This window comes from Citrobacter amalonaticus (assembly GCF_002918555.1).
Lineage (GTDB): Bacteria > Pseudomonadota > Gammaproteobacteria > Enterobacterales > Enterobacteriaceae > Citrobacter_C > Citrobacter_C amalonaticus_A.
This window is the reverse complement of the sequence record NZ_PQMB01000002.1, coordinates 1,095,760-1,152,336: the sequence shown is the minus strand read 5'-3', so window position 1 is coordinate 1,152,336 and position 56,577 is coordinate 1,095,760. Positions and strand designations below refer to the sequence as shown.

Annotated in this window: 57 protein-coding genes, 1 other RNA gene and 1 pseudogene (2 of these 59 cut by a window edge); 33 read left to right on the top strand and 26 right to left on the bottom strand. The window is 52.7% G+C overall.

Going from position 1 to position 56,577, the window contains the following annotated elements:
• The 5 genes from ribD to pgpA all read left to right on the top strand — a co-directional run.
• On the top strand, window positions 1-1,058 hold the 3' portion of the coding sequence (gene ribD, locus C3432_RS11060) for a bifunctional diaminohydroxyphosphoribosylaminopyrimidine deaminase/5-amino-6-(5-phosphoribosylamino)uracil reductase RibD (RefSeq protein WP_103776635.1). It extends 46 nt beyond the left edge of the window; 1,058 of the gene's 1,104 nt are visible here — the last part of the coding sequence; the start codon falls outside the window, past its left edge; it ends in the stop codon at window positions 1,056-1,058.
• An 87-nt stretch (window positions 1,059-1,145) separates the two neighbouring features.
• The gene (gene ribH / locus C3432_RS11055) at window positions 1,146-1,616 is read left to right on the top strand and encodes a 6,7-dimethyl-8-ribityllumazine synthase (protein ID WP_103776634.1); all 471 of its coding nucleotides are present in this window, start codon (window positions 1,146-1,148) and stop codon (window positions 1,614-1,616) included.
• 19 nt (window positions 1,617-1,635) lie between these two features.
• On the top strand, window positions 1,636-2,055 hold the full coding sequence (gene nusB / locus C3432_RS11050; RefSeq protein WP_000801129.1) for a transcription antitermination factor NusB: 420 nt from the start codon (window positions 1,636-1,638) through the stop codon (window positions 2,053-2,055).
• Between the two features lie 77 nt (window positions 2,056-2,132).
• Complete coding sequence (gene thiL / locus C3432_RS11045; protein ID WP_103776633.1) at window positions 2,133-3,110, top strand: thiamine-phosphate kinase; 978 nt, start codon at window positions 2,133-2,135, stop codon at window positions 3,108-3,110.
• Window positions 3,088-3,603: a phosphatidylglycerophosphatase A gene (gene pgpA / locus C3432_RS11040; RefSeq protein WP_103776632.1), complete on the top strand. Its 516-nt coding sequence runs from the start codon at window positions 3,088-3,090 to the stop codon at window positions 3,601-3,603. Before thiL ends, pgpA begins: the two co-directional genes overlap by 23 nt.
• 116 nt (window positions 3,604-3,719) lie before the next feature.
• Here the strand turns inward: pgpA and yajO are convergent, their stop codons facing one another.
• Genes yajO through xseB form a run of 4 tightly spaced genes read right to left on the bottom strand, consistent with a single transcriptional unit; the run spans window position 3,720 to window position 7,779 of the window.
• Window positions 3,720-4,694 carry a 1-deoxyxylulose-5-phosphate synthase YajO gene (gene yajO, locus C3432_RS11035; RefSeq protein ID WP_103776631.1) on the bottom strand — a complete coding sequence of 325 codons (975 nt, stop codon included), beginning with the start codon at window positions 4,692-4,694 and terminating at the stop codon, window positions 3,720-3,722.
• 56 nt (window positions 4,695-4,750) lie between these two features.
• Window positions 4,751-6,613, bottom strand: coding sequence for a 1-deoxy-D-xylulose-5-phosphate synthase (gene dxs / locus C3432_RS11030; protein WP_103776630.1), 1,863 nt, complete (start codon window positions 6,611-6,613; stop codon window positions 4,751-4,753).
• A gap of 23 nt (window positions 6,614-6,636) precedes the next feature.
• On the bottom strand, window positions 6,637-7,536 hold the full coding sequence (gene ispA / locus C3432_RS11025) for a (2E,6E)-farnesyl diphosphate synthase (protein WP_103776629.1): 900 nt from the start codon (window positions 7,534-7,536) through the stop codon (window positions 6,637-6,639).
• Window positions 7,537-7,779, bottom strand: coding sequence for an exodeoxyribonuclease VII small subunit (gene xseB, locus C3432_RS11020; RefSeq protein WP_103776628.1), 243 nt, complete (start codon window positions 7,777-7,779; stop codon window positions 7,537-7,539).
• 206 nt (window positions 7,780-7,985) lie between these two features.
• Here xseB and thiI point away from each other — a divergent pair, with 206 nt between their 5' ends.
• The gene (gene thiI, locus C3432_RS11015; RefSeq protein ID WP_103776627.1) at window positions 7,986-9,434 is read left to right on the top strand and encodes a tRNA uracil 4-sulfurtransferase ThiI; all 1,449 of its coding nucleotides are present in this window, start codon (window positions 7,986-7,988) and stop codon (window positions 9,432-9,434) included.
• 189 nt (window positions 9,435-9,623) lie between these two features.
• Here thiI and yajL read toward each other — a convergent pair whose 3' ends face one another.
• The gene (yajL, locus tag C3432_RS11010) at window positions 9,624-10,214 is read right to left on the bottom strand and encodes a protein deglycase YajL (RefSeq protein WP_103776626.1); all 591 of its coding nucleotides are present in this window, start codon (window positions 10,212-10,214) and stop codon (window positions 9,624-9,626) included.
• On the bottom strand, window positions 10,177-11,088 hold the full coding sequence (panE, locus tag C3432_RS11005) for a 2-dehydropantoate 2-reductase (protein ID WP_103776625.1): 912 nt from the start codon (window positions 11,086-11,088) through the stop codon (window positions 10,177-10,179). The genes yajL and panE overlap by 38 nt, the downstream gene beginning before the upstream one ends.
• Window positions 11,089-11,201: 113 nt before the next feature.
• Here panE and C3432_RS11000 point away from each other — a divergent pair, with 113 nt between their 5' ends.
• Window positions 11,202-11,693 (top strand): YajQ family cyclic di-GMP-binding protein, encoded by a 492-nt coding sequence (locus C3432_RS11000; RefSeq protein WP_103776624.1) that lies wholly within the window; start codon window positions 11,202-11,204, stop codon window positions 11,691-11,693.
• Between the two features lie 39 nt (window positions 11,694-11,732).
• Here the strand turns inward: C3432_RS11000 and C3432_RS10995 are convergent, their stop codons facing one another.
• Complete coding sequence (locus C3432_RS10995; protein ID WP_103776623.1) at window positions 11,733-13,097, bottom strand: MFS transporter; 1,365 nt, start codon at window positions 13,095-13,097, stop codon at window positions 11,733-11,735.
• 181 nt (window positions 13,098-13,278) lie between these two features.
• On the opposite strand from C3432_RS10995, the gene C3432_RS10990 reads away from it, so the two are divergent.
• The 3 genes from C3432_RS10990 to C3432_RS10980 are packed head-to-tail and all read left to right on the top strand — an operon-like array spanning window position 13,279 to window position 14,563.
• Entirely contained in the window at window positions 13,279-13,761 is a 483-nt protein-coding gene (locus C3432_RS10990; protein ID WP_103776622.1) for an Hcp family type VI secretion system effector, read from the top strand.
• A gap of 11 nt (window positions 13,762-13,772) precedes the next feature.
• Entirely contained in the window at window positions 13,773-14,240 is a 468-nt protein-coding gene (locus C3432_RS10985) for an STM2901 family protein (protein ID WP_016152047.1), read from the top strand.
• Entirely contained in the window at window positions 14,240-14,563 is a 324-nt protein-coding gene (locus tag C3432_RS10980) for a DUF1493 family protein (RefSeq protein WP_103776621.1), read from the top strand. The genes C3432_RS10985 and C3432_RS10980 overlap by 1 nt, the downstream gene beginning before the upstream one ends.
• 58 nt (window positions 14,564-14,621) lie before the next feature.
• On the opposite strand, the gene cyoE is transcribed toward C3432_RS10980, so the two are convergent.
• The 7 genes from cyoE to C3432_RS10945 all read right to left on the bottom strand — a co-directional run bounded on the left by cyoE (window position 14,622) and on the right by C3432_RS10945 (window position 21,963).
• The gene (gene cyoE / locus C3432_RS10975) at window positions 14,622-15,512 is read right to left on the bottom strand and encodes a heme o synthase (protein WP_103776620.1); all 891 of its coding nucleotides are present in this window, start codon (window positions 15,510-15,512) and stop codon (window positions 14,622-14,624) included.
• Between the two features lie 11 nt (window positions 15,513-15,523).
• Complete coding sequence (locus C3432_RS10970) at window positions 15,524-15,853, bottom strand: cytochrome o ubiquinol oxidase subunit IV (protein WP_103776619.1); 330 nt, start codon at window positions 15,851-15,853, stop codon at window positions 15,524-15,526.
• A complete protein-coding gene (locus tag C3432_RS10965; RefSeq protein WP_103776618.1) occupies window positions 15,853-16,467 on the bottom strand; it encodes a cytochrome o ubiquinol oxidase subunit III in 615 nt (204 codons plus the stop codon). The genes C3432_RS10970 and C3432_RS10965 overlap by 1 nt, the downstream gene beginning before the upstream one ends.
• Window positions 16,457-18,448: a cytochrome o ubiquinol oxidase subunit I gene (cyoB, locus tag C3432_RS10960; protein WP_103776617.1), complete on the bottom strand. Its 1,992-nt coding sequence runs from the start codon at window positions 18,446-18,448 to the stop codon at window positions 16,457-16,459. Before cyoB ends, C3432_RS10965 begins: the two co-directional genes overlap by 11 nt.
• 11 nt (window positions 18,449-18,459) lie before the next feature.
• Window positions 18,460-19,416 (bottom strand): cytochrome o ubiquinol oxidase subunit II, encoded by a 957-nt coding sequence (gene cyoA / locus C3432_RS10955; protein ID WP_103776616.1) that lies wholly within the window; start codon window positions 19,414-19,416, stop codon window positions 18,460-18,462.
• A gap of 450 nt (window positions 19,417-19,866) precedes the next feature.
• Window positions 19,867-21,342 carry a muropeptide MFS transporter AmpG gene (ampG, locus tag C3432_RS10950; protein WP_103776615.1) on the bottom strand — a complete coding sequence of 492 codons (1,476 nt, stop codon included), beginning with the start codon at window positions 21,340-21,342 and terminating at the stop codon, window positions 19,867-19,869.
• Between the two features lie 42 nt (window positions 21,343-21,384).
• Window positions 21,385-21,963 (bottom strand): lipoprotein, encoded by a 579-nt coding sequence (locus C3432_RS10945; RefSeq protein ID WP_103776959.1) that lies wholly within the window; start codon window positions 21,961-21,963, stop codon window positions 21,385-21,387.
• 412 nt (window positions 21,964-22,375) lie between these two features.
• Here C3432_RS10945 and bolA point away from each other — a divergent pair, with 412 nt between their 5' ends.
• From bolA to fadM, 9 genes are all read left to right on the top strand, one after another.
• Entirely contained in the window at window positions 22,376-22,693 is a 318-nt protein-coding gene (bolA, locus tag C3432_RS10940) for a transcriptional regulator BolA (RefSeq protein ID WP_103776614.1), read from the top strand.
• Window positions 22,694-23,040: 347 nt separating this feature from the next.
• Window positions 23,041-24,339, top strand: a complete 1,299-nt coding sequence (gene tig / locus C3432_RS10935) for a trigger factor (RefSeq protein ID WP_103776613.1) — start codon at window positions 23,041-23,043, stop codon at window positions 24,337-24,339.
• A 242-nt stretch (window positions 24,340-24,581) separates the two neighbouring features.
• A complete protein-coding gene (gene clpP, locus C3432_RS10930; protein ID WP_103776612.1) occupies window positions 24,582-25,205 on the top strand; it encodes an ATP-dependent Clp endopeptidase proteolytic subunit ClpP in 624 nt (207 codons plus the stop codon).
• 126 nt (window positions 25,206-25,331) lie between these two features.
• A complete protein-coding gene (gene clpX / locus C3432_RS10920; protein WP_103776610.1) occupies window positions 25,332-26,606 on the top strand; it encodes an ATP-dependent protease ATP-binding subunit ClpX in 1,275 nt (424 codons plus the stop codon).
• 184 nt (window positions 26,607-26,790) lie between these two features.
• The gene (gene lon, locus C3432_RS10915; RefSeq protein WP_103776609.1) at window positions 26,791-29,145 is read left to right on the top strand and encodes an endopeptidase La; all 2,355 of its coding nucleotides are present in this window, start codon (window positions 26,791-26,793) and stop codon (window positions 29,143-29,145) included.
• Window positions 29,146-29,335: 190 nt separating this feature from the next.
• Window positions 29,336-29,626: a nucleoid-associated protein HU-beta gene (gene hupB / locus C3432_RS10910; protein WP_219352570.1), complete on the top strand. Its 291-nt coding sequence runs from the start codon at window positions 29,336-29,338 to the stop codon at window positions 29,624-29,626.
• 253 nt (window positions 29,627-29,879) lie between these two features.
• A complete protein-coding gene (ppiD, locus tag C3432_RS10905) occupies window positions 29,880-31,754 on the top strand; it encodes a peptidylprolyl isomerase (protein WP_103776608.1) in 1,875 nt (624 codons plus the stop codon).
• Window positions 31,755-31,904: 150 nt separating this feature from the next.
• A complete protein-coding gene (locus tag C3432_RS10900) occupies window positions 31,905-32,279 on the top strand; it encodes a helix-hairpin-helix domain-containing protein (protein ID WP_103776607.1) in 375 nt (124 codons plus the stop codon).
• 235 nt (window positions 32,280-32,514) lie between these two features.
• Window positions 32,515-32,913 carry a long-chain acyl-CoA thioesterase FadM gene (fadM, locus tag C3432_RS10895; RefSeq protein WP_103776606.1) on the top strand — a complete coding sequence of 133 codons (399 nt, stop codon included), beginning with the start codon at window positions 32,515-32,517 and terminating at the stop codon, window positions 32,911-32,913.
• Window positions 32,914-33,017: 104 nt separating this feature from the next.
• Here fadM and queC read toward each other — a convergent pair whose 3' ends face one another.
• Together queC and C3432_RS10885 are read right to left on the bottom strand one after the other, a co-directional pair.
• Window positions 33,018-33,713 (bottom strand): 7-cyano-7-deazaguanine synthase QueC, encoded by a 696-nt coding sequence (gene queC, locus C3432_RS10890; protein ID WP_103776605.1) that lies wholly within the window; start codon window positions 33,711-33,713, stop codon window positions 33,018-33,020.
• 65 nt (window positions 33,714-33,778) lie between these two features.
• A complete protein-coding gene (locus C3432_RS10885) occupies window positions 33,779-35,479 on the bottom strand; it encodes an SgrR family transcriptional regulator (protein WP_103776604.1) in 1,701 nt (566 codons plus the stop codon).
• A gap of 374 nt (window positions 35,480-35,853) precedes the next feature.
• On the opposite strand from C3432_RS10885, the gene cof reads away from it, so the two are divergent.
• Window positions 35,854-36,672 (top strand): HMP-PP phosphatase, encoded by an 819-nt coding sequence (cof, locus tag C3432_RS10880; protein WP_103776603.1) that lies wholly within the window; start codon window positions 35,854-35,856, stop codon window positions 36,670-36,672.
• 46 nt (window positions 36,673-36,718) lie between these two features.
• Here the strand turns inward: cof and C3432_RS10875 are convergent, their stop codons facing one another.
• Window positions 36,719-37,774, bottom strand: coding sequence for a PLP-dependent cysteine synthase family protein (locus C3432_RS10875; protein WP_103776602.1), 1,056 nt, complete (start codon window positions 37,772-37,774; stop codon window positions 36,719-36,721).
• 112 nt (window positions 37,775-37,886) lie between these two features.
• On the opposite strand from C3432_RS10875, the gene decR reads away from it, so the two are divergent.
• The 5 genes from decR to amtB all read left to right on the top strand — a co-directional run bounded on the left by decR (window position 37,887) and on the right by amtB (window position 43,823).
• Window positions 37,887-38,345 carry a DNA-binding transcriptional regulator DecR gene (gene decR, locus C3432_RS10870; RefSeq protein WP_103776601.1) on the top strand — a complete coding sequence of 153 codons (459 nt, stop codon included), beginning with the start codon at window positions 37,887-37,889 and terminating at the stop codon, window positions 38,343-38,345.
• Between the two features lie 45 nt (window positions 38,346-38,390).
• Entirely contained in the window at window positions 38,391-40,163 is a 1,773-nt protein-coding gene (locus C3432_RS10865; RefSeq protein WP_103776600.1) for a SmdA family multidrug ABC transporter permease/ATP-binding protein, read from the top strand.
• Window positions 40,156-41,934, top strand: coding sequence for a SmdB family multidrug efflux ABC transporter permease/ATP-binding protein (locus C3432_RS10860; protein WP_103776599.1), 1,779 nt, complete (start codon window positions 40,156-40,158; stop codon window positions 41,932-41,934). The genes C3432_RS10865 and C3432_RS10860 overlap by 8 nt, the downstream gene beginning before the upstream one ends.
• A 233-nt stretch (window positions 41,935-42,167) precedes the next feature.
• Window positions 42,168-42,506, top strand: a complete 339-nt coding sequence (gene glnK / locus C3432_RS10855; RefSeq protein ID WP_103776598.1) for a P-II family nitrogen regulator — start codon at window positions 42,168-42,170, stop codon at window positions 42,504-42,506.
• Between the two features lie 30 nt (window positions 42,507-42,536).
• Window positions 42,537-43,823 (top strand): ammonium transporter AmtB, encoded by a 1,287-nt coding sequence (gene amtB / locus C3432_RS10850; RefSeq protein WP_103776597.1) that lies wholly within the window; start codon window positions 42,537-42,539, stop codon window positions 43,821-43,823.
• Window positions 43,824-43,899: 76 nt separating this feature from the next.
• Here the strand turns inward: amtB and tesB are convergent, their stop codons facing one another.
• Window positions 43,900-44,760 (bottom strand): acyl-CoA thioesterase II, encoded by an 861-nt coding sequence (gene tesB / locus C3432_RS10845; protein ID WP_103776596.1) that lies wholly within the window; start codon window positions 44,758-44,760, stop codon window positions 43,900-43,902.
• Window positions 44,761-44,972: 212 nt separating this feature from the next.
• Between tesB and C3432_RS10840 the strand changes: the two genes are divergently transcribed.
• Window positions 44,973-45,542, top strand: a complete 570-nt coding sequence (locus C3432_RS10840; RefSeq protein WP_103776595.1) for a YbaY family lipoprotein — start codon at window positions 44,973-44,975, stop codon at window positions 45,540-45,542.
• Between the two features lie 30 nt (window positions 45,543-45,572).
• Here the strand turns inward: C3432_RS10840 and C3432_RS10835 are convergent.
• Window positions 45,573-45,962, bottom strand: a pseudogene (locus C3432_RS10835) (MGMT family protein).
• An 84-nt stretch (window positions 45,963-46,046) separates the two neighbouring features.
• Between C3432_RS10835 and ffs the strand changes: the two are divergent.
• The 3 genes from ffs to C3432_RS10820 all read left to right on the top strand — a co-directional run bounded on the left by ffs (window position 46,047) and on the right by C3432_RS10820 (window position 46,772).
• Window positions 46,047-46,143: signal recognition particle sRNA small type (gene ffs / locus C3432_RS10830), an RNA gene on the top strand.
• Window positions 46,144-46,305: 162 nt separating this feature from the next.
• On the top strand, window positions 46,306-46,557 hold the full coding sequence (locus C3432_RS10825; protein ID WP_103776593.1) for a hypothetical protein: 252 nt from the start codon (window positions 46,306-46,308) through the stop codon (window positions 46,555-46,557).
• Window positions 46,554-46,772, top strand: coding sequence for a hypothetical protein (locus tag C3432_RS10820; RefSeq protein ID WP_103776592.1), 219 nt, complete (start codon window positions 46,554-46,556; stop codon window positions 46,770-46,772). Before C3432_RS10825 ends, C3432_RS10820 begins: the two co-directional genes overlap by 4 nt.
• Window positions 46,773-46,813: 41 nt before the next feature.
• Here C3432_RS10820 and yczR read toward each other — a convergent pair whose 3' ends face one another.
• The gene (gene yczR / locus C3432_RS10815; protein WP_103776591.1) at window positions 46,814-48,241 is read right to left on the bottom strand and encodes a MocR-like transcription factor YczR; all 1,428 of its coding nucleotides are present in this window, start codon (window positions 48,239-48,241) and stop codon (window positions 46,814-46,816) included.
• A gap of 85 nt (window positions 48,242-48,326) precedes the next feature.
• Here yczR and yczE point away from each other — a divergent pair, with 85 nt between their 5' ends.
• Entirely contained in the window at window positions 48,327-48,941 is a 615-nt protein-coding gene (gene yczE, locus C3432_RS10810) for a membrane protein YczE (RefSeq protein WP_103776958.1), read from the top strand.
• A 63-nt stretch (window positions 48,942-49,004) separates the two neighbouring features.
• Window positions 49,005-49,358 (top strand): DUF1428 domain-containing protein, encoded by a 354-nt coding sequence (locus C3432_RS10805; RefSeq protein WP_103776590.1) that lies wholly within the window; start codon window positions 49,005-49,007, stop codon window positions 49,356-49,358.
• Window positions 49,359-49,391: 33 nt separating this feature from the next.
• On the opposite strand, the gene C3432_RS10800 is transcribed toward C3432_RS10805, so the two are convergent.
• On the bottom strand, window positions 49,392-50,948 hold the full coding sequence (locus tag C3432_RS10800; RefSeq protein WP_103776589.1) for an EAL domain-containing protein: 1,557 nt from the start codon (window positions 50,946-50,948) through the stop codon (window positions 49,392-49,394).
• A gap of 164 nt (window positions 50,949-51,112) precedes the next feature.
• Here C3432_RS10800 and C3432_RS10795 point away from each other — a divergent pair, with 164 nt between their 5' ends.
• The gene (locus C3432_RS10795) at window positions 51,113-51,373 is read left to right on the top strand and encodes a type B 50S ribosomal protein L31 (protein WP_103776588.1); all 261 of its coding nucleotides are present in this window, start codon (window positions 51,113-51,115) and stop codon (window positions 51,371-51,373) included.
• A 1-nt stretch (window position 51,374) separates the two neighbouring features.
• Window positions 51,375-51,515: a type B 50S ribosomal protein L36 gene (ykgO, locus tag C3432_RS10790; protein WP_103776587.1), complete on the top strand. Its 141-nt coding sequence runs from the start codon at window positions 51,375-51,377 to the stop codon at window positions 51,513-51,515.
• Between the two features lie 66 nt (window positions 51,516-51,581).
• Here the strand turns inward: ykgO and C3432_RS10785 are convergent, their stop codons facing one another.
• The 5 genes from C3432_RS10785 to acrB all read right to left on the bottom strand — a co-directional run.
• Complete coding sequence (locus C3432_RS10785) at window positions 51,582-52,052, bottom strand: YlaC family protein (RefSeq protein WP_103776586.1); 471 nt, start codon at window positions 52,050-52,052, stop codon at window positions 51,582-51,584.
• Window positions 52,053-52,159: 107 nt separating this feature from the next.
• Complete coding sequence (gene maa, locus C3432_RS10780; protein ID WP_103776585.1) at window positions 52,160-52,717, bottom strand: maltose O-acetyltransferase; 558 nt, start codon at window positions 52,715-52,717, stop codon at window positions 52,160-52,162.
• A gap of 181 nt (window positions 52,718-52,898) precedes the next feature.
• Entirely contained in the window at window positions 52,899-53,117 is a 219-nt protein-coding gene (locus tag C3432_RS10775; RefSeq protein WP_001280991.1) for an HHA domain-containing protein, read from the bottom strand.
• Between the two features lie 27 nt (window positions 53,118-53,144).
• Window positions 53,145-53,519, bottom strand: coding sequence for an Hha toxicity modulator TomB (gene tomB, locus C3432_RS10770; RefSeq protein WP_103776584.1), 375 nt, complete (start codon window positions 53,517-53,519; stop codon window positions 53,145-53,147).
• A gap of 497 nt (window positions 53,520-54,016) precedes the next feature.
• Window positions 54,017-56,577 carry the 3' portion of a multidrug efflux RND transporter permease subunit AcrB gene (gene acrB, locus C3432_RS10765; protein ID WP_103776583.1) on the bottom strand. The gene runs 589 nt beyond the window's last position, so 2,561 of the gene's 3,150 nt are visible here — the last part of the coding sequence; its start codon lies beyond the right edge, outside the window; its stop codon occupies window positions 54,017-54,019.

Genomic DNA, 56,577 nt, shown 5'->3' with positions numbered 1-56,577 from the left:
GCGGGCGTTTCACGACTCACCCGAATCCTAACGTGGGCTGCGTGATCGTCAAAGACGGCGAGATTGTCGGTGAGGGTTACCATCATCGCGCCGGTGAGCCGCATGCTGAAGTTCATGCTTTACGCATGGCCGGAGAAAAAGCCCGGGGGGCGACCGCTTATGTGACGCTCGAACCGTGCAGCCACCATGGTCGTACGCCGCCGTGCTGCGATGCGCTGATTGCCGCAGGCGTGGCGCGCGTCGTCGCCGCGATGCAGGATCCCAATCCGCAGGTGGCAGGACGCGGACTTTATCGTCTTCAGCAGGCGGGGATCGACGTCAGCCACGGGTTGATGATGAGCGAAGTGGAAGCGTTAAATAAAGGCTTTCTCAAACGGATGCGCACCGGGTTTCCGTATGTACAGCTCAAGCTTGGCGCTTCAGTGGATGGGCGTACGGCGATGGCCAGCGGTGAAAGTCAGTGGATTACCTCGCCGCAAGCGCGACGGGACGTGCAGCGTCTGCGCGCCCGGAGCCACGCCATACTGACCAGTAGCGCAACGGTATTGGCGGACGACCCACAGCTTACCGTGCGCTGGCCTGAACTTGACGAGGCCACGCAGGCGATTTATCCGCAGGAAAACTTGCGTCAGCCTGTTCGTATTGTTATCGACAGTCAGAACCGGGTAACACCGGATCATCGTATTGTGCAGCAGCCAGGAGAAACCTGGTTTGCGCGCACGAAAGAGGATCCCCGAATCTGGCCCGAATCGGTTCGTTCGATTCAGGTGCCGGAGCATAATGGTCATCTGGATCTGGTTGTACTGATGATGCTACTGGGCAAACAGCAGATTAACAGTCTCTGGGTGGAAGCGGGGCCGACGCTTGCGGGCGCGCTGCTCCAGGCGGGCGTGGTTGATGAGCTTATTGTTTACATGGCACCTACACTATTAGGCAGTGACGCCAGGGGGTTATGTGTGTTGCCGGGGCTTGAGAAATTAAATGACGCGCCCCATTTTAAATTCAATGAAATACGCCATGTAGGTCCGGATGTTTGCCTGCATTTAGTGGGCGCATGATCTCCCCAAGCGAAAGGGAAGCAGCGCACCAATTATTATGATAGAATCCGCCCCCCTGCGGGGCTATATCGAACCCGAAGGAAGAATATGAACATTATTGAAGCTAACGTTGCTACCCCGGACGCTCGCGTCGCCATCACCATTGCGCGTTTCAACAACTTTATCAATGACAGCCTGCTGGAAGGTGCGTTAGACGCACTCAAGCGCATTGGTCAGGTAAAAGATGAAAATATTACCATCGTTTGGGTTCCAGGTGCCTATGAGCTGCCGCTGGCGGCGGGCGCACTGGCCAAAACCGGCAAATATGACGCAGTGATTGCGCTGGGTACCGTTATTCGTGGCGGCACTGCGCACTTCGAATATGTGGCTGGTGGTGCAAGCAATGGCCTGGCGCACGTCGCTCAGGACAACGAAATTCCGGTAGCATTTGGCGTTCTGACCACCGAAAGTATTGAACAAGCTATTGAGCGTGCCGGCACCAAAGCTGGCAACAAAGGCGCGGAAGCTGCACTGACCGCGCTTGAAATGATTAATGTATTGAAAGCCATCAAGGCCTGATTTTTGTAAGGGGAAATCCGTGAAACCTGCTGCTCGTCGCCGCGCTCGTGAGTGTGCCGTTCAGGCGCTCTACTCCTGGCAGTTGTCCCAGAACGACATCGCTGATGTTGAATACCAGTTCCTGGCGGAGCAGGACGTGAAAGATGTCGACGTTCTGTACTTCCGTGAACTGCTGTCCGGGGTGGCGACTAACAGCGCGTACCTGGATGGTCTGATGAAGCCTTACCTGTCTCGTTTGTTGGAAGAACTGGGCCAGGTTGAAAAAGCTGTACTACGTATTGCGCTGTTCGAACTGTCCAAACGCAGCGATGTGCCTTATAAGGTGGCCATCAACGAAGCGATTGAACTGGCAAAAACGTTTGGTGCGGAAGACAGCCATAAATTCGTCAATGGCGTGCTGGATAAAGCCGCTCCTGTGATTCGCCCCAACAAAAAGTGATTACACCAGGCCGGAAGATGGCGGGGTTGCTCCCCGTTGTCTCCGGCCTTTTCTTTTTTCCTGCAGAGGCATAACGTATGGCATGCGGCGAGTTCTCCCTGATTGCCCGTTATTTTGACCGCGTAAGAAGCTCTCGTCTTGATGTCGAAACCGGTATTGGCGACGACTGCGCACTCCTGAATATTCCTGAAAAGCAGACCCTGGCGATCAGTACCGATACGCTGGTTGTTGGCAACCATTTCCTGGCCGATATCGATCCTGCCGATTTGGCACATAAAGCGCTGGCGGTGAACTTAAGCGATCTGGCGGCAATGGGGGCCGATCCGGCCTGGCTGACGCTGGCTTTAACGCTGCCTGACGTCGATGAAGCCTGGCTCGAAGCGTTCAGCGACGGTCTGTTTGAACTTCTGAATTACTACGATATGCAGCTGATTGGCGGCGATACCACGCGCGGTCCACTCTCTATGACGTTGGGTATCCACGGCTACGTTCCGGTGGGACGCGCTCTGAAACGCTCTGGCGCGAAACCGGGGGACTGGATTTACGTGACGGGCACGCCGGGTGACAGCGCGGCGGGGCTGGCAATTTTGCAGGATCGTCTGCAGGTTAACGATGCCCAGGATGCCGCTTATCTGTTGAAACGTCATCTGCGCCCGACGCCGCGCATTTTGCAGGGCCAGGCGCTGCGCGATCTGGCGAATTCGGCCATCGATCTCTCTGATGGCCTGATTTCTGACCTTGGACATATTGTCAACGCCAGCGCGTGCGGTGCGCGGGTTGAGGTGGAGGCGATCCCCTTGTCTTCGGCTATGACTCGCCATGTGGCACCGGAGCAGGCGCTGCGGTGGGCGCTTTCCGGTGGCGAAGATTATGAATTATGCTTTACGGTACCAGAGTTGAACCGTGGCGCGCTCGACGTGGCTCTCGCTCATCTCGGCGTAACCTTTACCTGCATCGGGCAGATGAGTGCGGATGTGGAAGGTATAAGTTTTGTGCGTGACGGAAAGCCTGTCACTTTTGACTGGAAAGGATATGACCATTTTGCCTCGCCATAAAGATGTTGCGAAAAGCCGGTTAAATCTGCGTAATCCGTGGCACCTGCTTGCCACCGGATTTGGTAGCGGGCTTAGCCCGGTCGTGCCGGGGACGATGGGATCGCTGGCGGCGATCCCGTTCTGGTATCTGATGACCTTCCTGCCCTGGCAGCTCTATTCGCTGGTGGTGATGTCAGGAATTTGCATCGGGGTGTATCTTTGCCACCAGACGGCGAAAGATATGGGCGTACACGATCACGGTAGCATCGTCTGGGATGAGTTTATCGGGATGTGGATAACTCTGATGGCGCTGCCAACCAATGACTGGCAGTGGGTTGCCGCCGGTTTTGTGATTTTCCGGATTCTGGATATGTGGAAGCCGTGGCCAATTCGCTGGTTTGATCGCAACGTTCACGGTGGGATGGGCATTATGGTGGATGACATCGTTGCCGGAGTGATTTCCGCCGGGATCCTCTATTTTATTGGGCACCACTGGCCGGTCGGGATATTTTAAGCGCCTGGCTTTTGCCGGATGGCGGCATAAATGCCTTATCCGGCCTACGGGCGCATGATGCCATTGTTGCGCACGGATGCAGGCCGGATAAGCGCAGCACCATCCGGCAAGGCCGGTTATTTAAATCCGACTACCGGGTGTGGCTGGTAGGGCGTTTCCAGTTCGGCAATGTGTTCTGGTTTCAGCGTCAGATCCACTGCGCTCAGCAATTCATCTAACTGTTCTTCACGTGATGTACCGATGATTGGCGCGGCGATGCCGGGTTTACTCAGCAGCCATGCCAGCGCTACCTGGGCACGTGTTGCGCCAAGTTCCTCACTGACACCCCTCAGACGTTCAGCAATTTGCGCGTCATTTTCATCGCTTTGCTTATATAAATTTTTACCGAACTCATCGGAGACCAGACGGGCCGTGGTTTCTCCCCATGGGCGGGTTAATCTTCCACGCGCCAGCGGACTCCACGGAATAACCGCCACGCCTTCCTGATAGCACAGTGGCAGCATCTCACGCTCTTCTTCGCGATAGATCAGGTTGTAGTGATCCTGCATGCTGACGAACTGCGCCCAGCCGTGCTGCTTTTGCAGCGCCAGCGCCTGAGCAAACTGCGCGGCGTGCATGGAGGACGCGCCGATATAGCGTGCTTTTCCGGCTTTCACCACGTCGTTCAGTGCCTCCAGCGTCTCTTCAATCGGGGTGTTGTAGTCCCAGCGGTGAATTTGCAGGATATCGACATAATCCATACCCAGGCGTCTCAGGCTGTCGTCAATGGAACGTAAAATTTGCGCTCGGGATAACCCTTCAGGCAGATCGTCAACCGGGTGAAAAACCTTGGTGGCTACTACCACCTCTTCGCGGCGAGCAAAATCACGCAGGGCACGACCGACAATCTCTTCACTGCTGCCCGCAGAATAGCTGTTGGCGGTATCAAAGAAGTTAATGCCGCCTTCAAGGGCGCGTTTGATAATGGGACGACTACTCTCTTCCGGAAGGGTCCAGGCGTGATTGCCGCGATTGGGTTCACCAAACGTCATGCAGCCCAGGCAAAGGCGGGAAACCCGAAGGTCTGTTTTTCCTAAAGTGTTGTATTTCATCTACCCACTCCTGTTTAGCTTGTTAATGAGTAAGCATAGCAGGAGTGGGGAGAGGATTATGCCAGCCAGGTTTTGATTTTGACTTCAATACTTGCGGCATCAAGGCCAATTTCTGCGCGGGCTTCCTCTTGCGTACCTTGCGGAATAAAAAAGTCGGGCAGGCCAATATTGAGCACTGGCACCGGTTTGCGATGCGCCATAAGCACTTCGTTCACGCCGCTGCCCGCACCGCCCATGATCGCATTCTCTTCAATGGTGATCAGGGCATCGTGACGCTCCGCCATCTCCAGAATCAGCGTTTCATCCAGCGGCTTCACAAAGCGCATATCGACCAGGGTTGCGTTCAGCGATTCGGCCACCTTCGTCGCCTCCGGCATCAGCGTACCAAAGTTCAGAATCGCCAGTTTCTCGCCGTGACGTTTCACGATACCTTTGCCGATTGGCAGCTTTTGCAGCGGCGTTAGCTCAACGCCAACCGCGTTGCCGCGCGGATAACGTACCGCCGTCGGACCTTTATTGTAGTGATAGCCGGTAAACAGCATCTGACGGCATTCGTTTTCATCGCTCGGCGTCATGATGACCATATCCGGGATGCAGCGCAGGTAAGAGAGATCGAACGCGCCCTGGTGTGTTTGTCCGTCAGCGCCGACGATCCCCGCACGGTCAATGGCGAACATCACTGGCAGTTTTTGGATTGCCACATCATGCAGCACCTGATCGTAGGCGCGCTGCAGGAAGGTGGAGTAGATAGCCACAATCGGCTTATAGCCACCAATCGCCAGGCCAGCCGCAAAGGTCACCGCGTGCTGTTCGGCAATCGCCACGTCAAAATAGCGATCCGGGAATTTACGCGAGAACTCAACCATGCCGGAGCCTTCGCGCATTGCCGGGGTGATAGCCATCAGCTTGCTGTCTTTCGCGGCTGTTTCACACAGCCAGTCGCCAAAGATTTTGGAGTAGCTCGGCAGGCCGCCGCTGCTCTTCGGCAGACAGCCGCTGGAAGGATCGAATTTGGGGACCGCATGGAAGGTAATTGGGTCTTTTTCCGCCGGTTCGTAACCACGCCCTTTTTTGGTCATGATATGCAGAAACTGCGGGCCTTTCAGGTCGCGCATGTTTTTTAGCGTGCTGATCAGGCCGGGCACATCGTGACCGTCGACCGGACCGATATAGTTAAAGCCCAGCTCTTCAAACAGCGTGCCGGGTACCACCATACCTTTGATGTGTTCTTCGGTACGCTTGAGCAGCTCTTTAATCGGCGGTACGCCGGAGAAAACTTTCTTCCCACCTTCGCGCAACGTTGAATAGAGCTTGCCGGAAAGGAGCTGCGCCAGGTGGTTGTTCAGCGCCCCAACGTTTTCTGAGATCGACATTTCGTTATCGTTGAGAATGACCAGCATATCGGGTTTGATATCACCCGCATGATTCATGGCTTCAAATGCCATGCCAGCCGTGATCGCCCCGTCACCAATCACGCAGACGGTACGACGCCCTTTGCCTTCTTTCTCTGCGGCAACCGCAATACCAATGCCGGCGCTGATCGAGGTGGAGGAGTGACCGACGCTCAGCACGTCGTACTCGCTTTCACCACGCCACGGGAACGGGTGCAGGCCACCTTTCTGACGGATGGTGCCAATTTTGTCGCGACGGCCTGTGAGAATTTTATGCGGATAAGCCTGATGCCCCACATCCCAGATCAGCTGGTCAAACGGGGTGTTATAGACATAGTGCAGCGCCACGGTGAGCTCCACCGTACCCAGCCCGGAGGCGAAGTGTCCGCTGGAGCGACTCACGCTGTCGAGTAAGTAGCGGCGCAGTTCGTCGCAGAGTTTCGGCAGACTCTCTTTTGGTAGCAGGCGTAACTCTGAAGTCGAGTCAACCAGTGCCAGGGTCGGGTATTTGGCTATATCAAAACTCATCGCAAGCTCATTGGATATGTTGTTTATTTATCACGCAGGATTATATAGTTCGCTAGCGCTTCCAGTGCCGAGGTATCGAGTGACTGCGCGGCCAGTTGGTTTAATGCCTGGCGGGCGTCATCGATCAGATCCCGGGCTTTGTTCCGGGCTTGCTCAAGACCCAGGAGAGCAGGATAGGTACTTTTGCCAAGCTGCTGATCCGCACCCTGGCGCTTACCTAACGTTGCAGTATCGCCCACCACATCCAGAATGTCATCCTGAACCTGGAACGCCAGGCCGATATTTTCTGCGTATTTATCGAGTATCGGCAGGGCATTTCTGCCGTTTTCTCCGGCACTTAGCGCCCCCAGACGAACCGCCGCGCGAATCAATGCACCCGTTTTGTGGCGGTGGATTTTCTCCAGCGCTTCCAGCGGCACCTGCTTCCCTTCGGCATCAAGGTCTAACGCCTGGCCGCCGCACATTCCCGCAATACCGCTGGCATTGGCCAGTTCGGAAATCATCGCGATACGATCGCGATCAGCCACTTCCGGCATCGGGGCATCGCTGATAATCGAGAACGCCAGGGTCTGCAAGGCATCGCCAGCCAGGATTGCGTTGGCCTCGCCAAACCTGACGTGGCAGGTTGGCTGACCGCGACGCAGATCGTCGTCGTCCATTGCGGGCAAATCGTCATGAATCAACGAATAAGCGTGAATACACTCCACGGCGGCGGCCGGAGCATCCAGCGTGTTCAGGCTGACGCCGAACATCTGACCGGTCGCGTACACCAGGAACGGGCGCAGGCGCTTACCGCCTAATAATGCGCCATACTGCATGGTTTCGACCACGGGAGTGTTCTGAAAGGGCAGTGGCGCGATAAAACGGCTTAGCGCCTGATTGGCCTGTTCAACGCAGGCCTGTAGCTGCTGCGAAAAATCCATCTACTCATTATCCGGTGTAAAAGGCTCAGGTGTTGCGTCTTCACTGTCAGACAGCAGGATTTGCACACGCTGCTCAGCCTGTTGTAATTTTACCTGTCCCTGACGCGCCAGCTGCACGCCACGTTCGAATTCGTTCAGCGCCTCTTCCAGCGGCAGGTCGCCACTTTCCAGACGGGTAACTATCTGCTCCAGCTCGTTCAGCGATGTTTCAAAGCTAACGGGCGCCTCATTTTTCTTCGGCATAATGAATATCTGACTCTCTGTATTTTCAGCCCTGATATGGTAACGGACTCGCACTGATAAGCAAATAACGCACAATGGTAAGGGGATGTGCACAGGAAGGCCATGTTGATGGTATACTTCCGCGCCTGGATGCAGCCGCAGGTATGGGCTGCTGTACTATTTCTCCAATACAAGCCTCTGATGGCTTGCTAAGAACCATTGCCGCCATGAAGTTTATCATTAAATTGTTCCCGGAAATTACTATCAAAAGCCAATCTGTGCGTTTGCGCTTTATAAAAATTCTGACCGGGAACATTCGTAACGTTTTAAAACACTATGATGAAACCCTCGCCGTTGTCCGTCACTGGGATAACATTGAGGTTCGCGCCAAAGATGAAGACCAACGTCTGGCCATTCGCGACGCCCTGACCCGCATCCCCGGTATTCACCATATCCTCGAAGTTGAGGACGTACCGTTTACCGACATGCACGACATTTTTGAGAAAGCGTTGGCGCAGTACCGCGATCGGCTGGAAGGCAAAACCTTCTGTGTGCGCGTGAAGCGTCGTGGTAAGCATGAGTTTAGCTCTATTGAAGTGGAACGTTACGTTGGCGGCGGTTTAAATCAGCATATTGAGTCAGCGCGTGTGAAGCTGACCCATCCGGATGTGACGGTACATCTGGAAGTCGAAGACGATCGTCTGTTGCTGATTAAAGGCCGTTACGAAGGGATCGGCGGTTTCCCGATTGGTACACAGGAAGATGTGCTGTCGCTGATCTCCGGCGGTTTTGATTCTGGGGTTTCCAGCTATATGCTGATGCGCCGTGGCTGCCGGGTGCATTACTGCTTCTTTAATCTTGGCGGCGCGGCACATGAGATCGGCGTTCGTCAGGTGGCGCATTATCTGTGGAACCGCTTCGGCAGTTCGCATCGCGTGCGCTTTGTCGCCATCAACTTTGAGCCGGTGGTCGGTGAGATCCTCGAGAAAGTTGATGACGGTCAGATGGGCGTGGTGCTGAAACGTATGATGGTGCGTGCGGCATCGAAAGTGGCAGAGCGCTATGGCGTACAGGCGCTGGTCACCGGCGAAGCGCTGGGTCAGGTCTCCAGCCAGACGCTGACTAACCTGCGCCTTATCGATAACGTCTCTGATACGCTGATCCTGCGTCCGCTGATCTCCTACGACAAAGAGCACATTATTAACCTGGCACGTCAGATTGGTACCGAAGATTTCGCCCGTACTATGCCTGAATACTGCGGCGTGATTTCCAAAAGTCCAACGGTGAAAGCCATTAAGGCGAAGATTGAGGCGGAAGAAGAGAACTTCGACTTCAGCATCCTTGAGAAAGTGGTGGAAGAAGCGACTAACGTTGATATCCGCGAAATCGCCCAGCAGGCTCAGCAGGACGTGGTGGAAGTGGAAACCGTCAGCGGCTTTGGTCCGAATGACGTGATTCTGGATATTCGCTCTGTTGATGAACAGGACGACAAACCGCTGAAGGTGGAAGGCATTGACGTGGTTTCACTGCCGTTCTACAAGCTGAGCACGAAGTTTGGCGATCTCGACCAGAGCAAAACCTGGCTGCTGTGGTGTGACCGCGGGGTGATGAGCCGCCTGCAGGCGCTCTATCTGCGCGAACAGGGCTTTGCAAATGTGAAGGTGTATCGCCCGTAATATCAGAGCGCCCCGGCAAATGGCGCTGGGGCGCGATGAATCCAGCGCTGTCGCTGACGAGGGGGGGTTACCAATTGGTCGGCAAACAGCGGGACTGCGGCGCAAACAGAAAGCAGCATTCGCGCCATCCCACCCAGATATCCTTTCCTGAACCATCCCTTTTAAACCAGCCAGCAGTGGCGGTGTGATTTACTCGTAGTAATTATAAATACCTGCCGCCATCACCAGCTGTGAAGCCACTTCGTGGGCTTTTTCGCGCCCAACCAGCAGGTCGATAATTTTCAGACCAAAGTCGATAGAGGTGCCTGGCGCCTGGCTGGTCAGCAGCTTCACCCGCGGATCCCACACCACGCGTTTATCCTGCCACTGCTCTGCCGGAATTTTGTCTTTCAGCGCCGGGAAGCCGGTCATATTGCCGACAGGAAAGATATCGTGCGGGACGAGTACGGTGGCGGCGACTGCGCAAATGGCTGCGACAATCCGTCCGGAACGGTGGAATTGCTTAACGGTCTCGATAAGCAGGGGGCTGTCGCGGAAGCACTCTGCCCCCTTAATCCCACCTGGCAGCACGATAGCATCGTAATCGCCATCGGCCACTTCTACCAGCGGCGCATCCGCTATCAGTTTCACGCCGCGGGAACAGACAATCGTCAGGCTGCCATCGCTGGCGACGCTTGCAGTGGTGACGTTTATCCCGCCACGAACCAGCAGATCAATCGTGGTGACCGCTTCGGTCTCTTCACTACCAGGGGCGAGGCATACCAGTACCGATGCGCTCATACTCACTCTCCTTTCGCTTTACCATTTCAAACAGACGGGCATTTTCCGGGACCGCCAGGCCGTGCGTGCGGGCACGCTTTAATAAATATCCGGTGATGTAGTCGATCTCGGTATGACGCAGGGCTCGAATATCCTGCAACATCGACGAGATGTTTTCCGCTGTCGCGTCAATGACTTGCTCGACATAATAGCGTAAATGGTCCGCTGACGTATGATAGCCTTCACGCTCGATCACCGCCGCGACTTCCTGACAAATAAGCATGACTTCTTCGGGATGGTCACGCAACGCGCCATTCGGGCAGTTCCACAGTGCAGTTAGCGGATTAATCACGCAGTTCGCGGCCAGCTTGCGCCACATTTCAGCCCGGATGTTGTCATGCCAGGCAACGTCTGGCAGTACGCTTTGTAATATATCGGCAAGATAGCTGTAGTCGCCGTCCTGCTCGCGCGCCGGGCCAATGTGCGTGGTGCCGCTCGCGACATGAACGATGACGTTTCCGTCGCGTCGTGCGGCATGCGTGGTTATCCCCATCAGTAGCGGTTGTGGGATGTTTAGCAACTCTTCAATGGTGCCCATTCCGTTATGAATCAGCAGGATCGGTGTGGTTTCAGGCAGAACGGATGAGAGTCCTTTAACGGCGTCAGAAACCTGCCATGCCTTTAGCGTTACGAGTAGCAGATCGCTGGTGGCTAAAAAATCAGGATCGTTCGCCGTCAGCGATTCGTTAAAGACAGTACCGTCAGTCTCGATCAGGTTCACACTGCAATAGGGCTGCGACACACGCAGCCAACCCTGTACTTCATGCCCATGTTTGCATAACGCCGTCAGCCAAAGTTGCCCTAAGGCTCCACATCCCAGTACGGTAATTTTCATTCTTCCTCCTCACCCGCAACAGCACCAGGTGTTTGTTAACATAGTATAGCGCTGTCTGTTGAGTCACTTTGCAGGTATTATGCTTCGCATCAAAAACGAAGGGAGAGGAAAAGATGCCATCTTTCGATATTGTTTCTGAAGTTGATCTTCAGGAAGCGCGTAATGCGGTAGATAACGCGAGCCGCGAAGTCGAGTCACGTTTTGATTTTCGTGGCGTTGAGGCCACTTTTGAATTAAACGATGCCAACAAAACCATCAAGGTGCTTAGCGAGTCTGATTTTCAGGTCAATCAGCTGCTGGACATCCTGCGCGCCAAGCTGCTCAAGCGCGGCATCGAAGGCACTTCACTGGATGTGCCGGAGACGTTTATACACAGCGGTAAAACCTGGTTTGTAGAAGCGAAGCTGAAGCAAGGGATCGAAAGCGCGGTTCAGAAGAAGATCGTCAAGCTGATCAAAGACAGCAAACTGAAGGTGCAGGCGCAGATTCAGGGCGAGGAGATTCGTGTAACCGGGAAATCCCGTGACGATCTGCAATCCGTGATGGCGCTGGTGCGCGGCGGTGATCTTGGTCAGCCGTTCCAGTTTAAAAACTTCCGCGATTAATCTTTTACGGTCCGGATTCACCGGACCGTTTTCATTCTGTCACGCCAGCCTGATGGCCTGCTCGACCTCAAAGCGGTTTGTTACTTTGCTGTCAATTTTCACATAGACGGAATGCTCTTGCTCGACGATCAGCACTTCGCTCACTCCCTCGGTCGCTAACAGACGCTGTTTTAATGTTTCATCCGCAGCAATTTCCGGCGGAATCTCCACGCGCAGGCTGCTGACATACGGCGGTTCTTTCATGGTGCTTGCCACCGCCAGCCATACCATTGCCAGTAGGGAGCCTGTCAGGAACACCGTCTGACCATCAAACATGCCATCGAGCCAGCCGCCCAGCGCACCGCCAATTGCCACCCCGAGGAACTGGCTGGTGGAGTACACGCCCATCGCCGTGCCCTTGTAGCCCGCCGGAGACTCTTTGCTGATTAGCGAGGGAAGGAGGGCTTCCATCAGGTTAAAGGCAAGGAAGAAGAGCTGTACGCCGATAATCAGCTCCCAGAAATGGGTACCAGCGCCCCAGAGAACGATCTCCGCGATGACAATCAGCGTCACGCAAAACAGAAATACACGCTTCATCTGACGCTTCACTTCCGCGTAAATGATGAAGGGCACAACGGAAGCAAAGGCGATCAGCATCGTCACCAGGTACACCTTCCAGTGCTCAGATGCAGGGAAACCAGCATCGGCAAGCTGACCGGGCAGGGCGACAAAGGTGGACATCAGCAGAATATGCAGACACATGATGCCGAAATTGAGTTTCAGCAGCTTTGGTTCCGCCAGCACTTTGCTGAAGCTATCTTTTACCATGCCGGACTCACGGTTTAGTACATGGTTTGCGCTATCCGGAACCACCCAGATGGTCAGGATAATACCTGTTGTGGCGAGAGCGGCAATCATCCAGAACAGGGCATTCAGCCCCAGGGCATGAGTTACAATCGGACCCAGAACCATCGCAATAGCAAAGGTGATACCAAAGCTGACACCGATAAACGCCATCGCTTTGGTGCGGTTTTGTTCGCGGGTTAAATCTGACAACAGCGCCATCACGGCGGCGGCAATGGCTCCGGAGCCTTGCAGCGCACGACCCAGAATAATTCCCCAGATGGAGTGGGAGAGGGCGGCAATTACGCTACCAATAACAAATACCGCCAGTCCGCCGACAATCAGCGGTTTGCGCCCAACGCGGTCGGAAAGCAGACCAAAGGGGATCTGGAAGACGGCCTGCGCGAGTCCATAGATGCCGATGGCAATGCCGATTAAGGCTTCGCTGGCACCCTGGAGTGCCATGCCGTATGTGGTCAGAACCGGCAGGACCATAAACATGCCAAGCATGCGCAATGAAAATACGGTCCCTAAACCCCAGGTGGCGCGCAACTCACCCGGCGTCATTTTGTAATCGTTCATTCCCACCTCTGTCTGAATTTCGCGACTAGTGTAAAGCGGGGAAGGTGTGGGGTAAACCATTACGATATGTGGAATTGTGTAGCGGGAAATTGAAATAATTACATATGCAACTAATTTACTTGCGATAATTACAGGTGTAGTCTTTTTGTGGTTATTTCTAATGGAATGAGGGAAAAGGAAAATGGCGATTCCGGGCAATATGTGGATTTATGACGATGGCGGCGCGCTGATTAAGGGCGGCTGTGATGTAAAGGGAAGAGAATACAGTATTGAATTTAAAGGGTTTCATCACAATTTGTCTATTCCAACTGATAACGGTACGGGCAAGCCAACAGGCACACGCCAGCACTCACCGATGATGATCGTCAAAGAGTTCGATTACTCCAGCCCCTATTTATACAAAGCCGTTGCAACAGGCCAGAATCTTAAATCAGCGGAGATACGCTGGTACAAGATTAACGATGCGGGTCAGGAGGTGGAGTATTTCAACATGCTGCTCGAAGGCGTGCGGATTGTCTCCGTTTCTCCCACGATGGCTGGTCCAGAGGATATGAACAATAACCATCTTGAAACCATAGAATTACGCTACGAAAAAATCACCTGGAAGCATTGCGACGGTAACATTATCTACACCGACGCGTGGAATGATCGGCAGACGGCATAATGGGTGATTGAATGGACACAACTGAAGAGGCGAATGGAACCTATTGGTATCATGGTCACGCTAACGTAACGTCGGGTGAACTGTTTGATTTGATATTCATTGAGCAGTTGGCAGATTCATTAGGTATCACCACGGAAGCTGTTATGCTGGTTTTGATCGGTCAACCATTTATTCCTGTCAAAGGAAAACTATCAGCAGCCACGAACACCCCAGGCACTAGTATTGCATCAATTCTATGTAGAAAACTTCTGAAAGGAGCTCGGTTTCCGTTTGGTTTAAGACTACACGCTCCTATGGGGAAGTTTTCCAAATTGAAGATGGTTCCAACAAACCAAATAGCAACTTACATAGGCCGTTGGGTTCCTTTTGTCGGGCATGCTCAGTTAATCGTGCTTTTGTTCGCGGTGACAAAACACACCCGCGATAAATACAACCTCATCGCACGACCCAAAGATCGCATACAGTGGACATCTTTCTGATGAGAAATTATGAAGCTGAAGTTATTGAGTACATCATGACGAATTACCCAATCAGGGAACGTTGGTTTAGACCTGGTCTTAAGCAGGTCACGAAAGAATGGACCCTGGAGGATGATTTTCAGTTTGTTCCGGAAGATGCATATGATTTTTTAGCTGATTTATTTGAGCATTTTGATATTGAATATTCGAACTTTGATGGAAGGAATTATATTGAACAAGAATACCCTTTCTGGAAAAAAGATCCTCCTGAAATTGAATTAAAGCCTTTGACAGTAGAGATGATTATAGAGTCGGCTGAAGCGGGGAAATGGCTTTATGACTGAATAACATTCCTGCTAATAAAAAAGGGTGCCGAAGCACCCTTTTTAGCAGAGGCTGATTTTACCAGACGTAGGTCAGCAGACTGTGCGAATCCGGCACCATAAAGTCAACGGACATCATGACGGAAAGCGCAGTGATGGCGATGATAGAGAAACCGAACAGCTTGCGCGCCCAGACTCTGTCATCTTCGACTTTATAACCGCGCAGCGCCATGCCCAGCCACCAGACGCTTACCGCTGCGGCAACCACCAGATATTTATATCCGGCATAGCCGCCCAGAGAGAGCATCAGCGTAGCGATAGCAAAGGCAATGATGTACAGCGTGATATGGTTCTTCGCAACCGAAATACCTTTCACCACCGGCAGTACCGGGATGTTGGCTGCCTGATAATCCTTAAAGCGGAAAATGGCGATGGCGTATGAGTGCGGCATCTGCCACAGGCTGAAAATCGCCAGCAGGATAGCCGCGCCGCTGTCGAAGTCACCGGTAACGGCACAGTAGCCAATCACCGGCGGCGCCGCGCCGGAGAGTGAGCCGATAAGCGTCCCGTAGACCGAGTGGCGCTTCATATACAGGCTGTACACGCCAACGTAGACCACGAAGCCCATTACCCCCAGCCAGCAGGCCAGAGGATTCGCGCCAAACCACAGCAGCATAAAGCCAGCAATACCCAGCAGGGTGGCGTACACCAGCGAGACACCAGGAGAAATCAGACCCTTAACCAACACGCGGTTTTTGGTCCTCTCCATCTTCCTGTCGATATCCCTGTCGATGTAGTTGTTAAATACACAACCCGACGCCACAACCAGTGACACCCCAACCAACGTGTAGATAAACAGGGGATAATCAATACTGCCCTTCGAGGCCAGCAGGAATCCCCCAATCACCGAGATCAGGTTGCCAAAGATGATGCCTGGTTTCGTTACTTGCAGGTATTGCTTAAACATCATAATTGCCGCTCTTAGTGCATCATCATGTTGTAGTTGAGGTTCCACATAATCCAGATGGAGCCGACAACCAGGATGGCGATGATAAGTACAGTGAAGACAAAGGCCGTCATGTTCCAGCCTTCATCAGACCTGGTATTCATGTGCAGGAAGCACACCAGATGCACCAGAATCTGTACCACTGCCATTGCCAGAATCGTCCCCAGGATAACGGCCGGCGACGCTGCGCCAGTCATCACCATCCAGAACGGAATCACCGTCAGGATTATCGACAGAATAAAACCTGTCATGTAGGTTTTTACGCTGCCGTGGGACGCGCCGCTGTTCACGTTAGAATGACTCATTACATCGCCCCCATCAGATAAACAACAGTGAACACACAGATCCACACCACATCCAGGAAGTGCCAGAACAAGCTCAGACACATGATGCGGGTACGGTTAGTGCTGGTCAGGCCGCGACGGGCGACCTGCACCATCAGCACCGCCATCCAGATAAGACCGGAGGTGACGTGCAGACCGTGCGTGCCGACCAGCGCGAAGAACGCAGACAGGAAGCCGCTGCGATCCGGCCCCATACCGTTAACAATCAGGTGATGAAATTCATAGATTTCCATCCCGATAAATCCGGCACCGAACAAGAAGGTCAACGCCAGCCAGGAGACAACCTGGCTCTTGTTGTTCTTGTGCATGGCGATTGCCGCCATGCCGTAGGTGATGGAGCTAAACAACAGCAGAAAAGTTTCAACCAGAACGAACGGCAGTTCAAAAATGTCCTTACCTGTCGGGCCACCCGCGGTGCCGTTCACCAGAACGGCATAGGTTGCAAACAGAATAGAGAACAGGATGCAGTCGCTCATCAGGTAGATCCAGAATCCGAAGATTTTGGTCTGGCCTGCGTCGTGGTGCCCGTGTTCGTGCGCGTGGGCAGTCGCGTGCGCTAAAGTATCAGTTGCCATTTTTCAGCCCTGCCTTAGAAATCTCATCGAAATGCTGATTTTCCAGTTTTTCGACTTCCGGGACTGGTACGTAGTAGTCCACGTCCTCGTCAAAGCTTTTCACAATCCAGCTGATGATTATGCCTGCGAAGCTTGCAATCGCCAGCCACCAGATATGCCAGATCATGGCGAAACCGAACAGGGTTGCGAAGGCGGCGATAACGATGCCCGCACCGCTGTTTTTCGGCATATGAATCTCTTCATAGTGCGCTGGTTGCTTGTACGCTTCGCCTTTTTCTTTCATTTCCCAGAATGCGTCACGCTCGTGAACGTGCGGCACAACGGCAAAGTTATAGAACGGAGGCGGGGAAGAGGTTGCCCACTCCAGCGTACGACCGCCCCATGGGTCACCGGTCAGGTCACGGTTCTGCTCGCGGTCGCGAATAGAAACGAAGATCTGAATCAGCTGGCACAGGATACCCAGAGCAATCAGCGCAGCGCCGCAGGCGGCTACCATCAGCATTGGGTGGAACTGCGGGTCAATCTGCTGGCTAAGGCGACGGGTCATCCCCATAAAGCCCAGCACGTACAGCGGCATAAATGCCACAAAGAAACCGATGATCCAGAACCAGAACGCGCGTTTACCCCAGGTTTCGTTCAGCGTGAAGCCAAACGCTTTTGGCCACCAGTAGGTCATCCCGGCGAAGCAGCCGAAGACCACGCCGCCGATGATCACGTTATGGAAGTGCGCAATCAGGAACAGGCTGTTGTGCAGCACGAAGTCCGCGCCCGGAACGGCCAGCAGAACGCCGGTCATACCGCCCACTGAGAAGGTCACGATAAAGCCAATCGTCCACAGCATGGCTGAGTGGAAGACGATGCGGCCCTGATACATAGTGAACAGCCAGTTGAAGATCTTCACCCCGGTCGGGATGGCGATGATCATGGTGGTAATGCCGAAGAAGGCGTTTACGTTCGCGCCCGCACCCATAGTGAAGAAGTGGTGCAGCCAGACGATGAACGACAGGACGGTGATACACACGGTCGCCCACACCAGAGAGGTGTAACCAAACAGGCGCTTACGTGAGAAGGTTGCAGCGATTTCGGAGAACACCCCGAAGACCGGCAGAACCAAAATGTACACTTCCGGATGACCCCAGGCCCAAATCAGGTTGATGTACATCATCATGTTGCCGCCCATATCGTTGGTAAAGAAATGGGTGCCCAGATAGCGATCCAGGGTCAGCAACGCGACGGTAACCGTCAGAATTGGGAAGGAGGCAATAATCAGGATGTTGGCGCACAGCGATGCCCAGGTAAAGACGGGCATTTTGAACATCGTCATGCCCGGCGCACGCATCTTCAGAATGGTCACGAAGAAGTTGATACCGGTTAACGTTGTACCAATACCAGATAGCTGGAGACTCCAGATCCAGTAATCGACCCCGACGCCTGGACTGTACTCTATTCCCGATAGTGGCGGATAAGCCAGCCAACCGGTCTGCGCGAATTCACCGACGCCCAGAGAAAGGTTAACCAGAATAACGCCGACAACGGTGAACCAGAAGCTCAGGTTGTTGAGGAACGGGAAGGCCACGTCACGCGCGCCGATCTGCAGTGGAACCACCAGGTTCATCAGACCGATAACGAATGGCATCGCCACGAAGAAGATCATGATCACGCCGTGAGCCGTGAAGACCTGATCGTAGTGATGCGGCGGCAGGAAGCCGGCTTCGCCAGCGGAGGCCAACGCCTGCTGGCTGCGCATCATGATGGCGTCGGCAAAACCGCGCAGCAGCATCACGATAGCCACGATGACATACATGATGCCAAGACGCTTGTGGTCAACGGAGGTCAGCCACTCTTTCCAAAGCCAGGTCCACTTACCGAAATAAGTAATTAAGGCAAGTAATGCCAGACCCCCAACAATAATGGCAGCGATCGTAACCATGATAATGGGTTCATGGTACGGGACTGCATCAAGTGATAATTTTCCGAACATCGTATTCTTCCTCAACCCCTTGAGTTGGCGGCTTCCGCGTGGCTCATGTCCATGCCTTCCATTCCTTCATGAGCGCTGTGCTCACCTTCCGGTTGGGTCATGTCCATGCTCTTACCGTGAGCCATAAATTTGTTAATCACGTCTTTAAACAAATCCGGTTTCACGTTGGAGAAATATTCCACCTGGTTGTATTCGCTAGGTGCAGCCACTTTCTCGAACGCAGCCATATCGCTCATGGTGTTCGGTGACTGTTTTGCTTTAGCAACCCATTGGTCGAATGCGGCGCGGTCTGGTGTGGCGATAGCTTTAAACTTCATACCGGAGAAGCCGGGTCCGCTATAGCTTGCGGAGATACCGTCATAGGTACCGGCCTCGTTGGCAATCAGATGCAGACGGGTCTGCATACCGGCCATGGCATAAATCTGGCTACCCAGACGCGGGATAAAGAAGGAGTTCATCACGGAGTTGGAGGTCACTTTGAAATAAACCGGAGTGTTCGCCGGGAAGGCGATTTCATTCACAGTTGCAATGCCCTGTTCCGGGTAGATGAAGAACCATTTCCAGTCCATGGAAACCACTTCGATGGTAATGGGCTTCTCGTCATGCGCCAGCGGTTTGCTTGGCTCAAGAGCGTGAGTGGTTTTCCAGGTCAGCACGGCAAGGAAAATGATGATTAAGATAGGCACCGTCCAGACCACAGCTTCCACTTTATTGGAGTGTGACCAGTTCGGGCTGTACTTTGCATCTTTATTGCTTGCACGGTACTTCCAGGCAAAACCAACAGCCATCAAGATGGCAGGAATAACGACAATCAACATCAGGCCAAATGCCGTCAGTATCAGTGAGCGTTGCTCCAGTCCAATCTGTCCTTTGGGATCTAACAGCGCAGAATTACAGCCACTGAGCAATGCCGTGCCTGCAATTAATGACAACCATCCCAAACTTTTATTGTATTTCCTGAGTCTCATTTAACGACCTCAATTCCACGGGACCGGGTGGCGTTTAAAGTGTGTGGTCATTTTACGGGAAGGTTACATTACTGTAAACATGATTGGGTCTGTGTTACTGGGTTCTGCCGCATATGTCACACATGTTGCAAGATATGTCGGCTTGACTTTAAGAACCTGTTGCAACATCACGTTATAACGAAAGCGGGTATCAGGGCGAGGTGTTGAGGGTAATTGGTATAACCAATGTAAAAATAAAACAATTTATTAACAATCAATTATCAATAAAGAGACAAGCAGGGCGAAAAAAATAAATGTGACGTGGCTGAATCGAGTAAGGAAAATAAAATCTATAAAAGGCGTCAATAATTTCCAGATTCTATTGCGCACAAAACAACAAATATTATTTCGCCCGGCTGCTGCTTATTTAGCCGTTATAATTACGCTGGGTTATTACAACGGCTGAATAATTTACACCAGACGTGCTTTTCGTAAGGCCAGATAATCCAACAGCCCACCAAACACAACGCCGCAGACGGCAACCAGCACCGCCACTTCCAGAAGCTCAGGAAGGAAAGAAAAGTTGGTGTAATCAACGGCGTTCATTGTCAGAAGCAGGAGCCAGACCGCTAACAGGCAGCAGCCGATCACCAGCGTCGATAGCGCCAGACTGTACGCACCGTGGAACTCTGTGCGTGGCAGGAAGCTTTCACTCTGTCGGGTGTACTCCAGCGTCTGGCGGCAAACCAGTAAAAGCAGCAGGCCCGGAACGGCAGCAACGACGGAGAAGAGATAGAACGTCGACCAACCGTGTGCCTCAACAAACCAACCGGCAACGGGACCGACATAGACGCGTCCCACCGCAGAGAGGGCTGAAAGCAGGGCGAACTGAGTTGCGGAAAATGACTTATTGCAGAGTGTCATTAACAACGCAACAAACGCTGCTGTGCCCATTCCGCCGCACAGGTTTTCGAAGAAGACCGCTGCCGCCATGCTGAACATATGCTTATCGGTGACCGAAAGCAGCCAGTAACCGGCGTTGGAAACCCCCTGCAGGATGCCGAAGATCAGTAGCGCCCGAAACAGTGAAAGGCGTTGCATTAATACACCGCCATACAACGCCCCGACAATGGTCGCCAACAGCCCCAGCGTTTTATTAACCACGCCGACTTCGCCTGCATCAAACCCCACGCCGCGAATCAGGAACGTGGTGGTCAGACTCATGGCAAACGCATCGCCCAGCTTATAAAGGATAATAAGCAGCAAAATCAGCCAGGCGTTATTACGGCCAAAAAAGTCACGCAGCGGCGCCGCAACGGCCTGTTCGAGCGTTTTGGGAACCGGGATGGTATCGGTAGGCTCCGGGGCGAGGAGGGTTGCGATAATACAAGGCACAAGCAGGGCTGCCATCAGCCAGTACATTCCCTGCCAGCCAAGCCAGCGATCGGCCATCCATAGCGCCAGTCCGCCGGAGACCAGCATACCCAGGCGATAGCCGAGAACGCTGATTGCTGCGCCGGTTCCGCGCTCTGCTGCGGGCAGCACGTCGGTTTTCCAGGCATCAAAGACAATGTCCTGTGACGCCGAACAAAACGCAATAACCACCGCCAGTGCGGCCATCCAGCGTAATTGTGAACCCGGCTCAAGAAAACCCATTGCCGCAATCGAAATCAGCAATAAAAACTGGGTGGTCAGCAGCCATCCGCGTCGGCGACCCAAAAAGGGCGGCGTGTAGCGGTCCATCACTGGAGACCAGAGAAACTTAAAGACGTACGCCTGACCGACCAGTGAGAAAAAACCGATGGTTTTAAGATCGATATTCTCGACGGTCATCCATGCCTGAAGTGTGCCGGAGGTCAGCGCAAGAGGCAGACCAGAGGCGAACCCCAGAATGAGCAGAATTGCTGAGCGTGGCTGTTGAAATATGCGTAAGTATTGATTGGGCATTGGCATCTACAGGCCCGACATACGCCGGGCCAGAGGCAGAAATTAACGGGCGTTCTGCTTAATGAAATCGTGAATGCTGGTGTCCTGGGACATATCAGCGATGGTATCGGTCAGGACGCTGTTAACCGCGTTAGCGATATTCTTATTAGAGGCCTGGAATGCCCCTTCAACAGAGTAGCTGGCACGATAGTTTTTGGTCATCTTATTGCCATTGGCGGCCGTAGCGATGATCGCAATATCCGCTTTGGTGGCAATGTTGTAGCGCATGTTGCCCTGCGATACGTCAGCATACAGCTGGTTGACGATAATCTGCAGGTTTACCACACCGTTTGGCCCAACCATGTAGCCGCGTGCGGCCATCTGTTTCTCAAGAACTTCCTGCAGCAGGAAGCGCAGGTCGCGAGAGGCGGTCAGGGTCACGATTTGGTTGTCGCGAGTCACCTTCGCCAGCGCCTGATCCGGACGCTGGTCGGCGCCGTTAATGCTGACAGTGACGCCCATCAGGCTTGGATCCTGCTGAGGCAGGGTCATTTTTGGTGAAACATCAATTGTTGTTGGCGGGGTAGCGCAGCCTGCCAGCATAAAAAGTGCTACCAACGGAAAGAAGATTTTTTTTAACATTTTCAGGTTCTCAACGAATCGTAAGCATTTAGAGAGAAAAATTGCCGTCATCATAACATCGCCAACGACGAGGGGAAGTGGGTAACGCATGTAAATTCATCGCGTTGTCTGTTTTATGCTGTTATGGAGACCCTGTATCGGTTTTTTGCAACAAGTAAACCCATATACTCGCCATACTTCACGTTGCAAGGGGGTTGGCTTTGTTACCGGCGCATCCCTGATGCCTCGCTCCTGCGGGGCCGTCTTCCCGCAACTCGAATTACTCAGAGTATTAATCAATAAACTTCATCCGTTTGGCTGAGAAAATCAGACGAAAGCTAAATATTTGTTGTCATGGTGTAATGGAAACGGTAAAAGCGGCTAGTATTTAAAGAGATGAGTGACGTCTCAGCGTTGTCGGAGGAGATATTTCATGATGATACGTGAGCAGATAGAAGAAAAATTAAGGGCTGCGTTCCAACCTGTGTTCCTCGAAGTGGTGGATGAAAGCTATCGTCACAATGTCCCGGCCGGCTCTGAAAGCCATTTTAAAGTTGTGCTGGTCAGCGATCGCTTCACCGGTGAACGTTTTCTGAATCGTCATCGGATGATTTACGGCACTTTGACGGAGGAGCTGTCAACTACCGTTCATGCACTGGCCTTACATACCTACACCATTAAAGAGTGGGAAGGATTGCAGGATACGATCTTTGCATCACCTCCCTGTCGCGGCGCGGGAAGTATCGCGTAGAAAATCGCATTTGCAACCGCTGGCGCTTTTCCAGTATGTTGCTACAGATTATGTGAAAACGGCCTGCGGGCCGTTTTGTTTTGTCTGAATTTTGAGCGGGCAGTCCAGTATTCAGACAAAAATTAGCCGGGAATTGTGAAAAAAGCCGCAGCAACGCGCGATAACCGTTCTCGACTCATAAAAGTGATGCCGCTATAATGCTGCGTCTTATTTTTCGGAATGTCTTCGGGATGATTCTGACGACAGGGAATGTGATTGATTATGAGAACATCCCGGTTCCGCGAAGCCAACAACCTGTGCTTGCGGAGTAGAGTTGACCGAGCACTGTGATTTTTTGAGGTAACAAGATGCAAGTTTCAGTTGAAACCACTCAAGGCCTTGGCCGCCGTGTAACGATTACTATCGCTGCTGACAGCATCGAGACCGCTGTTAAAAGCGAGCTGGTCAACGTAGCGAAGAAAGTACGTATTGACGGCTTCCGCAAGGGCAAAGTACCGATGAATGTTGTTGCTCAGCGTTATGGCGCTTCTGTTCGCCAGGACGTTCTGGGCGATCTGATGAGCCGTAATTTTGTTGACGCGATCATCAAAGAAAAAATCAATCCGGCGGGTGCTCCGAACTACGTTCCGGGCGAATACAAGCTGGGTGAAGACTTCACCTATTCCGTTGAGTTTGAAGTCTATCCGGAAGTTGAGCTGACGGGTCTGGAAGCAATCGAAGTTGAAAAACCGGTTGTTGAAGTTACCGACGCCGATGTAGACGTAATGCTGGATACCCTGCGCAAGCAGCAGGCGACCTGGAAAGACAAAGATGGCGCTGCTGATGCAGAAGACCGTGCCACTCTTGACTTCACCGGTTCTGTAGACGGTGAAGAGTTCGAAGGCGGTAAAGCGTCTGATTTCGTTCTGGCGATGGGCCAGGGTCGTATGATCCCAGGCTTTGAAGACGGTATCAAAGGCCACAAAGCGGGCGAAGAGTTCACTATCGATGTGACCTTCCCGGAAGACTACCACGCAGAAAACCTGAAAGGTAAAGCGGCTAAATTCGCTATCAACCTGAAGAAAGTTGAAGAGCGTGAGCTGCCGGAGCTGACTGAAGAGTTCATCAAACGTTTCGGCGTTGAAGATGGTTCCATTGCCGGTCTGCGTACCGAAGTGCGTAAAAACATGGAACGCGAGCTGAAAGGCGCAGTGCGTAACCGCGTTAAGACTCAGGCGATCGACGGTCTGGTGAAAGCTAACGACATCGACGTTCCGGCTGCACTGATCGACAGCGAAATCGACGTTCTGCGTCGTCAGGCTGCTCAGCGTTTCGGTGGCAACGAGAAACAAGCGCTGGAACTGCCGCGTGAGCTGTTCGAAGAACAGGCTAAGCGTCGCGTCGTTGTCGGCCTGCTGCTGGGTGAAGTCATTCGCACCAACGAGCTGAAAGCTGATGAAGATCGCGTGAAAGGCCTGATCGAAGAGATGGCTTCTGCTTACGAAGATCCGAAAGAAGTCATTGAGTTCTACAGCAAAAATAAAGAGCTGATGGACAACATGCGTAACGTCGCTCTGGAAGAACAGGCTGTTGAAGCGGTTCTGGCGAAAGCGAAAGTGACTGAAAAAGCCACTTCCTTTAACGAGCTGATGAACCAGCAGGCGTAATTCGCCTGGCGGTTGAAATTTGCACTAAGGCCCGTCACCTTCAGGTGGCGGGTTTTTTTTTGTCACGAATTTTGCATGGAAGCGTGCGAAAAACCGGGTTTCAGTGTTAGCGTTACAACAAAAGATTGTTATGCTTGAATTATGGCGATGCCGTACCCATAACAGAGGGACTAGCTGATAATCCGTCCATAAGGTTACAATCGGTACAGCAGGTTTTTTCAATTTTTATCCAGGAGACGGAAATGTCATACAGCGGCGAACGAGATAAATTTGCACCCCATATGGCACTGGTGCCAATGGTCATTGAACAGACCTCACGCGGTGAGCGCTCTTTTGATATCTATTCTCGTCTACTTAAGGAACGTGTCATTTTTCTGACAGGCCAGGTCGAAGATCACATGGCTAATCTGATTGTGGCGCAGATGCTGTTTCTGGAAGCGGAAAACCCGGAAAAAGATATCTATCTGTACATCAACTCTCCAGGCGGGGTGATTACGGCAGGGATGTCTATCTATGATACCATGCAGTTTATCAAGCCGGATGTCAGCACTATTTGTATGGGCCAGGCGGCCTCAATGGGCGCATTCCTGCTGACGGCCGGGGCGAAAGGCAAACGTTTCTGCCTGCCAAACTCCCGCGTCATGATCCACCAGCCTCTGGGCGGTTACCAGGGCCAGGCAACGGATATTGAAATTCATGCCCGTGAAATCCTGAAAGTGAAAGGGCGCATGAATGAACTTATGGCACACCATACGGGTCAATCTCTTGAGCAGATTGAACGTGATACCGAGCGCGATCGCTTCCTCTCCGCATCTGAAGCAGTGGAGTATGGCCTGGTCGACTCGATTTTGACCCATCGTAATTGATGCCCAGGACGCAAGTGTGCCGCTATACTAATGAAAGGCGGCACAACGCGTAGTTGCGACTTGCGTCTGAGAATGGCATTTGCGTCGTCGTGTGCGGCACAAAGAACAAAGAAGAGGTTTTGACTCATGACAGATAAACGCAAAGATGGCTCGGGCAAACTGCTGTACTGCTCTTTTTGCGGCAAAAGCCAGCATGAAGTGCGTAAGCTCATTGCCGGTCCATCCGTGTATATCTGCGACGAATGCGTCGATTTATGTAACGACATTATTCGCGAAGAGATTAAGGAAGTCGCACCGCACCGTGAACGCAGTGCGCTGCCGACGCCACATGAAATTCGCAACCACCTGGACGATTACGTTATCGGTCAGGAACAAGCGAAGAAAGTTCTGGCGGTCGCGGTATACAACCACTACAAACGTCTGCGTAACGGCGACACCAGCAATGGCGTCGAGTTGGGCAAAAGTAACATTCTGCTGATTGGCCCGACCGGCTCAGGTAAAACGCTGCTGGCGGAAACGCTGGCGCGCCTGCTGGACGTTCCGTTCACGATGGCTGATGCCACCACCCTGACCGAAGCGGGGTATGTGGGCGAAGACGTTGAAAATATTATTCAGAAACTGCTGCAGAAGTGCGATTACGACGTACAAAAAGCTCAGCGTGGCATCGTCTACATCGATGAAATCGATAAGATTTCTCGTAAGTCTGACAACCCGTCAATCACCCGCGACGTTTCCGGTGAAGGGGTACAGCAGGCGCTGCTGAAGCTGATCGAAGGTACCGTTGCTGCCGTACCGCCGCAGGGAGGACGTAAACATCCTCAGCAAGAGTTCCTGCAGGTCGATACCTCTAAGATCCTGTTTATCTGTGGCGGCGCCTTTGCCGGACTGGATAAAGTGATTGCTAACCGTGTTGAAACCGGCTCCGGCATTGGTTTTGGCGCGACGGTAAAAGCGAAGTCTGACAAAGCCAGCGAAGGTGAACTGCTGTCGCAGGTTGAACCGGAAGATTTGATCAAATTTGGTCTGATCCCTGAGTTCATCGGTCGTCTGCCGGTTGTCGCAACGCTGAATGAGCTGAGTGAAGAAGCGCTGATTCAAATCCTCAAAGAGCCGAAAAATGCCCTGACCAAGCAGTATCAGGCGCTGTTTAACCTCGAAGGCGTGGATCTGGAGTTCCGTGACGAAGCGCTGGATGCGATTGCCAGAAAAGCGATGGCACGTAAAACAGGTGCCCGTGGTCTGCGTTCAATCGTGGAAGCCGCGCTGCTGGATACCATGTACGATCTGCCTTCAATGGAAGAGGTCGAAAAAGTGGTAATCGACGAATCCGTTATCGATGGTCAGAGCAAACCATTGCTGATTTATGGCAAGCCGGAAGCGCAGCAGGCATCTGGCGAATAATTCATCAATTCATACAGGCATTTAATCAAAAAGGGGGGATTTTATCCCCCCTTTTATTTTTCCGTAAACATGGCGTTGAATGTGTGGGAAACATCCCCATATACTGACATACATGTTAAAGGTGGCGTGAAGCACAGTCGTGCCACTTAATTACCTGGCGGACACTAAACTAAGAGAGAGCTCTATGAATCCTGAGCGTTCTGAACGCATTGAAATCCCCGTATTGCCGTTGCGCGATGTGGTGGTTTATCCGCACATGGTCATACCCTTATTTGTAGGGCGGGAAAAATCTATCCGTTGTCTGGAAGCGGCCATGGACCATGATAAAAAAATCATGCTGGTTGCCCAGAAAGAAGCGTCAACGGATGAGCCGGGTGTAAACGATCTTTTCACCGTCGGGACCGTGGCCTCCATTCTGCAGATGCTGAAACTGCCTGACGGCACCGTAAAAGTGCTGGTTGAGGGGTTACAGCGTGCGCGTATTTCCGCGCTGTCTGATAACGGCGAGCACTTCTCCGCGAAAGCGGAATATCTTGACTCGCCAGCCATTGATGAGCGTGAGCAGGAAGTGCTGGTGCGTACCGCTATCAGCCAGTTCGAAGGCTATATCAAGCTGAACAAGAAAATCCCGCCAGAAGTGCTGACATCGCTCAATAGCATTGACGATCCCGCACGCCTGGCGGATACCATCGCTGCGCATATGCCGCTGAAGCTGGCGGATAAGCAGTCCGTACTGGAGATGTCCGACGTTAATGAACGTCTGGAATATCTGATGGCGATGATGGAATCAGAAATTGATCTGCTCCAGGTTGAGAAACGCATTCGCAACCGTGTTAAAAAGCAGATGGAGAAATCTCAGCGCGAGTACTATCTGAACGAGCAAATGAAAGCCATTCAGAAAGAGCTCGGCGAGATGGACGATGCGCCGGATGAAAATGAAGCGCTGAAGCGTAAGATCGATGCGGCGAAAATGCCAAAAGAGGCAAAAGAGAAAGCGGAAGCTGAACTGCAGAAGCTGAAAATGATGTCTCCGATGTCGGCAGAAGCGACGGTGGTGCGCGGTTATATCGACTGGATGGTACAGGTACCGTGGAATGCGCGCAGCAAGGTCAAAAAAGATCTGCGCCAGGCGCAGGAGATCCTCGACACCGACCATTACGGTCTGGAGCGAGTGAAAGACCGCATTCTGGAATATCTCGCGGTCCAAAGCCGTGTGAACAAAATCAAGGGACCGATCCTGTGCCTGGTAGGGCCGCCGGGGGTAGGTAAAACGTCTCTTGGGCAGTCCATCGCCAAAGCCACCGGACGTAAATACATCCGTATGGCGCTGGGCGGCGTGCGTGATGAGGCAGAGATCCGCGGTCACCGCCGGACATACATCGGCTCCATGCCGGGTAAACTGATCCAGAAAATGGCCAAAGTGGGGGTTAAAAACCCGCTGTTCCTGCTTGATGAGATCGACAAAATGTCTTCTGACATGCGTGGCGATCCGGCTTCCGCGCTGCTTGAGGTGCTGGATCCTGAGCAGAACGTGGCGTTCAGCGATCACTACCTGGAAGTGGACTACGATCTCAGCGACGTGATGTTCGTTGCGACCTCAAACTCCATGAATATTCCGGCGCCGCTGCTGGATCGTATGGAGGTGATCCGTCTGTCGGGTTATACCGAAGATGAGAAGCTGAACATCGCTAAACGGCATCTGCTGCCGAAGCAGATCGAGCGGAACGCGTTGAAGAAAGGCGAACTGACGGTCGACGATAGCGCCATCATCGGCATTATTCGTTACTACACCCGTGAGGCGGGCGTGCGTAGCCTGGAGCGTGAAATCTCCAAGCTGTGCCGTAAAGCGGTCAAACAGCTGCTGCTGGATAAGTCGCTGAAGCACATTGAGATCAACGGCGACAACCTGCATGACTACCTCGGCGTACAGCGCTTTGACTATGGACGTGCGGACAACGAAAACCGCGTTGGTCAGGTGACCGGTCTGGCGTGGACGGAAGTGGGCGGCGATCTGCTGACCATTGAAACCGCCTGCGTACCGGGCAAAGGTAAGCTGACTTATACCGGTTCGCTCGGTGAAGTGATGCAGGAATCTATTCAGGCAGCGCTGACCGTAGTGCGTGCGCGCGCGGAAAAACTGGGTATCAACCCGGATTTCTACGAAAAACGCGACATCCACGTTCACGTACCGGAAGGGGCAACGCCGAAAGACGGACCGAGTGCGGGTATCGCGATGTGTACCGCGCTGGTGTCCTGTCTGACTGGCAACCCGGTTCGCGCCGATGTGGCGATGACCGGTGAGATCACCTTGCGTGGCCAGGTTCTGCCTATTGGTGGTTTGAAAGAAAAACTGCTGGCGGCACACCGTGGCGGTATTAAAACGGTCTTAATTCCGGACGAAAATAAACGCGATCTGGAAGAGATTCCGGACAACGTGATTGCCGATCTGGATATCCATCCGGTGAAACGCATTGAGGAAGTTCTGACTCTTGCGCTGCAAAATGAACCGTCCGGAATGCAGGTTGTGACCGCAAAATAGTGACCTCGCGCAAAGAGCACTCATAAAAACAGGGCTGGCAGGCCATTTCGGACTTGCCAGCCTTTTTTTGTATAGCTAATTTAGATGACGGATTAGGTCTGCCATCATTAACGGGTGTTGTAAGGGCGTGGCAGGCCTGATATAACTGCTGCGCGGTCGCACTTTGAAGGATTCTGGTGCGATATAAATTATAAAGAGGAAGAGAAGAGTGAATAAATCTCAACTGATCGACAAGATTGCTGCAGGGGCTGACATCTCTAAGGCTGCGGCTGGACGTGCGTTAGATGCAATTATTGCTTCTGTTACTGAATCTCTGAAAGAAGGGGATGACGTTGCGCTGGTAGGTTTTGGTACTTTTGCCGTTAAAGAGCGTGCTGCCCGTACTGGTCGCAACCCGCAAACAGGTAAAGAGATCACCATTGCTGCTGCTAAAGTTCCGGGTTTCCGTGCAGGTAAGGCACTGAAAGACGCGGTAAACTAAGCGTTTTCCCCTTGGGGATGTGACAAAGTACAAGGGCGCATCATCTGATGTGCCTTTTTTATTTACGATCCGCGACTTTCTGCACCTTGTGGGCTGACAATTGCCCCAGTTTCTTGTCACAATAGGTCTTTCTGCGCAGCGTTCAGGAAACGCTATGCTGCGTGAAGCATATATACTCAAAATCCTTGCCACCGTATTGAAGCGGCTCAAAGGGTAAAGCGTATTGTCATCTACAGCGGAGTGTGGTTACACCATGATGGACAGCTTACGCACGGCTGCTAACAGTCTCGTGCTCAAGATTATTTTCGGTATCATTATCGTGTCGTTCATTTTGACCGGCGTGAGTGGTTACCTGATTGGCGGAAGCAACAACTACGCCGCAAAAGTGAATGACCAGGAGATCGGCCGCGGGCAGTTTGAGAATGCGTTCAACAGCGAACGTAACCGCATGCAGCAACAGCTGGGCGATCAATACTCTGAACTGGCGGCGAATGAAGGTTACATGAGGACGCTGCGTCAACAGACGCTCAACCGCCTCATTGACGAAGCGTTGTTGGATCAGTATGCCCGTGAACTGAATCTGGGCATCAGCGACGAGCAGGTTAAACAGGCCATCTTCTCTACTCCGGCTTTCCAGGTTGACGGAAAATTTGATAACAACCGCTACAACGCGATTGTGAATCAGATGGGGATGAGTGCCGATCAGTACGCGCAGGCGCTGCGTAACCAGCTCACCACCCAGCAGGTGATCAGCGGTATTGCCGGTACTGACTTCATGCTCAAAGGCGAGACGGATGAGCTGGCGGCGCTGGTTTCCCAGCAGCGCGTTGTACGCGAAGCCACTATCGACGTCAATGCGCTGACCGCGAAGCAGCAGGCGACTGAGCAGGAAGTTTCCAGCTACTATGAACAAAACAAAAACAGCTTTATGACGCCGGAGCAGTTCCGCGTTAACTACATTAAGCTGGACGCTGCCGCGATGCAGGAAACCGCCAGTGATGAAGAGATTCAGTCCTACTACGATCAGCATCAGGAGCAGTTTACTCAGCCGCAGCGTAGCCGCTACAGCATCATCCAGACTAAAACGGAAGATGAAGCGAAAGCCGTGCTGGATGCGCTGAATAAAGGCGGTGATTTCGCGGCGCTGGCGAAAGAAAAGTCTGCGGATATCATCTCTGCCCGTAACGGCGGTGACATGGGCTGGCTGGAAGAGGCCACCACGCCGGAAGAGCTGAAAAATGCCGGTCTGAAAGAAAAAGGCCAGCTGTCAGGCGTCATCAAATCTTCCGTTGGCTTCCTCGTTGCCCGTCTGGACGATGTTCAACCTGCGAAGGTCAAACCGCTGAGCGAAGCGCGTAGTGATATTGCGGCGAAAGTAAAACAGGAAAAAGCGCTTGATGCCTACTTTGCGTTGCAGCAGAAAGTGAGCGATGCCGCGAACAATGATACCGAATCTCTTGTGAGCGCTGAGCAGGCCGCAGGTATGAAGGCGGTTGAAACCGGCTGGTTTAGCCGTAACAACCTGCCGGAAGAGCTGAACTTCAAACCCGTTACCGATGCTATCTTTGACGGTGGTCTGGTGGGCGAGAACGGTACGCCGGGCAGAAACTCCGATATCATCACTGTGGACGGCGACCGCGCGTTTGTACTGCGTATTAGCGAGCATAAGCCGGAAGCGGTTAAGCCGCTGGCTGAGGTGAAAGCTCAGGTGACTGCGCTTGTTATACACAACAAGGCGGAGCAACAGGCGAAACTGGATGCGGAGAAACTGCTGTCTGAGCTGAAAGCCGGTAAGGGCGATGAAGCGATGAAAGCGGCGGGTCTGAGCTTTGGCGAGTCTAAAACCCTGAGCCGTACCGGTCAGGATCCGCTGAGCCAGGCTGCGTTTAGCCTGAGCCTGCCAGCAAAAGATAAGCCGAGCTACGGCATTGCTAACGACATGCAGGGCAACGTGGTTCTGCTGGCGCTGGATGATGTGAAAGCGGGCTCTATGCCGGAAGATCAGAAAAAAGCGATGGTTCAGGGGATCACCCAGAACAACGCGCAGATTGTGTTTGAAGCGCTGATGAGTAATCTGCGTAAAGAAGCAAAAATTAAAATCGGTGATGCAATGGAGCAACAGCAGTAATCATCGAGAAGCTTCGCAACTAATTGCACAACAGCTGTAACCCTTAAAGGCCGCTTTCGCGGCCTTTTCCATTTCTGATATTTGCTATTTGTCCGCTTTTATTCCCCCCGCTATCGTGGCTCCACTGTTAACAAACAAGGAGAAAACAGTATGAAACATGGAATCAAGGCGCTGCTTATCACCCTTTCTCTGACCTGTGCTGGTATAACCCATAGCGCGCTGGCGGCCGCTCCGGTAGCAAAAGGAGCCGCGATGGAAACGAAAGCTGAAGCTTCCTCTGCCGCGCAGAATAAAGCGACTGCTCCCGCTAAGGCCAGCGATGATGACGGTACCAGAGTCAGTATCAACAGCGCCTCCGCAGAAGAGCTTGCCCGGGCGATGAACGGCGTTGGGCTGAAGAAAGCGCAGGCGATTGTCAGCTATCGCCAGGAGTATGGTCCGTTCAAAACGGTGGATGATTTAAAGCAGGTTCCGGGAATGGGGAGTTCCCTGGTGGAACGTAATCTTGCAGTTTTAACATTGTAATAACTTGCAGTAACCGCAAAGTTTGCCAAAATATAGAGGTCATACCAGTTATGACCTCAATACTCGTGGTTTTTTAAGCTGCAGATGCGCTGGCTGCATTCACTCACCCGAATCACTTACTTCAGTAAGATCACCGGGACTCGCTAACTTGCCGCCTTCCTGCAACTCGAAATACTAAAAGCCTGTGGGCCAGGCTTTTAGAGTATATTCCTATAAAAAATAAGGTTATTACGCTATGCAAACGCAGATTAAAGTTCGTGGTTATCATCTGGATGTGTATCAGCACGTGAACAATGCTCGTTACCTGGAGTTTCTGGAGGAAGCGCGTTGGGATGGGCTGGAAAGCAGTGACAGTTTTCAATGGATGACCTCTCACAACATCGCATTCGTGGTCGTAAACATTAATATCAATTACCGCCGTCCCGCGGTGCTCAGCGACCTGTTGACCGTAACCAGCCAGGTACAACAGCTGAACGGAAAAAGCGGTATTTTGAATCAGGTGATAACCCTGGAGCCGGAAGGACAGGTGGTGGCGGATGCGCTGATTACCTTTGTCTGTATCGACTTAAAAACGCAGAAAGCGCTGCCGCTGGAAGGTGAATTACGGGAAAAGCTGGAACAGATGGTTAAGTAGCGATGAATAGCCTGATGGTGATTTGCTGACGGAGCCTGCGGGAATGTCTTTGGTCGGCCGGATAAGGTGCCTGCACCGCCATCCGGCTGTTTACAGACAATGCGTTATTGCAAACCCGTTTTCTGTTTCATTGCCGCCATAACTGCGGGTTTATCTGCCAGATAATGGTTCAGACCGTTAGCGCGCAGATTACAGGCGGCACAGTGGCCACAACCGTCGCCTTTGATACCGTTGTAGCAGGTGAGCGTCTCCTGGCGCACCAGTTCCAGCTTGCCCCAGTAATCGGCCAGCGCCCAGGTCTCGGCTTTATCAATCCACATCAGCGGCGTCTCAAAGCGAATCTCTTTCGCCATGCCCAGATTCACGGCGTGGTTTAACGCTTTGACAAATTCATCACGACAGTCCGGGTAGCCAGAGAAATCTGTTTCGCAAACGCCGGTGATCACCGCCCCGGCCTTGACCTGGTAAGCATAAATTGCTGCCAGGGTCAGAAAGAGAATGTTGCGACCGGGGACAAACGTATTGGGAATGCCGTCAGCGTTCGGCTCGTAATCCGGTACAGGGATACTGTCGCGCGTCAGGCTGCTGACGGCCAGTTCGTTAAGGAGCGTAACGTCGAGCACTTTATGCGCCCGTGCGCCCAGTTGCAATGCCAGATCGCGTGCCACATCAATCTCTGCGCGATGCCGCTGACCATAGTCAAAAGTCACGCAATGCACTTCATCATACTGATGCAGCGCCTGCACCAGACAGGTGGTGGAGTCCTGGCCTCCACTGAATACTACGACGGCACGTTTCATGGTTTTTCCTGACAAATCACTAAAGGCGTTATGGTAACGCCTGAAGCACACGTCGACCAGCTTCTTCACGGCGAAGGAGGAGGAAGCCAGGCTTCAGTAAATTCAAACCAGCCGCGAGGATTCAGGCGCACGCCGTTCACGCCGGGTGGAGCGCTTATGCGATAGTGATAATTGAACAGCGGCGTCAGCGTGGCATCATTCATCAGTTGCGTAAACACCTGCTGTAGCGCGGCATGGCGTTGCTCCTCATCGGCCTGAATCTGCAAAGCATCCAGCGTTGCCTGTAAATGGGCGAAGGCCGGGGCGTCGAGAACGTGAGCCCAGAGCTGATCGCAGCGTAGCCATTGTTCGAGGGTATACTCCGGCGCTTCGCCAATCAGCCTGTCGCCCATCATCAGATCGGCCTGCGCCAGAGGATGCTCGCCGTCCCAGTTCTTGGCGTTATGAAATATCAGCGTTAACTCACAGCCAAGCGAGGCAAGCGCCAGCCGAAGCTGTTCTGCCATTGTGTGTAGTTCTACGGGCAGGTGGTACGCCAGGGTCAGTGTTTTGGGAAGCACCACCTCGTCCTCCTCATCCCACTGCGGGATGGTCCAGCCAGGCAACAGCGCATTGCTTGGCGTAATCAGGTTTTCATCCACGTCCAGGGTTTGCAGTAGCGAAGATCGGTGAATAATATTGATTAACCGACGTGCCTGTCGGGGATTCAGGCGTGGGCTTTTTCTTAACGTCAGATAGCAAAAACCCAGACTAATACTACTGCTCACCTGGCTTAAGGTCGCAAACTCTTCCGGTTTGCCGATGGTTATCTGCACCGGATGGCGACAGCTGGTCCCCAGATTCTGAGCGAAAAGCTGCGGGGTGATCCAGTATTCGATCGCTTTGAGCAGCGGGTGGCTGAGATGATAATGATCGTGACTCTCCAGGCGAACCAGTTCTGGTGTAAACAGCGTCAGCCGGAAGGGACCGGTGCCAGTGAGCGGCAATTCCGGATGCGCCAGATGACTGCTGTAGCTTGCCAGACGATGTGCCAGCCAGAAATCAGGACGATGCAGAATAAAGGTCAGACACTGCGGATGTGTCACCTCAATATGTTTGACGCTGATAAAGAGCTTATTAAGGACGGGCAGCTCAAGCAGCATCCGCAGACGCTGGTGCAGCTGTCTGGTGTTAACGGCATCGCCGTTATGCCAGTACAACGTGGATCGAATATAGAAATCCCAGCGCAGGCCGTCGGCGGAGATATCCCAGTGATGGGCTAAATCCCCGCAGGGGCGCTGCGTTCCGCCGTCGAAACGGGTCAGACCTGAAAAAATCTGCCCGGCAAGGTGCTGCTCCGCACGTCCTGGGAGAAATCCCGGATGCAGTGAGTCGAGCTGGCGGTAATAGGGGATGCGCAGCGTTGGCGTATCGTTTTGCCACTGGCCCCCCATAAACGGTTGCAGCAGTGTTCTTAGTTCCCCAGGTGCCAGTTGCGCCAGCTCGAGTACGCTCTGCTGCTCTCCTTTTTCCAGCGCCTGTTCCATCATGGTATTGCGCAGAGAATCCGGCGTGACCAGGAAGCGTAGTTGCCCACGCTTGCCGCGTCCGGATTGCGCCTTCCAGACCAGCCAGCCGGCATCCTGCGCCTGACGCAGAAGCGTACGCACGTGCCGCTCGCTACAAAAGCAGCGTTCTGCCAGTTCCCCAACGGTAACAGACTGGGGTTCTCCGGCAGAGGGCTGCCAGAGACGTTGGTATTGCTTAAGACGATTTAAAAGACGCATTTACACTCTATCCTTCACGCTGCCTTTTTGTTGGCTACTGAGTTACTCGTCTCATCCAGGAGACTCGCCCTTAGAGGCCGTCGCGTGCGACATTCAAATCTGTTCCCGACAGATTTGCCATATATCCCAGTCATATACTGGAATATATGCTCCAGGGGGATTAACGGGAGATATCTCTGTTTATCACCGGAGGCCAGCCTGCGACTGTTCAAACTCGTTCCTGACGAACGGGTTATTCACTTGCCGCCTCGAGGCGTCTCGACTGGTTCTGTGTAAAAAACCGGAACAATTTCTTTTATCTATTCACTATTACTTCCGTATATCTCAGGTGATACTCAACCACAAGATAATTGCGTCACACTGTGGAGAAAGAAATGGCTCGTCTGGCGGCATTTGATATGGATGGCACCCTTTTAATGCCAAATCATCTGTTAGGGGATGAAACGCTCTCTACGCTGGCACGTCTTCGCGAACGCGATATTACGCTGACATTTGCGACCGGTCGCCACGTGCTGGAGATGCGCCATATTCTCGGCACCTTCTCTCTGGATGCCTTTCTGATCACCGGTAACGGGACGCGCATTCATTCCCTTGAAGGGGATGTTCTGCATCGCCGGGATTTGACGCCTGACGTCGCGGAGATCGTATTGCGCCGGGAGTGGGACACGCAGGCCAGCATGCATATCTTCAATGATAATGGCTGGTTCACCGGACAAGAGATCCCGGAAATGTTACAGGCGCACGTCTACAGCGGATTTCGCTATCAGATAGTGGATATTGCGTATTTTCCTGTCGATCGGGTCACCAAAATTTGCTTCTGCGGTGCTCATGACGATCTTACTCGTTTGCAGATTCAGTTAACGGAAGCGTTAGGCGAACGGGCGCATCTCTGTTTTTCTGCGGTGGAGTGCCTCGAAGTCTTACCGGTGGGCTGTAACAAAGGTTCCGCCCTGGCAGTGCTCAGTAACCACTTAGGATTATCAATGGCTGAGTGCATGGCGTTTGGCGACGCCATGAACGACAGAGAAATGCTGAGTGACGTCGGACGTGGTCTGATCATGGGAAATGCCATGCCGCAGCTTATTGCAGAACTGCCTCATTTACCGGTGATTGGACACTGTCGCAATCAGGCCGTCTCACACTTTTTGACACATTGGCTGGACAATCCGCATCTACCTTATTCCCCCGAATGAGAGATCCCTTCCAGCACCGGACGCAAGTCCGGTTTTTTTATTCTGCTTAACGGACGTTCAGCAACTCCGCGATCTCTGCTTGCCAGGGCGTTAAATCACCTATCTGCGCATTGACCCATTGCGGATTGTAATAGGTATCCAGATAGCGTTCGCCGCTGTCGCACAGCAGCGTGACCAGCGAACCTGTTTCGCCGGACTCGCGCATCCGCGCAGCGAGTTGCAGCGTTCCCCACACGTTGGTGCCAGTGGATGCGCCAACCTTACGACCCAGCTGCGTCTCCAGCCAGTGCGCGGTGGCGACGCTGGCGGCATCCGGCACTCGCAGCATCTCGTCCACCACGTCCGCCACGAAAGAGGGTTCCACACGCGGGCGGCCGATACCTTCGATCTTACTGCCCACCGGGCTGCGCAATGTGGCGTCACGTCCCTGCCAGTAGGGGAGAAAGACTGAGTTTTCCGGATCAACAACCATCAGCCTGGTATCGTAGCCCTGGCAGCGGATATAGCGACCAATGGTTGCTGAGGTCCCGCCGGTCCCTGCGCTCATGACGATGTGCTTCGGCACCGGATTTGGCTCGCATTGCATCTGGCGGAAGATACTGTCGGCAATATTATTGTTCCCGCGCCAGTCGGTGGCGCGTTCGGCGAAGGTGAACTGATCCATATAGTGACCGTCCAGCTCGCGCGCCAGCGTTTCAGAAGCGGCATAAATTTCGCTGGCGCTTTCGACAAAGTGGCAGCGCCCGCCGTAAAACGCAATTTGTTCTATTTTGCGTTTTGCTGTGCAGGAAGGCATGACGGCAATAAACGGCAGTCCCAGCAGACGCGCAAAATAAGCCTCGGAGACCGCCGTTGAACCGGATGATGATTCAATGATGGTAGTGCCTTCTTTAATCCAGCCGTTACATAACCCATAGAGAAACAGTGAGCGCGCCAGCCGATGCTTCAGGCTACCGGTGGGGTGAGTGCTTTCGTCTTTTAAATAAATTTGAATTCCCGGAAACGCGGGCAGAGGTAGCCGAATGAGGTGCGTATCAGCAGAACGCTGATAATCCGCGTTAATTTCATTGATAGCGTTTTTAACCCAGGAGCGATTCATCATTTATATCCGTTTGTCATTTTGTGCCTAGATTAGCGAAAAGCACGGAAAAAATTGTTGCCATTTGACCTTTAAAATAGAATGTATGGAGAAAAATCTTCTCTGAGGCAGCGATATGTTAGATAAAATTGACCGAAAACTGCTGGGTTTGCTGCAACAGGACTGTACCCTCTCTTTGCAGGCTCTGGCCGATGCCGTTAATCTGACCACCACGCCCTGCTGGAAACGGCTCAAACGGCTGGAAGATGATGGCATCCTCATCGGCAAAGTGGCGCTTTTGGATCCCGAAAAGCTGGGGCTGGGTTTGACCGCATTTGTGCTGATAAAAACACAGCATCACAGTAGTGAATGGTATTGCCGCTTCGTAACCGAAGTTAGCGGAATGCCGGAGGTGCTGGGATTCTGGCGTATGGCCGGTGAATACGACTATCTGATGCGGGTGCAGATCGCTGATATGAAACGGTATGACGACTTCTATAAACGCCTGGTGAACAGCGTTCCTGGTCTGTCAGACGTCACTTCGAGCTTTGCTATGGAACAGATTAAATACACAACTGCTCTGCCAATTGAATAACTCTCCCGGAGTGAACGACCGGAAAATCAAGTCAGGATATAACGCGTGCGATTATTTGCTCAATTAAGCTGGTATTTTCGCCGGGAGTGGCGTCGTTACCTCGGGGCGGTTGCCCTGCTTATCATCATCGCTATTCTTCAGCTCATTCCGCCAAAAGTGGTTGGTATTGTGGTGGATGGCGTCTCTGCGCAGCGTTTTACGGCTGAACGGGTGCTGATGTGGATTGGCACGATAGCCCTGATTGCCATCGTGGTCTATCTGCTGCGTTACGTCTGGCGCGTCCTCCTGTTCGGCGCGTCCTGGCAGCTTGCCGTGGAACTGCGGGAAGATTATTACCGTCAGCTGAGCCGCCAGCATCCCGAATTTTATCTGCGTCACCGTACCGGCGATCTGATGGCGCGGGCAACCAACGATGTCGATCGCGTGGTGTTTGCCGCCGGAGAAGGCGTGCTGACGCTGGTGGACTCGCTGGTGATGGGCTGCGCGGTATTGATTGTGATGTCTACGCAAATCAGCTGGCAGCTGACGCTGCTGGCGTTGTTGCCGATGCCGATTATGGCGCTGATGATTAAACGCTATGGCGATAGTCTGCACGATCGCTTCAAACTGGCGCAGGCGGCGTTCTCCAGCCTTAACGATCGAACCCAGGAGAGCCTGACCAGCATTCGCATGATTAAGGCGTTTGGTCTGGAAGATCGGCAGTCAGCGCTGTTTGCGGCAGACGCGGAAGATACCGGCAAGAAAAATATGCGTGTGGCGCGGATTGATGCCCGATTTGATCCGACGATTTACATCGCTATTGGCATGGCTAATCTGCTGGCTATTGGTGGCGGCAGCTGGATGGTGGTGCAGGGTTCGCTGACGCTTGGACAACTGACCAGCTTTATGATGTACCTCGGGCTGATGATTTGGCCTATGCTGGCGCTCGCCTGGATGTTCAACATCGTCGAGCGCGGCAGCGCCGCCTATAGCCGTATTCGTTCGATGCTTGCCGAAGCGCCGGTGGTGAGCGACGGCAGTGAACCCGTGCCGGAAGGCCGGGGGGCGCTGGCCGTGGCGATTCGTCAGTTCAGCTACCCGCAAACGACGCACCCGGCGCTGGAAAACGTCAACTTCCTGCTTAAACCCGGCCAGATGCTGGGCATTTGCGGCCCGACGGGGGCGGGTAAGAGTACCTTACTGTCCTTAATCCAGCGTCATTTCGATATCTCGCAAGGGGAAATCTGTTTTCATGACATCCCCCTGACGCGCTTACAGCTGGACAGCTGGCGCAGCCGTCTGGCCGTTGTCAGCCAGACGCCGTTCCTGTTCTCCGATACGGTGGCAAATAATATTGCGCTGGGCTGTCCGAATGCCACGCAGCAGGAAATTGAACATGTGTCGATGCTCGCCAGCGTTCATGACGATATTCTCCGTCTGCCGCAAGGCTATAACACTGAAGTCGGGGAGCGCGGCGTGATGCTCTCCGGCGGGCAAAAGCAGCGAATTTCTATTGCCAGAGCGCTGTTGCTGAATGCTGAAATCCTGATTCTGGATGACGCACTCTCAGCGGTGGATGGTCGGACTGAGCATCAGATCCTGCATAATCTGCGCCAGTGGGGAGAAGGGCGAACGGTGATTATCAGCGCGCACCGCTTATCCGCCCTGACGGAGGCAAACGAGACGATTGTGATGCAGCATGGGCACATTGCGCAGCGTGGCTGCCACGAAGCGCTGGTGCAGCAAACCGGCTGGTATCGCGATATGTATCGCTATCAACAGCTGGAAGCGGCGCTTAACGATGCGCCGGAAAGCAACGAGGAGGCGGAGGATGCGTAGTTTTGGGCAATTATGGCCGACGCTGAAACGCCTGCTGGCGTATGGTTCGCCCTGGCGTAAACCCCTGACGATTGCGGTGGTGATGCTGTGGGTGGCGGCTGCCGCAGAAGTGAGTGGCCCGCTGCTGATCGGTTACTTCATCGACAATATGGTGGCGAAAAACAATCTGCCGTTGGGGATCGTTGCCGGACTGGTGGCTGCTTACATTGGTTTGCAGGTACTGGCCGCAAGCCTGCACTATGCTCAGTCGCTACTGTTTAACCGCGCAGCCGTCGGCGTTGTACAACAGTTGCGTACCGATGTGATGGATGCCGCCCTGCGTCAGCCGCTCAGTGAATTTGACGTCCAGCCCGTCGGGCAACTCATCTCACGCGTTACCAACGACACGGAGGTGATCCGCGATCTGTACGTGACGGTCGTCGCGACAGTATTGCGCAGCGCGGCGCTGATTGGTGCGATGCTGGTGGCGATGTTCAGCCTCGACTGGCGTATGGCGCTGGTGGCGATTGCCATTTTCCCGGCGGTGCTGGCGGTGATGATAATTTATCAGCGTTACAGCACGCCAATTGTTCGCCGCGTACGCGCTTATCTGGCGGATATCAACGACGGTTTTAACGAAATCATCAACGGTATGAGCGTTATCCAACAGTTCCGTCAGCAGGCGCGCTTTGGTGAACGGATGGGAGAAGCCAGCCGTTCGCACTATATGGCGCGTATGCAGACGCTGCGCCTCGACGGCTTTTTACTCCGACCGCTGCTGAGCCTTTTCTCCGCGCTGATCCTCTGCGGCTTGTTGATGCTGTTCAGCTTTACGTCCAGCGGTACCATTGAGGTTGGCGTGCTGTACGCATTTATCAGCTATCTTGGCCGTCTTAATGAGCCGCTCATTGAGTTAACGACTCAGCAATCCATGCTGCAGCAGGCGGTTGTGGCGGGGGAGCGTGTCTTTGAGTTGATGGATGGCCCGCGACAAAATTATGGCCACGACGATCGCCCGCTGCGCTGCGGGAAGATTGACGTTGATGATGTCTCATTTGCCTATCGCGGTGACAACCTGGTGCTGCAAAATGTCAGCCTTTCCGTCCCTTCGCGCAGCTTTGTCGCCCTGGTCGGGCACACGGGTAGCGGAAAAAGTACCCTTGCCAGCTTGCTGATGGGTTATTACCCGCTGACGCAGGGCGAGATACGTCTTGACGATCGACCATTGGGCACGCTGAGTCATGACGCGCTGCGTCAGGGGGTGGCGATGGTGCAACAGGATCCGGTCGTGATGGCTGACACCTTTCTTGCTAACGTCACGCTGGGGCGTGATATCTCAGAAGCTCGCGTCTGGCAGGCGCTGGAAACCGTACAACTGGCGCAACTGGCACGTGGGATGAGCGAAGGGATTTATACACATTTGGGGGAGCAAGGGAATAATCTCTCCGTCGGGCAGAAGCAACTGCTGGCGCTGGCTCGCGTGCTGGTGGAGACGCCCCAGGTGCTGATTCTTGATGAAGCGACAGCGAGTATTGACTCTGGTACCGAGCAGGCGATCCAGCAGGCGCTGGCGGCCATTAGAGAGCACACCACGTTAGTCGTTATTGCGCACCGCTTATCGACGATTGTTGATGCCGACACCATTCTGGTGCTACATCGCGGTCAGGCCGTAGAGCGAGGGACTCATCAGCAACTCCTCGCTGCTCAGGGTCGCTACTGGCAAATGTATCAGCTGCAACTGGCTGGAGAAGAACTGGCCGCCAGTACGCGCGAGGAACCTCTCAGCGCCTGATGCACTCAGTTTGTGATGTGCCAGCCCCGTTGGTGCAAAAATGTAACGCACCGTGCACTGCCATGGTGCGTTTTTCTTTTCCTGTTTCGAATCTGACCCTCGCGACATTTCTGCATTCTGGTCTGGTGCCCTGAAAAACGGCATCAACCGACATATTTTCATTTCTGGCACACCCCTTGCAATATCCTCCGCGTAGCTGCAGCCATTACCGAATTCTGACTGGAGGGGAGTCTATGAAACTGGTTACCGTGGTAATCAAACCGTTCAAACTGGAAGACGTTCGTGAAGCACTGTCTTCAATAGGTATTCAGGGGTTGACCGTCACCGAAGTGAAAGGATTCGGGCGCCAGAAGGGCCATGCGGAGCTGTACCGGGGGGCGGAGTACAGCGTCAATTTCCTGCCGAAGGTGAAGATCGATGTCGCCATTGCGGATGACCAGCTTGAAGAGGTGGTCGATATTATCAGTAAGGCGGCTTACACCGGAAAGATTGGCGACGGCAAAATTTTCGTCGCTGAGTTGCAGCGCGTTATTCGTATTCGTACCGGCGAATCCGATGAAGCGGCGCTGTAAGACCTGCACACAGTAACAGGAAACGAAAAAATGAAGATAGCAACGATGAAAACGGTTTTTGCTTCACTGGTGCTGCTGCCGGGTCTGGCGACCGCCGCTCCCGCGGTGGCGGATAAAGCAGATAATGCCTTTATGATGATTTGTACTGCGCTGGTGTTATTTATGACTATTCCGGGCATCGCCCTGTTCTACGGCGGTCTGATCCGCGGGAAGAACGTTCTGTCGATGCTGACCCAGGTTACCGTCACTTTCGCGCTGGTCTGTATTCTGTGGGTGGTCTATGGCTATTCGCTGGCTTTTGGAGAAGGGAATAGCTTCTTTGGTAACTTCAACTGGGCCATGTTGAAAAACATCCCGCTTACAGCCGTAATGGGCAGTATCTACCAGTATATTCACGTTGCGTTTCAGGGCTCATTTGCCTGTATTACTGTTGGGTTAATTGTCGGCGCGCTGGCTGAGCGTATTCGCTTTTCAGCCGTGCTGATTTTTGTGGTGGTCTGGCTGACGCTTTCTTACGTGCCAATTGCTCACATGGTATGGGGCGGGGGGCTGCTGGCTTCGCACGGCGCGCTGGATTTTGCTGGTGGTACCGTGGTGCATATTAACGCGGCGATTGCGGGGCTGGTCGGGGCTTACCTGATTGGTAAACGCGTGGGCTTTGGTAAAGAGGCGTTTAAACCGCATAACCTGCCGATGGTCTTTACCGGTACCGCAATCCTCTATATCGGCTGGTTTGGCTTTAACGCCGGTTCAGCGGGAACCGCAAACGAAATCGCCGCGCTGGCCTTTGTGAATACGGTTGTGGCGACGGCAGCCGCTATTCTTGGGTGGATCTTCGGCGAATGGGCGCTGCGCGGGAAACCTTCATTATTAGGCGCCTGTTCCGGGGCGATTGCCGGGTTGGTTGGCGTGACGCCTGCGTGCGGCTACATCGGTGTTGGCGGTGCGCTGATTATCGGTGTGGTGGCCGGTCTGGCAGGATTGTGGGGGGTCACGATGCTCAAACGCCTGCTGCGGGTGGACGATCCTTGCGATGTCTTTGGCGTTCACGGCGTATGTGGGATTGTGGGCTGTATTATGACCGGGATCTTCGCGGCCAGTTCACTGGGCGGTGTGGGGTTTGCTGAAGGCGTAACGATGGGGCATCAGGTGCTGGTACAGCTGGAAAGTGTTGCTATCACCATTGTCTGGTCTGGCGTGGTGGCGTTTATCGGCTACAAACTGGCGGATCTGACGGTAGGTCTGCGCGTACCGGAAGAGCAGGAGCGTGAAGGGCTGGATGTGAACAGCCACGGCGAAAACGCCTACAACGCCTGATAACGATGTTACAGCGTCTTATCCAGCCTACGGATACATTTGCAGGCTGGATAAGCGAAGCGCCATCCGGCAAATTTTAGTTGTGGTTGCGCATGACGCCTTCTTGTACCGTAGAGGCGACTAACACGCCATCCTGAGTGTAAAACTCTCCACGGACAAAACCGCGCGCGCTGGAGGCGGAAGTGCTTTCCACGCTATACAGCAGCCACTCGTTCAAATTAAACGGCCGGTGGAACCACATCGAATGATCGATGGTGGCAATCTGGATCCCTTTTTCCAGAAAACCGATACCGTGAGGCTGCAAAGCGACTGGCAGGAAATTGAGATCGGAAGCGTAACCCAGCAAATACTGGTGAACGCGGAAATCATCCGGTATTGCCCCATTAGCCCGGATCCACACCTGACGAGTCGGTTCGGCGACATGTCCTTTTAACGGATTGTGGAACTCTACCGGGCGCACTTCCAGCGGGCGGTCACAAAGAAATTTATCTTTCAGAACGGGTGGCAACAGGTGTGCCAATGACCGGGCGATTTGCGTTTCAGAGGGTAACCCCTCCGGCGAAGGTACGGGTGGCATACTTTTTTGATGTTCAAAGCCCTCTTCCGGCGCCTGAAAGGAGGCGGTCATATAAAAGATAGGCTTTCCGTTCTGAATGGCCGCGACGCGGCGGGCGCTGAAGCTGTTACCGTCGCGCAACACTTCCACATCATAAATGATGGGTCTTTGGCTATCGCCGGGGCGCAGAAAATAGCTGTGAAATGAGTGTACCAGTCGTTCTTCTGGCACCGTCTCTTTGGCGGCATACAGCGCCTGGCCCACGACCTGTCCGCCAAATACCTGGCGTAACCCTAAGTCTTCACTTTGGCCCCGAAAGAGTCCTTCTTCAATTTTTTCCAGATTCAATAATGTCAGCAAATTATTCAGTGCCTGACTCATACGTGCTCTCCAGGTAACAACGGCGCCGAAGCGAGATAACACCATTATAACGCAATTTTTAAAGTGGTCCGATGGGTGCAATAGTCTGAAAACCTGACTAATTCCAGGCAGAAATAAGTGATATGTGCCACACTTATCTACGTTATGTTTTTGTTAACCACTCTTCCGGCGGGGGGAAAACCTGCTGGTGCATTGATAATAAGGAGAATTGAATGAAACTCGTGCACATGGTAAGTGGTTTAGCGGTTGCGGTTGCTTTGGCTGCCTGCGCAGATAAAAGCGCAGATATTCAGACGCCAGCGCCAAACCCTAACACATCAATTGCGGCTACACAGTCCACTATTCAGCAACCTAATGTCTCGGGTACCGTATGGATCCGTCAGAAGGTCGCATTGCCGCCAGATGCCGTGCTGACCGTGACGCTATCTGACGCATCTCTGGCGGATGCGCCATCTAAAGTACTGTCGCAAAAAGCAGTACGTACAGAAGGTAAACAGGCACCATTCAGCTTTGTCCTGCCGTTTAACCCGGCTGATATTAAGCCGAATGCGCGAATTCTGTTGAGTGCGGCTGTTACCGTTGATGATAAGCTGGTATTTATCACTGATACCGTGCAGCCTGTCATCAACCAGGGCGGAACCAAAGCCGACCTGACGCTGGTTCCGGTACAGCAAACGGCGGTACCTGTTCAGGCGAACGGGGGGGCAGCAACGACCGTCCCTTCAACGTCGCCGACTCAGGTAACCCCTTCGTCTGCGGTACCTGCACCGACGCAGTACTAAGTGTCCCTGGCCCTCTCTGTCCGGAGAGGGCTAATAAATCCAGCGATAACGCTGTAAATCGATGTGCCCACTTCCCGATACGACAATGCCTTCTGCCAGAAGCGCCTGACGCTGACGTTGCAGATCCGGGCCTGTTAATGAAATCACCCCGTGACGATTGACTACCCGATGCCAGGGCAGCGTACTGCCTTCCGGCAGCCGCTTCAACACGCCGCCAACCTGACGCGCTGCGCGCGGCGAACCTGCGAGTCTCGCGACGTCGCCATACGTAGTGACAAAACCTTCGGGGACAGAGGCAACAATTTGCCAGACGCGCTGTGGGAAAGTGTCTTGTATTTCCATTATTCATTCCTGCCGTAATTTTCCAGCATAATCCTGAATGCCTGGGGTGTGAAGTCGCATTGCGCAAGAAAACAGCATCCGATGTCAGATGGGTTGCAATTACTGGGTGCAGCAGTGATAATGCGCCTGCGCGTTGGTTAACAACGCTCTCAATGGGGGCTCTGTTGGTTCTCCCGCAACGCTACTCTGTTTACCAGGTCAGGTCCGGAAGGAAGCAGCCAAGGCAGATGACGCGTGTGCCGGGATGTAGCTGGCAGGGCCCCCACCCATTTGTGTCGTCCGATATCTCATCTTCATCCCTCTTTTCGTCATTGTCACTTTTTCGTCATTTTTTTGTCATAAAATGTTGGCAATGTGTTGTCGGGAAGTTATTTGCTTACTCTCATCTTAATCATGCTGCCTTTTACAAGGACTCTTTACAATGGCTACTGCGGTACTCAATGTCAAAATCGATGAGACACTGAAAGAAAAACTTCGTCATTATGCCGAAGTGAATAATGAGAACTTAAGTATTACGACAGAGAAACTGCTGCTTTGTGCGTTTGAAGCAGCTGAAGAGGCGGGAGTCTCGGCGGACGATGTTGATAGTCAGCACACGGAAGAGACCGCTGTTGAACCATTGACTCCTAAAGAAATCAAGGCGCTACGCAGATTGCTTAAGAAGAAAAAATGAAACAACAATCCCTTTCTAACGCCAGTAACTATGGCGAAGCGTGTGAGCTGTTACGTTCCGGGTATGTCAAACACGTACGCCTGAGCTGGAATGTGGGCAGTGATGAGTTCTTTCGTATCGCTTCAGACTGGTGCGACGCGGGTGCCAAAATAAAGAAAGATGGGGACAACTTTATCATTTCCCTGAAGGGCTTTCCGGTGCCGCGTCAGCAATGACCTCTGCTCCTCATTTAAACGCGGCACCGGGAGTGAATTGTTTAAATGATTTTGCGTATTTTTCCCGTGTTTGCCTGCAGATTTAGCGTCTGCCAGAGAGGTTGCAGCGTGGCAAACGCTGAACGTAGCGTCTCATCTGGCAGGGCAAAAGGCATTCGCAGGAACCGGTCAAATGCCCCTGCCAGACCAAAACGCGTTCCGGTGCCCAGCTGGATACCGGCACCTTCTGCACGTGTTGCGAACAGCGTAGCCAGCGCATCCGGCAACTCGACCCAAAACGATAACCCGCCCTCTGGCTGTGCGTAGCGCCAGTCAGGAAAGTGCGTACGCAACAGTGTATCGCATAGCGCTCGTCGTCCGGCCAGCTCCTCTCTGCGCCGGGGAAGAAAATCATGAGCATTTTCCAGCAGCCAGCCGGTGGCGAGCTGTTCCAGAACGGGAGAGCCGAGATCGAAGGTATCGCGGGTCTGGACCAGCGCGGCGATAGTACGTGAAGATGCCCGCACCCATCCCAGGCGTAAACCGCCCCAGAAGCTTTTTCCTGCGGAACCAAGCGTAATGACTGGCGCATCGCTGTTGTACGCCGCAAGAGGCAGCGGCGGCGGTGCGTCATACCACAGGTTGACCATGGTTTCGTCCACCACCAGTGTGGTATGCGTTCTGGCGGCAATATCGGCCACAGCCTGGCGAGTTGCGGCATCCATACAACGTCCGGTTGGATTGTGAAAATCCGGCATCAGATAAGCCATTCTCGGGGAGGTTTGCGCAATGGTGGCTGCCAGCCCGTCAGTGTCCCAGCCGTGTTCTGGCAGGGAGACGCCAATCGGACGACAGGACGCACCCTGAATAGCGGCGATAGCCAGCGGGTAGGTGGGATGATCGACAACAACGCGATCGCCGGGTCCGGTTAGCAATCGCAGGATCAAGGCCAGGCCGCTGACCGCGCCATTGACGACCATGATTTCGTCCGGCTGCGTTGGCAGCCCGCGCTCGCAATAGTGACGGGCGATAGATTCGCGTAACGATAAAAGCCCCTGCGGCAGATACCCTGAACTGAGCAGGTGTGGCGGCATGGCATAAAGCGCCTGTTGATAAGCCTGATGAATTTCAGGGCCAGCGCTGAGCGCGGCCGTTGAGAGATCTAACGCCATGATGGTTCCCATTTGCGTGGGAACGTTACGGATCTGTTCCGGCAGGATCACCCGCGATCCGCTGCCGTGACGACTTTCAAGATAACCCTCTTCACGCAGCTGCGCCATCGCACTGGCGACGGTCGTTCTGCTCACTTCCAGTACGGCGGCAAGTTCGCGTTCACCGGGCAGACGGCTATCAAGCGCCAGGCGGCCATCCAGAATCAGCAGGCGCAATGCCTCTGCAAGCTGACGCCATAACGGGGTACGCGAGGGGCTTTCTTGCCAGCGTCCCAGCAGACGCTGAAGAGATTGGCTTCCATAACGGCGAGATGACATAGCAGTCCACTTTTTGAAAACTGGACATTAATCATAGTGCCAATTGCGGTGAAGATGAAAGCCACTTGAATGGGGAGGTGGAATGATGTGGCGTCGTCTGGTTCAACTCTATATTGGCCTGACCCTTTATGGTCTTTCAACGGCAATGTTTGTTCGTGCAGATTTAGGGGCCGATCCGTGGAACGTGTTCCACCTTGGGCTGGCAAATCTGTTGTCGATGAAAATAGGTATTGTCATGATTGTGGTCGGCGCACTGGTATTGCTGCTCTGGATCCCTCTACGCCAACGTCCTGGGCTGGGTACGCTCAGCAATGTGATTGTGATTGGTCTTGCCGCGGATGCGGCGCTGGCAGTAATGCCTGAGGCTGAATCGTTAGCGGTACGCAGCATTCTGCTGGTTTCGGCGGTGATAGTGAACGCGTTGGCGACCAGTATGTATATCGGCGCGGGCTTTGGCGCTGGCCCGCGTGACGGTCTGATGACCGGCATTCACGCCCGTACCGGGTGGTCTGTACGAATTATCCGCACAGCAATTGAGCTGTCCGTTCTGCTGATCGGCTGGCTGCTGGGAGGCGCGCTGGGAGTGGGGACAGTGCTGTATGCACTGGCGATAGGCCCGCTGATTCAGGTCTGCTTGCCGTGGTTTCGCTACAGACCCAGGGCGCGGATTCAGGCGGCATGGTTGAACGATGGCGACTAAACTTAACCATGACTGACGCGGCTGGAATCGGCTTGTCGCGCAGTACGCTTCGGAGGTTTTCTCATGAAGTATATTGATGGTTTTGTTGTCGCCGTACCCGCCAAAAACAAGGAGGCCTATCTGGCAATGGCGGCAAAAGCCGCGCCGCTCTTTAAGGAGTTTGGTGCGCTACGCGTGGTTGAGTGCTGGGCCAGTGATGTTCCGGATGGCAAAGTGACAGATTTTCGCATGGCGGTAAAAGCGGAAGAGGGGGAGGAGGTGGTATTTAGCTGGATCGAATACCCTTCGAAAGAGGTCCGCGATACCGCGAATCAGAAGATGATGTCTGATCCACGGATGAAAGAGTTTGCCGAATCGATGCCCTTTGATGGCAAGCGCATGATTTATGGCGGATTCGCGCCAATACTCGACGAGTAGCAGAAGTGAAGGCTGTGCGGCGTGCCGCCAGCCTCATAAACGCTTTTCCGCCCACAGGATAAACTCTGCTTTTGGCAGCGCTTTACTGTATAACCACCCCTGACCATATTGCACACCGTGCCGTCGTAGCCAGTCCGCCTGATTTTCGGTTTCGATCCCTTCTGCCACCATTTCCAGCTTTAGCGTTTTCGCCAGCTCAATAATATGCGGCGTCACATTTTTGTACTCCAGCGCATCGACAAAAGATTTATCGATTTTCAGGATATTGACGTCCAGGTTTTGTAAATAGCTGAGGCTGGAGTAGCCGGTACCAAAATCATCGATAAAGATTGAATGCCCTGCGTTACGGTAACGGGTGATAATCGGGGCGCTGGTTTTCGGATCGGCAAATCCACGTTCTGTCAGTTCCAGCGCAATTTGTGAGGGGGCTATCTGGTAGCGATTAAGCAACTGACTCAACAGTTCAGGCAGTCTCTCAGACATCAGATCGCTGGCCTCCAGGTTGATGGAAATATGTAGCTCCGGATGCTGATGAAGCCATTTGCCCATATCTTCAAAGACGTTTTCGATAATTAGCCGGGTGAGCGGTTCGGTCAGTCCGGTCTGCTGTGCCAGAGTGATAAAAATATCCGGTGAGAGGTCGCTGCCATCGCTTTGCGGCCAGCGGGCCAGCGCCTCGGCCCCCACCACTTTTCCCGTGCTGAGCGACACAATTGGCTGATAGTGCACTTTGATATCACGATGCTGGATCGCGTCCTGCAAACGGTGATGCGGCGACTGTAGGCGGCGTAAAATCCGCAAAATAAAGGCTGCAACCAGCAGGCCAAACATAAGCCCTGCGGGAAGCCAGATGAGAACCTGCCGCTGCCAGCTTTTATGCAGTGGGAGGGTTGAAGCCCAACTCACAATGGTGATGTTCATTTCCGGAAACGAGCGGAAATTGTAGATAACATCGTGAAATTCCAGCTGCTGAGGACGTACAGTGGCGCGTTCAATGATGGGCAAAATGTCTGTCGGTGGATGACCGTTACTGGAAATCATCGCATGGTGCATTTGACCGACGATCGCACTATCGATACGCCACCCGCTGAAAGGTATGACATCAAGAAATGACTCCGGGTCGATCATAACAATATAGTGCTCACTGCCAATAGCGACCATTGAGCGCCTGAACCCCAGATCGTTTTGCGTGGTCAGCCAGACACGATATCCCTCATCCGTGACGGTAGTTGGTTCCGGAAAGGGGACGGTGGCGCTTTTTTGTTCCAGCGATGAACACAAGGGAACGTTGTTGTCGAGATATAACACTTCCTGGATATAGCGAAAGCTGTACGAAACCTGGCGCATCTTAAGTAAGTGATTGCTACCACACGGCGTACCCTGAAAAGTTTCTGCCTGTTTCAATGCCTGTTTGCCCTGGGTGGCGACTTTGTCGGCGCGCACCGCAACGCGTGAGGCATATGTATCCAGCTCTTCAATAAATGACTTTTCAACCTGGCGGTGTGCAAGCCAAATGCTTAATCCCACGGGGACAAGCACGGACAGAATGAGTACCCCCGTCACCAGGCTGATCAAATGTCGTGTCGTCACGGAAATATCCTTATTAACACAGTGTATGGGAAGTATATCCGATCGCGTTATTTTATGGCGTTTTGCCTGGCTGTAAGATAAAACCCATACACTATGCGTGGTTGAAGTCTGGATTATATCGGCGTACATTATTGTTATGTTATAACATAATAAGTGAGGCTGTTATGAAACCGAATATTCATCCTGCTTACCGTACCGTCGTCTTTCATGACACCAGTGCGAATGAATACTTTAAGGTGGGGTCAACCATCAAAACGGAACGTGAAATCGATCTGGACGGCGTGACGTACCCATATGTCACTCTTGAAGTCTCTTCAAAATCGCATCCGTATTACACCGGTAAGCAGAAGATTTTCGACAATGAGGGGAGCGCGGCACGTTTCCAGAAGCGTTTTGGTCACTTTATTGGTACTAAGCGAGGATAAGATGCAGGTCCTGAATTCTCTTCGTAGTGCAAAACAGCGCCACCCGGACTGCCATATTGTAAAACGCAAAGGGCGCTTGTATGTCATCTGTAAAACGAATCCGCGTTTTAAAGCGGTACAGGGACGAAAAAAACGACGCTAATATCTTCACTCTGATTCAGGGGGCCAAAGCGTATCCGGTGACGGGTACGCTTTTTATGCATAAGAGTCAGGCCTGTGCTTCCGTACGCGCCAGCGTAAAGATATCGTAAAACGAGAGTTCGCCTTTGCGGATAAGCATTTTCTCTAATTGCGCTTTCTGGGAGCCATTTACGCGTGGAGAATGCAGAATGGTATTAATCAGGGTTTGGGGTACAAAACGTGTGTTATACCATTCACCGTTGTAGCAGACTCTGAAATCAAGTACGTCGATATCTTCATAACGGTATCGCGGGGCAACGTCGAAAAAGAAAAAACCGTTTAGCAATATGAACAGCACCACCAGCAGCCAGACAGAATCAACCAGCGTTTCTGACTGAAGCATGACTGCCAGGGTGGCAAACCACGCCAGATACATCCCAACAAACAATCCCGGATGCTTGCGGATAAAACTGATGCTGAAGCGTGGCCGATTGTCGCGCTTCTCGCGAACGTTCAGGTCATCGATTGTTTCGGTAAGCAGGCGTTGTATTTCGGTCATCTTGTATCTTCGTGGTCTCTGTCACTTCTCCGGAATCCCTTATTTTAAAAGGGCAATTGTTATGAGAAAAGTAACAGATTAACCGTAATTTATCATAACAGTTACATTTAGACCGGAAGATATTTGAGGATCCGCGCTGGATTCCCGCCTACAACTACGTTCGCCGGGACGCTTTTCGTAACGACAGCGCCTGAAGCAACAACCACGTTATCACCAATTGTTACGCCTGGATTAATGACGGCGCGTCCGCCTATCCACACATTATTTCCGATAGTGACGGGTTTACCCAGCTCAACGCCGCTGTTACGCTCATTGGCATCCAGAGGATGTGTGGCAGTATAAATATGTACGCCTGGCGCAAGCATACAGTTGTCGCCGATATGAATGTGGCAGACGTCCAGCATTACACAGTCGAAGTTAGCGTAAAATTCATTGCCAAGATAAATGTTATAACCATAATCGCAGCGAAAGGATGGCTCAATGTAAGCCCCATTCGCTTTCCCCAGCAGTTCGTTCAGAATAGCCTGGCGTTCGGCTTTTTCATTGGGGGCTGTGTGGTTGTATTGATGTATTAACTGGCGAGCCTGTAGTCTTTCGCTGCGTAACGTCTCGTCTGCCGGGCGATACCGTTCGCCCGCTATCATTTTCTGCTTTTCTTCACTCATCATGCACTCTCATTTATGCTCACCTGATTGTGACCATACCTTAAAGCGCAATACAGAACCGGGGAACGTTCCCTTTCTCTTCACGTGAGCAATATCACGCGATGATATGTTTGACGTATCGACCAGAACAAAATGGTCTGTCAGACATCGCGTTTGTATTCCTTGCGAGTGACGTAATAAATTAACGAATGAATTTCCACACGGAGGAGGGGATCTTGTCGTAAAGCTTATTCATGGTCAACTCGGCAAGGCGGTGATCCGCTGCTGAGTAAAATACAGCCAGTTCATTGTCAGATAATTCATATTTATTTTTCTCAATAACACGTTCGAGCGTGTCAATTGTCTGACAGCGTCGCAAACGCATCAAATAATCAGTTTTAGTTAATGGTTTATCGGACATAAATCTTACCTATGATTGTAATAATTTTTAACAAGACAAACTAACAGGATTTGCCCTGGTGGCATTGACAAAACTACGGAACAGTCGGTTCCCCGATTTACGCCATTTTTGCAGATCCTGCGCATTAATGCCATAACTGCTGAACAACATAAAGGTGTCGTCCAGATATTCATCGATCTGTTCAATCAGCTTATTGTCCTCATTATACTTAATCTTATAATTAAGTGCGAAGGTTGCAATATGCTCTATCAGTTCGTTGAGTTGAAGATTGATCGTCGAGGTTGGGTCGTTTACCCAGCCATGATTGCTTTCTTCAAGGTTTGCAAGACAGTCATGATACAACGTTTCGCATAAAAATTTAAGCTGCGCGATATCATGTCGTTTGGGTGAGTATTCGTCCATAACGCATCCCCTTCTTCGAGGTTTAAACTAACCGAACACCTTTCGGGATGGGTACAACTATCTGACCTGGAACTTGCTCTCTACTCCTGATGATTTAACTATAATCTACTCTAAAAAAGATTTCACCGCCATATTACGAAAAATTACAATTAACCGGAAAGCGCTATTGTGTGGCAAATTTCTAAGCCTGACAGGTTAATGATGATGTCTGAATTAGGACATGTTCTTTATTGTTTATGTAATTCATTAAGTTATCCGTCATGTGCATCGCCGGTCTGCTTCCTGACTAAACGGTAAGACAAATCAGCCAGGAATAATCTTAATGTTTCTTAATTAACAGAAAAATAAAAGCAGTCAATCTGCTGGAATAGCCTTTGGTGAATTGTGGATTATAACGTTTATTTACTATTTGAAAAATAAACGTACTAACAATAAGTAATTTTTATGATTTTATCGGGAAAAAAGGCCGCTTGCGCGGCCTTATGAAGGAGAGGGGATCAGTGATGATCTACCGGGTGGGTATGCTCAATATCTTCGCTCTTACGGCTGAAGCGACGGCGAACCACCACAAAGAACACCGGAACGAAGAAGATTGCCAGAACCGTTGCGGTGACCATCCCACCCATTACGCCAGTACCAACGGCGTTCTGCGCGCCGGAGCCTGCGCCGGAGCTGATTACCAGAGGCATAACGCCCAGGATAAACGCCAGAGACGTCATCAGAATCGGACGTAAACGCATACGAACCGCTTCCAGCGTAGCTTCCACCAGGCCTTTACCTTCCTTATCCATAAGATCTTTGGCGAATTCTACGATAAGTATCGCGTTCTTCGCCGACAACCCAATGGTTGTAAGCAGGCCCACCTGGAAGTAAACGTCATTGGTCAGGCCACGGAAGGTCGCCGCCAGCAGCGCGCCGATAACCCCAAGCGGAACAACCAGCATAACGGAGAACGGAATCGACCAGCTCTCATACAGCGCCGCCAGACACAGGAAGACGACGATTAATGAAATAGCATAAAGAGCAGGAGCCTGGTTGCCGGACAATCGTTCCTGATAGGACATACCGGTCCAGTCATAGCCAATGCCGGATGGCAGCTTGCTGGCCAGTTCTTCCATCATTGCCATCGCCTCACCGGTACTCTTACCCGGTGCAGCCTGTCCTAAAATTTCCATTGAAGGCAGACCATTATAGCGTTCCAGACGAGGCGAACCGTATTCCCAGCGCGAGGATGAGAAGGCAGAGAACGGAACCATCTGACCATCGCTTCCGCGAACGTACCAGTTGCCAATGTCTTCAGGCAGCATGCGATATTTCGCTTCTGACATAACGTAAACTTTCTTCACACGACCGCGATCGATGAAGTCGTTAACGTAACTCCCCCCCCAGGCAGCACCCAGAGTTGTATTAATATCGCTAATGGAAACGCCTAACGCCTGCGCTTTTTCCTGGTCGATATCAATCTTGAACTGTGGTGTGTCTTCCAGGCCATTTGGACGAACCCCCACTAACAGATCGGAGTGTTTCGCAACTTCCCCGAAGAGCTGGTTGCGCGCTTGCATGAGTTTGTCATGACCGAGGTTAGCCTGATCAATCAACTGGAAGTCAAAACCGGTAGCGGTACCCAGTTCAACAATCGCTGGCAGGTTAAAGGCAAAGACCATTGCATCTTTGATCGAAGCAAAGTGTGCGCTCGCACGTCCTGCAATTGCGGGAACTTTATTTTCCTCTCCTGGACGATCTTCCCAGTTTTTAAGAGAGACAAAGGCAAGACCCGTGTTTTGACCACGACCAGAGAATCCAAAGCCGTTAACGGTAAACACAGAGTTTACGTTTGCTTTTTCATCTTTCAGATAATAGTCAGTAACCTCATCAAGTACTTTTTGCGTACGTGCCTGGGTTGCGCCAGCCGGAAGCTGCGCCATCGTCAGGAATACCCCCTGATCCTCATCTGGCAAGAAGGAACTGGGCAGACGAACAAACAGGAAAGCCATGCCGACAACAATGATCAGGTAAAGCAGCAGGTAACGTCCTGTGCTGCGCAGAATGTTACCTACGCTGTCGGTGTAGTGGTGCGTGCTCTTATCGAACATGCGGTTAAACCAACCGAAGAACCCTTTCTTGCCTTCCCCATGGTCACCTTTAGCAACCGGCTTAAGCATGGTGGCGCAAAGAGCAGGAGTCAGGATCATCGCAACCAGAACAGAAAGCACCATTGCCGAAACGATGGTAATAGAGAACTGGCGATAGATGGCCCCGGTTGAACCGCCAAAGAAAGCCATCGGAATAAATACCGCCGACAATACCATCGCGATCCCGACCAGTGCTCCCTGGATTTGCCCCATCGATTTTCGCGTTGCTTCTTTCGGCGGTAATCCCTCTTCAACCATGACACGTTCGACGTTCTCAACAACAACGATGGCATCATCGACCAGGAGGCCTATCGCGAGAACCATACCAAACATGGTTAACGTATTTATTGAGAAACCAAATGCCGAGAGTATGGCAAATGTTCCTAACAGTACGACCGGAACGGCGATTGTAGGAATCAGCGTCGCACGGAAGTTTTGCAGGAACAGGTACATAACGATAAATACCAGCACGATAGCTTCAACAAGTGTTTTCACCACTTCGTTAATAGAAATTTTAACAAAAGGTGTTGTATCGTACGGGTAAACGACTTTCAGACCATGCGGGAAGAAAGGCTCCAGTTTTGCAATTGTCGCGCGTACTGCATTCGCCGTATCCAGCGCGTTTGCGCCTGTTGCCAGTTTGATCCCCAGACCGGATGCCGGCTGACCATTGAATTTCGCGATGACATCGTAGTTCTCGCCACCGAGTTCAACACGCGCTACATCACGCAGGCGAACCTGTGAGCCATCCTGGTTCACTTTCAGCAGAATTTTGCCAAACTCTTCGGCTGAGGTCAGGCGCGTTTGAGCAATAATAGACGCGTTAAGCTGCTGGCCTTTTACCGGCGGCGTACCGCCTAACTGACCGGCAGCAACCTGGGCGTTTTGCGCTTTGATTGCAGTAATAACGTCTACCGGCGTCAGCT

Bases quoted from the DNA above. Each gene is read 5' to 3' on its own strand.
- ribH (WP_103776634.1), top strand. From the start codon at position 1,146: ATGAACATTATTGAAGCTAACGTTGCTACCCCGGACGCTCGCGTCGCC.
- thiL (WP_103776633.1), top strand. From the start codon at position 2,133: ATGGCATGCGGCGAGTTCTCCCTGATTGCCCGTTATTTTGACCGCGTA.
- pgpA (WP_103776632.1), top strand. From the start codon at position 3,088: ATGACCATTTTGCCTCGCCATAAAGATGTTGCGAAAAGCCGGTTAAAT.
- yajO (WP_103776631.1), bottom strand. From the start codon at position 4,694: ATGAAATACAACACTTTAGGAAAAACAGACCTTCGGGTTTCCCGCCTT.
- dxs (WP_103776630.1), bottom strand. From the start codon at position 6,613: ATGAGTTTTGATATAGCCAAATACCCGACCCTGGCACTGGTTGACTCG.
- ispA (WP_103776629.1), bottom strand. From the start codon at position 7,536: ATGGATTTTTCGCAGCAGCTACAGGCCTGCGTTGAACAGGCCAATCAG.
- xseB (WP_103776628.1), bottom strand. From the start codon at position 7,779: ATGCCGAAGAAAAATGAGGCGCCCGTTAGCTTTGAAACATCGCTGAAC.
- thiI (WP_103776627.1), top strand. From the start codon at position 7,986: ATGAAGTTTATCATTAAATTGTTCCCGGAAATTACTATCAAAAGCCAA.
- yajL (WP_103776626.1), bottom strand. From the start codon at position 10,214: ATGAGCGCATCGGTACTGGTATGCCTCGCCCCTGGTAGTGAAGAGACC.
- panE (WP_103776625.1), bottom strand. From the start codon at position 11,088: ATGAAAATTACCGTACTGGGATGTGGAGCCTTAGGGCAACTTTGGCTG.
- C3432_RS11000 (WP_103776624.1), top strand. From the start codon at position 11,202: ATGCCATCTTTCGATATTGTTTCTGAAGTTGATCTTCAGGAAGCGCGT.
- C3432_RS10995 (WP_103776623.1), bottom strand. From the start codon at position 13,097: ATGAACGATTACAAAATGACGCCGGGTGAGTTGCGCGCCACCTGGGGT.
- C3432_RS10990 (WP_103776622.1), top strand. From the start codon at position 13,279: ATGGCGATTCCGGGCAATATGTGGATTTATGACGATGGCGGCGCGCTG.
- C3432_RS10985 (WP_016152047.1), top strand. From the start codon at position 13,773: ATGGACACAACTGAAGAGGCGAATGGAACCTATTGGTATCATGGTCAC.
- C3432_RS10980 (WP_103776621.1), top strand. From the start codon at position 14,240: ATGAGAAATTATGAAGCTGAAGTTATTGAGTACATCATGACGAATTAC.
- cyoE (WP_103776620.1), bottom strand. From the start codon at position 15,512: ATGATGTTTAAGCAATACCTGCAAGTAACGAAACCAGGCATCATCTTT.
- C3432_RS10970 (WP_103776619.1), bottom strand. From the start codon at position 15,853: ATGAGTCATTCTAACGTGAACAGCGGCGCGTCCCACGGCAGCGTAAAA.
- C3432_RS10965 (WP_103776618.1), bottom strand. From the start codon at position 16,467: ATGGCAACTGATACTTTAGCGCACGCGACTGCCCACGCGCACGAACAC.
- cyoB (WP_103776617.1), bottom strand. From the start codon at position 18,448: ATGTTCGGAAAATTATCACTTGATGCAGTCCCGTACCATGAACCCATT.
- cyoA (WP_103776616.1), bottom strand. From the start codon at position 19,416: ATGAGACTCAGGAAATACAATAAAAGTTTGGGATGGTTGTCATTAATT.
- ampG (WP_103776615.1), bottom strand. From the start codon at position 21,342: ATGCCCAATCAATACTTACGCATATTTCAACAGCCACGCTCAGCAATT.
- C3432_RS10945 (WP_103776959.1), bottom strand. From the start codon at position 21,963: ATGTTAAAAAAAATCTTCTTTCCGTTGGTAGCACTTTTTATGCTGGCA.
- bolA (WP_103776614.1), top strand. From the start codon at position 22,376: ATGATGATACGTGAGCAGATAGAAGAAAAATTAAGGGCTGCGTTCCAA.
- tig (WP_103776613.1), top strand. From the start codon at position 23,041: ATGCAAGTTTCAGTTGAAACCACTCAAGGCCTTGGCCGCCGTGTAACG.
- clpP (WP_103776612.1), top strand. From the start codon at position 24,582: ATGTCATACAGCGGCGAACGAGATAAATTTGCACCCCATATGGCACTG.
- clpX (WP_103776610.1), top strand. From the start codon at position 25,332: ATGACAGATAAACGCAAAGATGGCTCGGGCAAACTGCTGTACTGCTCT.
- lon (WP_103776609.1), top strand. From the start codon at position 26,791: ATGAATCCTGAGCGTTCTGAACGCATTGAAATCCCCGTATTGCCGTTG.
- ppiD (WP_103776608.1), top strand. From the start codon at position 29,880: ATGATGGACAGCTTACGCACGGCTGCTAACAGTCTCGTGCTCAAGATT.
- C3432_RS10900 (WP_103776607.1), top strand. From the start codon at position 31,905: ATGAAACATGGAATCAAGGCGCTGCTTATCACCCTTTCTCTGACCTGT.
- fadM (WP_103776606.1), top strand. From the start codon at position 32,515: ATGCAAACGCAGATTAAAGTTCGTGGTTATCATCTGGATGTGTATCAG.
- queC (WP_103776605.1), bottom strand. From the start codon at position 33,713: ATGAAACGTGCCGTCGTAGTATTCAGTGGAGGCCAGGACTCCACCACC.
- C3432_RS10885 (WP_103776604.1), bottom strand. From the start codon at position 35,479: ATGCGTCTTTTAAATCGTCTTAAGCAATACCAACGTCTCTGGCAGCCC.
- cof (WP_103776603.1), top strand. From the start codon at position 35,854: ATGGCTCGTCTGGCGGCATTTGATATGGATGGCACCCTTTTAATGCCA.
- C3432_RS10875 (WP_103776602.1), bottom strand. From the start codon at position 37,774: ATGATGAATCGCTCCTGGGTTAAAAACGCTATCAATGAAATTAACGCG.
- decR (WP_103776601.1), top strand. From the start codon at position 37,887: ATGTTAGATAAAATTGACCGAAAACTGCTGGGTTTGCTGCAACAGGAC.
- C3432_RS10860 (WP_103776599.1), top strand. From the start codon at position 40,156: ATGCGTAGTTTTGGGCAATTATGGCCGACGCTGAAACGCCTGCTGGCG.
- glnK (WP_103776598.1), top strand. From the start codon at position 42,168: ATGAAACTGGTTACCGTGGTAATCAAACCGTTCAAACTGGAAGACGTT.
- amtB (WP_103776597.1), top strand. From the start codon at position 42,537: ATGAAGATAGCAACGATGAAAACGGTTTTTGCTTCACTGGTGCTGCTG.
- tesB (WP_103776596.1), bottom strand. From the start codon at position 44,760: ATGAGTCAGGCACTGAATAATTTGCTGACATTATTGAATCTGGAAAAA.
- C3432_RS10840 (WP_103776595.1), top strand. From the start codon at position 44,973: ATGAAACTCGTGCACATGGTAAGTGGTTTAGCGGTTGCGGTTGCTTTG.
- C3432_RS10825 (WP_103776593.1), top strand. From the start codon at position 46,306: ATGGCTACTGCGGTACTCAATGTCAAAATCGATGAGACACTGAAAGAA.
- C3432_RS10820 (WP_103776592.1), top strand. From the start codon at position 46,554: ATGAAACAACAATCCCTTTCTAACGCCAGTAACTATGGCGAAGCGTGT.
- yczR (WP_103776591.1), bottom strand. From the start codon at position 48,241: ATGTCATCTCGCCGTTATGGAAGCCAATCTCTTCAGCGTCTGCTGGGA.
- yczE (WP_103776958.1), top strand. From the start codon at position 48,327: ATGTGGCGTCGTCTGGTTCAACTCTATATTGGCCTGACCCTTTATGGT.
- C3432_RS10805 (WP_103776590.1), top strand. From the start codon at position 49,005: ATGAAGTATATTGATGGTTTTGTTGTCGCCGTACCCGCCAAAAACAAG.
- C3432_RS10795 (WP_103776588.1), top strand. From the start codon at position 51,113: ATGAAACCGAATATTCATCCTGCTTACCGTACCGTCGTCTTTCATGAC.
- ykgO (WP_103776587.1), top strand. From the start codon at position 51,375: ATGCAGGTCCTGAATTCTCTTCGTAGTGCAAAACAGCGCCACCCGGAC.
- C3432_RS10785 (WP_103776586.1), bottom strand. From the start codon at position 52,052: ATGACCGAAATACAACGCCTGCTTACCGAAACAATCGATGACCTGAAC.
- maa (WP_103776585.1), bottom strand. From the start codon at position 52,717: ATGAGTGAAGAAAAGCAGAAAATGATAGCGGGCGAACGGTATCGCCCG.
- C3432_RS10775 (WP_001280991.1), bottom strand. From the start codon at position 53,117: ATGTCCGATAAACCATTAACTAAAACTGATTATTTGATGCGTTTGCGA.
- tomB (WP_103776584.1), bottom strand. From the start codon at position 53,519: ATGGACGAATACTCACCCAAACGACATGATATCGCGCAGCTTAAATTT.